The 57294-nt window shown below is 50.1% G+C and carries 55 protein-coding genes and 1 other annotated feature (1 of these 56 only partly in view); of the genes, 25 read left to right on the top strand and 30 right to left on the bottom strand.

Annotation, left to right across the window (positions count from 1 at the left end; all coding sequences use genetic code 11):
* The 4 genes from OCH80_RS05555 to OCH80_RS05540 form a co-directional block, all read right to left on the bottom strand.
* A protein-coding gene (locus OCH80_RS05555; RefSeq protein ID WP_404538725.1) for a TetR/AcrR family transcriptional regulator crosses the window boundary here: on the bottom strand, window positions 1–407 show its 5' portion. The gene continues 211 nt to the left of window position 1, outside the view; the window shows 407 of its 618 coding nt (coding positions 1–407); it begins with the start codon at window positions 405–407; its stop codon lies off the left edge, out of view.
* Window positions 408–410: 3 nt separating this feature from the next.
* On the bottom strand, window positions 411–2414 hold the full coding sequence (locus OCH80_RS05550) for an ATP-binding cassette domain-containing protein (protein ID WP_404538722.1): 2004 nt from the start codon (window positions 2412–2414) through the stop codon (window positions 411–413).
* Window positions 2415–2650: 236 nt separating this feature from the next.
* Window positions 2651–3043: an iron-sulfur cluster biosynthesis family protein gene (locus OCH80_RS05545; protein ID WP_404538719.1), complete on the bottom strand. Its 393-nt coding sequence runs from the start codon at window positions 3041–3043 to the stop codon at window positions 2651–2653.
* Between the two features lie 141 nt (window positions 3044–3184).
* A complete protein-coding gene (locus OCH80_RS05540; RefSeq protein ID WP_404538716.1) occupies window positions 3185–3958 on the bottom strand; it encodes a formate/nitrite transporter family protein in 774 nt (257 codons plus the stop codon).
* Window positions 3959–4124: 166 nt separating this feature from the next.
* Between OCH80_RS05540 and OCH80_RS05535 the strand changes: the two genes are divergently transcribed.
* Entirely contained in the window at window positions 4125–4355 is a 231-nt protein-coding gene (locus OCH80_RS05535; RefSeq protein ID WP_154549511.1) for a hypothetical protein, read from the top strand.
* A 217-nt stretch (window positions 4356–4572) separates the two neighbouring features.
* Here OCH80_RS05535 and dltD read toward each other — a convergent pair whose 3' ends face one another.
* From dltD to OCH80_RS05500, 7 genes are all read right to left on the bottom strand, one after another.
* A complete protein-coding gene (dltD, locus tag OCH80_RS05530; RefSeq protein ID WP_404538713.1) occupies window positions 4573–5862 on the bottom strand; it encodes a D-alanyl-lipoteichoic acid biosynthesis protein DltD in 1290 nt (429 codons plus the stop codon).
* Window positions 5852–6094 (bottom strand): D-alanine--poly(phosphoribitol) ligase subunit DltC, encoded by a 243-nt coding sequence (gene dltC, locus OCH80_RS05525; protein WP_154549509.1) that lies wholly within the window; start codon window positions 6092–6094, stop codon window positions 5852–5854. Before dltC ends, dltD begins: the two co-directional genes overlap by 11 nt.
* A gap of 66 nt (window positions 6095–6160) precedes the next feature.
* Window positions 6161–7393 (bottom strand): D-alanyl-lipoteichoic acid biosynthesis protein DltB, encoded by a 1233-nt coding sequence (gene dltB / locus OCH80_RS05520; protein ID WP_302188287.1) that lies wholly within the window; start codon window positions 7391–7393, stop codon window positions 6161–6163.
* Window positions 7390–8907: a D-alanine--poly(phosphoribitol) ligase subunit DltA gene (dltA, locus tag OCH80_RS05515; RefSeq protein WP_404538708.1), complete on the bottom strand. Its 1518-nt coding sequence runs from the start codon at window positions 8905–8907 to the stop codon at window positions 7390–7392. The genes dltB and dltA overlap by 4 nt, the downstream gene beginning before the upstream one ends.
* Window positions 8908–8928: 21 nt before the next feature.
* Window positions 8929–9093: a teichoic acid D-Ala incorporation-associated protein DltX gene (locus OCH80_RS05510; protein WP_154549201.1), complete on the bottom strand. Its 165-nt coding sequence runs from the start codon at window positions 9091–9093 to the stop codon at window positions 8929–8931.
* Window positions 9094–9291: 198 nt separating this feature from the next.
* Entirely contained in the window at window positions 9292–9588 is a 297-nt protein-coding gene (locus tag OCH80_RS05505) for a hypothetical protein (RefSeq protein WP_302188284.1), read from the bottom strand.
* Window positions 9589–9623: 35 nt separating this feature from the next.
* Entirely contained in the window at window positions 9624–10802 is a 1179-nt protein-coding gene (locus tag OCH80_RS05500; RefSeq protein WP_404538728.1) for a YncE family protein, read from the bottom strand.
* A 624-nt stretch (window positions 10803–11426) separates the two neighbouring features.
* Here OCH80_RS05500 and cbpB point away from each other — a divergent pair.
* The 3 genes from cbpB to OCH80_RS05485 all read left to right on the top strand — a co-directional run bounded on the left by cbpB (window position 11427) and on the right by OCH80_RS05485 (window position 15450).
* Window positions 11427–11948: a cyclic-di-AMP-binding protein CbpB gene (cbpB, locus tag OCH80_RS05495; RefSeq protein ID WP_404538704.1), complete on the top strand. Its 522-nt coding sequence runs from the start codon at window positions 11427–11429 to the stop codon at window positions 11946–11948.
* 266 nt (window positions 11949–12214) lie between these two features.
* Window positions 12215–14035: a heavy metal translocating P-type ATPase gene (locus OCH80_RS05490; RefSeq protein WP_404538701.1), complete on the top strand. Its 1821-nt coding sequence runs from the start codon at window positions 12215–12217 to the stop codon at window positions 14033–14035.
* Window positions 14036–14112: 77 nt separating this feature from the next.
* Window positions 14113–14163: a sequence feature (sodium ion sensor (DUF1646 type); this cis-regulatory element may regulate processes involved in with the transportation of sodium ions), on the top strand.
* A gap of 114 nt (window positions 14164–14277) precedes the next feature.
* Window positions 14278–15450, top strand: a complete 1173-nt coding sequence (locus OCH80_RS05485; protein WP_404538698.1) for a cation:proton antiporter — start codon at window positions 14278–14280, stop codon at window positions 15448–15450.
* 109 nt (window positions 15451–15559) lie between these two features.
* On the opposite strand, the gene OCH80_RS05480 is transcribed toward OCH80_RS05485, so the two are convergent.
* Window positions 15560–16213 (bottom strand): lysostaphin resistance A-like protein, encoded by a 654-nt coding sequence (locus OCH80_RS05480; RefSeq protein WP_404538695.1) that lies wholly within the window; start codon window positions 16211–16213, stop codon window positions 15560–15562.
* 84 nt (window positions 16214–16297) lie between these two features.
* Here OCH80_RS05480 and OCH80_RS05475 point away from each other — a divergent pair, with 84 nt between their 5' ends.
* Both OCH80_RS05475 and OCH80_RS05470 read left to right on the top strand, forming a co-directional pair.
* The gene (locus OCH80_RS05475) at window positions 16298–17398 is read left to right on the top strand and encodes a YdcF family protein (RefSeq protein ID WP_404538692.1); all 1101 of its coding nucleotides are present in this window, start codon (window positions 16298–16300) and stop codon (window positions 17396–17398) included.
* 268 nt (window positions 17399–17666) lie between these two features.
* On the top strand, window positions 17667–18758 hold the full coding sequence (locus OCH80_RS05470; protein ID WP_404538689.1) for a BMP family protein: 1092 nt from the start codon (window positions 17667–17669) through the stop codon (window positions 18756–18758).
* Window positions 18759–19008: 250 nt separating this feature from the next.
* Here the strand turns inward: OCH80_RS05470 and OCH80_RS05465 are convergent, their stop codons facing one another.
* Together OCH80_RS05465 and OCH80_RS05460 are read right to left on the bottom strand one after the other, a co-directional pair.
* Entirely contained in the window at window positions 19009–19380 is a 372-nt protein-coding gene (locus OCH80_RS05465) for a hypothetical protein (RefSeq protein WP_404538686.1), read from the bottom strand.
* A gap of 44 nt (window positions 19381–19424) precedes the next feature.
* Entirely contained in the window at window positions 19425–19835 is a 411-nt protein-coding gene (locus OCH80_RS05460; protein WP_302188421.1) for a hypothetical protein, read from the bottom strand.
* Window positions 19836–19877: 42 nt separating this feature from the next.
* Here OCH80_RS05460 and OCH80_RS05455 point away from each other — a divergent pair, with 42 nt between their 5' ends.
* The 8 genes from OCH80_RS05455 to OCH80_RS05420 all read left to right on the top strand — a co-directional run bounded on the left by OCH80_RS05455 (window position 19878) and on the right by OCH80_RS05420 (window position 29631).
* Complete coding sequence (locus tag OCH80_RS05455) at window positions 19878–20918, top strand: serine/threonine protein kinase (protein ID WP_404538682.1); 1041 nt, start codon at window positions 19878–19880, stop codon at window positions 20916–20918.
* Between the two features lie 94 nt (window positions 20919–21012).
* Entirely contained in the window at window positions 21013–21609 is a 597-nt protein-coding gene (locus OCH80_RS05450) for a DUF4352 domain-containing protein (protein ID WP_404538679.1), read from the top strand.
* Window positions 21610–21793: 184 nt separating this feature from the next.
* Window positions 21794–22891, top strand: coding sequence for a BMP family protein (locus OCH80_RS05445; RefSeq protein WP_404538676.1), 1098 nt, complete (start codon window positions 21794–21796; stop codon window positions 22889–22891).
* A gap of 342 nt (window positions 22892–23233) precedes the next feature.
* On the top strand, window positions 23234–24319 hold the full coding sequence (locus tag OCH80_RS05440; protein WP_404538673.1) for a BMP family protein: 1086 nt from the start codon (window positions 23234–23236) through the stop codon (window positions 24317–24319).
* Window positions 24320–24395: 76 nt separating this feature from the next.
* Window positions 24396–25940, top strand: a complete 1545-nt coding sequence (locus OCH80_RS05435) for an ABC transporter ATP-binding protein (protein ID WP_154549217.1) — start codon at window positions 24396–24398, stop codon at window positions 25938–25940.
* On the top strand, window positions 25933–27069 hold the full coding sequence (locus OCH80_RS05430) for an ABC transporter permease (RefSeq protein ID WP_154549218.1): 1137 nt from the start codon (window positions 25933–25935) through the stop codon (window positions 27067–27069). Before OCH80_RS05435 ends, OCH80_RS05430 begins: the two co-directional genes overlap by 8 nt.
* The gene (locus OCH80_RS05425) at window positions 27069–28025 is read left to right on the top strand and encodes an ABC transporter permease (protein ID WP_154549219.1); all 957 of its coding nucleotides are present in this window, start codon (window positions 27069–27071) and stop codon (window positions 28023–28025) included. The genes OCH80_RS05430 and OCH80_RS05425 overlap by 1 nt, the downstream gene beginning before the upstream one ends.
* A 205-nt stretch (window positions 28026–28230) precedes the next feature.
* On the top strand, window positions 28231–29631 hold the full coding sequence (locus OCH80_RS05420) for an MFS transporter (protein WP_404538668.1): 1401 nt from the start codon (window positions 28231–28233) through the stop codon (window positions 29629–29631).
* A gap of 262 nt (window positions 29632–29893) precedes the next feature.
* Here the strand turns inward: OCH80_RS05420 and OCH80_RS05415 are convergent, their stop codons facing one another.
* Window positions 29894–31123, bottom strand: a complete 1230-nt coding sequence (locus OCH80_RS05415) for an MFS transporter (protein WP_404538665.1) — start codon at window positions 31121–31123, stop codon at window positions 29894–29896.
* Between the two features lie 131 nt (window positions 31124–31254).
* Between OCH80_RS05415 and OCH80_RS05410 the strand changes: the two genes are divergently transcribed.
* Window positions 31255–32100 (top strand): helix-turn-helix domain-containing protein, encoded by an 846-nt coding sequence (locus OCH80_RS05410; RefSeq protein WP_404538661.1) that lies wholly within the window; start codon window positions 31255–31257, stop codon window positions 32098–32100.
* Between the two features lie 41 nt (window positions 32101–32141).
* Here OCH80_RS05410 and OCH80_RS05405 read toward each other — a convergent pair whose 3' ends face one another.
* Together OCH80_RS05405 and OCH80_RS05400 are read right to left on the bottom strand one after the other, a co-directional pair.
* The gene (locus OCH80_RS05405; protein ID WP_302188487.1) at window positions 32142–32618 is read right to left on the bottom strand and encodes a hypothetical protein; all 477 of its coding nucleotides are present in this window, start codon (window positions 32616–32618) and stop codon (window positions 32142–32144) included.
* Window positions 32619–32763: 145 nt separating this feature from the next.
* Window positions 32764–33606 (bottom strand): aldo/keto reductase, encoded by an 843-nt coding sequence (locus OCH80_RS05400; RefSeq protein WP_404538658.1) that lies wholly within the window; start codon window positions 33604–33606, stop codon window positions 32764–32766.
* A gap of 178 nt (window positions 33607–33784) precedes the next feature.
* Here OCH80_RS05400 and nagB point away from each other — a divergent pair, with 178 nt between their 5' ends.
* From nagB to OCH80_RS05380, 4 genes are all read left to right on the top strand, one after another.
* A complete protein-coding gene (gene nagB / locus OCH80_RS05395) occupies window positions 33785–34489 on the top strand; it encodes a glucosamine-6-phosphate deaminase (RefSeq protein WP_404538655.1) in 705 nt (234 codons plus the stop codon).
* A 73-nt stretch (window positions 34490–34562) separates the two neighbouring features.
* Window positions 34563–34808: a hypothetical protein gene (locus OCH80_RS05390; RefSeq protein WP_302188485.1), complete on the top strand. Its 246-nt coding sequence runs from the start codon at window positions 34563–34565 to the stop codon at window positions 34806–34808.
* Window positions 34805–35206: a type II toxin-antitoxin system death-on-curing family toxin gene (locus OCH80_RS05385; RefSeq protein ID WP_404538651.1), complete on the top strand. Its 402-nt coding sequence runs from the start codon at window positions 34805–34807 to the stop codon at window positions 35204–35206. The genes OCH80_RS05390 and OCH80_RS05385 overlap by 4 nt, the downstream gene beginning before the upstream one ends.
* A gap of 412 nt (window positions 35207–35618) precedes the next feature.
* Window positions 35619–36467, top strand: coding sequence for a helix-turn-helix domain-containing protein (locus OCH80_RS05380; RefSeq protein ID WP_404538648.1), 849 nt, complete (start codon window positions 35619–35621; stop codon window positions 36465–36467).
* Window positions 36468–36480: 13 nt separating this feature from the next.
* Here the strand turns inward: OCH80_RS05380 and OCH80_RS05375 are convergent, their stop codons facing one another.
* The 6 genes from OCH80_RS05375 to OCH80_RS05350 form a co-directional block, all read right to left on the bottom strand.
* Window positions 36481–38085 (bottom strand): ATP-binding cassette domain-containing protein, encoded by a 1605-nt coding sequence (locus OCH80_RS05375; protein WP_404538645.1) that lies wholly within the window; start codon window positions 38083–38085, stop codon window positions 36481–36483.
* Between the two features lie 14 nt (window positions 38086–38099).
* Complete coding sequence (locus OCH80_RS05370; RefSeq protein WP_404538642.1) at window positions 38100–39110, bottom strand: YcaO-like family protein; 1011 nt, start codon at window positions 39108–39110, stop codon at window positions 38100–38102.
* Between the two features lie 279 nt (window positions 39111–39389).
* Window positions 39390–39605, bottom strand: coding sequence for a hypothetical protein (locus OCH80_RS05365; RefSeq protein ID WP_404538639.1), 216 nt, complete (start codon window positions 39603–39605; stop codon window positions 39390–39392).
* Window positions 39606–39844: 239 nt separating this feature from the next.
* Window positions 39845–40498 carry an ABC transporter ATP-binding protein gene (locus OCH80_RS05360; protein ID WP_404538636.1) on the bottom strand — a complete coding sequence of 218 codons (654 nt, stop codon included), beginning with the start codon at window positions 40496–40498 and terminating at the stop codon, window positions 39845–39847.
* A gap of 1 nt (window position 40499) precedes the next feature.
* The gene (locus tag OCH80_RS05355) at window positions 40500–40721 is read right to left on the bottom strand and encodes a hypothetical protein (protein WP_404538633.1); all 222 of its coding nucleotides are present in this window, start codon (window positions 40719–40721) and stop codon (window positions 40500–40502) included.
* Window positions 40722–40746: 25 nt separating this feature from the next.
* The gene (locus OCH80_RS05350) at window positions 40747–41070 is read right to left on the bottom strand and encodes a hypothetical protein (protein ID WP_404538630.1); all 324 of its coding nucleotides are present in this window, start codon (window positions 41068–41070) and stop codon (window positions 40747–40749) included.
* Window positions 41071–41622: 552 nt separating this feature from the next.
* On the opposite strand from OCH80_RS05350, the gene OCH80_RS05345 reads away from it, so the two are divergent.
* From OCH80_RS05345 to OCH80_RS05325, 5 genes are all read left to right on the top strand, one after another.
* Complete coding sequence (locus OCH80_RS05345) at window positions 41623–42270, top strand: deoxynucleoside kinase (RefSeq protein ID WP_404538627.1); 648 nt, start codon at window positions 41623–41625, stop codon at window positions 42268–42270.
* Window positions 42271–42287: 17 nt separating this feature from the next.
* Window positions 42288–42986 (top strand): deoxynucleoside kinase, encoded by a 699-nt coding sequence (locus tag OCH80_RS05340; RefSeq protein ID WP_404538624.1) that lies wholly within the window; start codon window positions 42288–42290, stop codon window positions 42984–42986.
* A 289-nt stretch (window positions 42987–43275) separates the two neighbouring features.
* A complete protein-coding gene (locus OCH80_RS05335) occupies window positions 43276–44736 on the top strand; it encodes an ABC transporter substrate-binding protein/permease (RefSeq protein ID WP_302188481.1) in 1461 nt (486 codons plus the stop codon).
* 20 nt (window positions 44737–44756) lie between these two features.
* A complete protein-coding gene (locus OCH80_RS05330) occupies window positions 44757–45512 on the top strand; it encodes an amino acid ABC transporter ATP-binding protein (RefSeq protein ID WP_404538620.1) in 756 nt (251 codons plus the stop codon).
* 306 nt (window positions 45513–45818) lie between these two features.
* On the top strand, window positions 45819–47132 hold the full coding sequence (locus OCH80_RS05325; RefSeq protein ID WP_404538617.1) for an NCS2 family permease: 1314 nt from the start codon (window positions 45819–45821) through the stop codon (window positions 47130–47132).
* 68 nt (window positions 47133–47200) lie between these two features.
* Here OCH80_RS05325 and OCH80_RS05320 read toward each other — a convergent pair whose 3' ends face one another.
* The 6 genes from OCH80_RS05320 to OCH80_RS05295 form a co-directional block, all read right to left on the bottom strand.
* Complete coding sequence (locus OCH80_RS05320; RefSeq protein ID WP_404538614.1) at window positions 47201–48736, bottom strand: ClC family H(+)/Cl(-) exchange transporter; 1536 nt, start codon at window positions 48734–48736, stop codon at window positions 47201–47203.
* 64 nt (window positions 48737–48800) lie between these two features.
* Window positions 48801–49403 carry a LytR/AlgR family response regulator transcription factor gene (locus OCH80_RS05315; protein ID WP_404538611.1) on the bottom strand — a complete coding sequence of 201 codons (603 nt, stop codon included), beginning with the start codon at window positions 49401–49403 and terminating at the stop codon, window positions 48801–48803.
* A gap of 122 nt (window positions 49404–49525) precedes the next feature.
* On the bottom strand, window positions 49526–52006 hold the full coding sequence (gene lanKC, locus OCH80_RS05310) for a class III lanthionine synthetase LanKC (protein WP_404538608.1): 2481 nt from the start codon (window positions 52004–52006) through the stop codon (window positions 49526–49528).
* Window positions 52007–52014: 8 nt separating this feature from the next.
* Window positions 52015–53691: an ABC transporter ATP-binding protein gene (locus tag OCH80_RS05305; protein WP_404538605.1), complete on the bottom strand. Its 1677-nt coding sequence runs from the start codon at window positions 53689–53691 to the stop codon at window positions 52015–52017.
* 16 nt (window positions 53692–53707) lie between these two features.
* Window positions 53708–53830 (bottom strand): hypothetical protein, encoded by a 123-nt coding sequence (locus OCH80_RS05300; RefSeq protein WP_404538602.1) that lies wholly within the window; start codon window positions 53828–53830, stop codon window positions 53708–53710.
* 172 nt (window positions 53831–54002) lie between these two features.
* Window positions 54003–54686, bottom strand: coding sequence for a zinc metalloproteinase (locus OCH80_RS05295; RefSeq protein WP_404538599.1), 684 nt, complete (start codon window positions 54684–54686; stop codon window positions 54003–54005).
* A gap of 224 nt (window positions 54687–54910) precedes the next feature.
* Between OCH80_RS05295 and OCH80_RS05290 the strand changes: the two genes are divergently transcribed.
* On the top strand, window positions 54911–56593 hold the full coding sequence (locus OCH80_RS05290) for a hypothetical protein (protein WP_404538596.1): 1683 nt from the start codon (window positions 54911–54913) through the stop codon (window positions 56591–56593).
* 55 nt (window positions 56594–56648) lie between these two features.
* Here the strand turns inward: OCH80_RS05290 and OCH80_RS05285 are convergent, their stop codons facing one another.
* Window positions 56649–57185 carry a hypothetical protein gene (locus OCH80_RS05285; protein WP_404538593.1) on the bottom strand — a complete coding sequence of 179 codons (537 nt, stop codon included), beginning with the start codon at window positions 57183–57185 and terminating at the stop codon, window positions 56649–56651.
* Between the last annotated feature and the right edge of the window lie 109 nt (window positions 57186–57294).

Genomic DNA, 57294 nt, shown 5'->3' with positions numbered 1-57294 from the left:
GGACTGAGCAGCTCCTTGTCGGCTTGGCGATGCGCGTGCGGCATCTGCCGGCGGGACATCGCGTCCATCATCCGGTAAAAGAATTCCGCGTCCTTCCCATAGAAGATCTCCTTCAGCCACACCGGCAAAATGGTCCGGCTGGCTTGAAACAGGTCGTAGTCGGCTTTCCAGACTGCATCCTTTAGCTGCTTCAGCAAGCGGAAGGCAATCCGGTGACACAAAAAGCCATATAGATCCGCTTTATCATCAAAATACTGGTAAAAGCTGCCGCGGGGAATCCCAGCCAGCTTGATGACCTGATTGATTGAGGCTTCCTCGTAGCTGGTGTGGTAAAACACTTCTTTAGCCGCGTCGATGACGCGCTTTCTTTTTTCCGCCGGCAGGTTGAAAAAAGTCTGCTTTGGCATGAGCTATTCCTTCCGCAGGGCGTCAACTGGATCCAGCTTGGAAGCATGGTTGGATGGCAGGATACCGGCAATCATACTGATAACCACGCTGACGACCACCCCAGTCAAAGCATATTGCGGGGTCAAGGTTACGACGGCTGCCTTGAAGGCCGAAACGGTGTAATGGTTGATGGCCAGGCTGAGCAGCCAGGTCAAAAGCACCCCGACGATCCCAGAGCCCAGACCGATCAAGAAGGCTTCGCTGGAGAAAATCCGGCGGATGTCCTTGCGGCGGGCGCCCAGAGCCTTCATGACCCCGATTTCCTGGGTTCTTTCAACAACGGAAATGTTCAAGACGACCAGGATCATGATCGCGGAAACGACCAGGGAAACCGCGGCAATCGCCGTCAAGACGTAGGTCAAAACGGACAGGATGCTGTCAAACATCTGGGTCATCTGCTCCTGCATGGAGCCAGCAAAGCCCAGGTCCTTGGCCTTGGTCTTGATTGCTTCCGTGTACTTCTGCTTACTGGAAGTCAGGTAGACCACGTTTGCCTTCAAGGTCAGCCCGTTGTCCTTAAACAGCTGCTCCAGGTCGGAATATGGCAGCAGGATCGTGCTCATGCTGCCGCTATTGCCGGCTTGCTCATAGGTGCCTACGACCTTGACCTTCTTGTCGATCGTTTTCGTGCCCAGCTGCAGGTGGGCCTTGATGGTCTTGCCAATCATGTGCTTGCCCAGGGTCTCAGCCGTCCCGTTGTCGATCATGACCTCATCCTTGCCAGCTTTTGGCAAGCGGCCATGCTTGATTTCCGACTTGGCGATGGCATCGTTGACCGTCTTCAAGTAGATCAAGGTCGCCCGCTTTTTCTTATAGCTGATCTGGTTGGTCCCCAGGGAAATGGCGGTATAGCCCTTCTGCAGCTTCTTGACGTGCTTGATCCGCTTCAGCTTGCGCAGGTCTTTGCTGCTAAAAGAATTCGTAGCACTGGTCCCGGACAGGGAGTTCATGTTCTCCTGCTGCTGCTTGGCCAGGGCGGCTGAATCGCCTTTTTGCACGTCCTGCATCTTCTTTTGCTGCATCTTTTGCGATGAGGTCTTCTGAATTTCAGCCACCAGCGGGTTAGAGTAGGTGTTCATCTGTCCGCTGACATAAGAAGTAACCCCCTTGCCCAGGCTGAGCATCAGGATCACGGACATGATCCCAATCCCCATGCCCGTAGCCACCAAGGCGTTTCGCCCAAACTTGGCCTTCATGTTCTTGAAAGCCAGCTTGATGGCCTTCCACAGGCTCATGTTGTGGACCGCGATATTCTCCCGGTCAATCTGCTGGTGCTCGATCGGCTTTTGCTCATGGTCGTCCACGATCTGCCCGCGGTCGATGCGCAGAACCCGGCTGCAGTGCGCGGCAACTTTTTCCGAGTGGGTGACCATCAAGACCAGCTTGCCTTCAACGGCAATGTCCCGGATCATGTCCAGGATGACATCGGTCGTTTCCGCGTCCAAGGCACCGGTTGGCTCATCGGCGATAATCACGTCTGGGTCGTTGACCAAAGCCCGGGCAATGGCTACCCGCTGCTTCTGCCCGCCGGACAGCTGGTCCGGCTTCTTGTACATGTGCTCTTCCAGACCAACCTGCTTGAGCAGGTCCTTGGCCCGCTGGCGGCGGAAATCTTCACCGACGTTGGACAGGGTCATGGCGATCGACACGTTGTCGATCAAGTCCAAGTGCGGGATCAGGTTGAAGTTTTGAAAAATAAAGCCAATGCTCTTCTTGTGGTAGTTGACCATTTCCTTGGTCGAGAAGTCGCGCAGGTTCTTCCCCTCGTAGAGGATTTCCCCTTCAAAATCCGAGTCCAGGCCACCGATGGTGTTCATCAGGGTGGACTTGCCGGAACCGGATTCGCCGACGATGGCGACCATCTCCCCGGCATTGAATTTGGCGCTGACCCCGTGCAGGGCTTCAAACCGCCCCCCGCCGGGCATCTTGTAGAACTTCTTGACGTTCTTGAGTTCCAATACTGGCAAAGCTCTTACCTCCGTAATCAATGATATGACACCGTGTCATATGACATGCTGTCATATTACTCCTCTTCCCGGCCCCGGTCAATCATTCTCGAAAAAATTTAAACACTTGTAGACAAATTGGCATTAAGTTGCGAAGTTGGAGACTTTTCCCACACTCTCAGCCACACAAAAAACCAAGGCCCGTTGGCCTTGGCTTGGAGAGATGTTTAAAAATATTATTGTTGATTTGTTTGACTTTAGCAGCTGACCCCGTTTTTGACTTGTTCGGCAGTCAGGGCGCTTGGCACGTAGCGGTTGATCTTCACCGCGCTGTCAATCAGGCCTGAGTCCCCTGACAGCGACAGCATCCCGTACTTGGCGCCGACGCTCAGGTTGTCGTCCAAAAAGCCCATTTCTGCTTCCGCGGTGTACAGGTCCAGGCCCAAATCGTTGGCAAGCTTGATATTGTAGCCTGGGTCCTTTTCGTCAAGCAAGACGAATTGGAAGCTGGCACCGATCGTGCAAGTCCCGCCTTGAAGAGAATACTGGTTGGACCCGTCATTGAGGGCCAGCAGGACGACCTTCCGGTCTCCCAGTTTGCTGGTCAAGGCCGCCGCTGCTTCCGGACTAAAAGTAATTTTTACAGTCATGGTCATGTCCTCCGTGTTGAAAAATTTCGGATTTCCATCCGTTCATATCTATAGTTTACTTACTTTTTGTCACAAGGGCCTTGATCTAGATCAATTTTTAGCAAAAAAAGAGCAGCCAAGCTGCTCTTTCTTCCAAATTTCCTATTTTTCATCGGTCTTCCGGGCCGCAAGCCAGTATGGGAAAGCTACGAAAACCAAGCCGCCAAGCATGTTGCCCAGGGTTACCCACAGCAGGTTGTGCCACATGCCGTCCATGGACACTGCCGCCACTTTGGCTGGCTTCAGCAAGGCTACGGCAAAAGTCGTCATGTTGGCCACGCTGTGCTCAAAGCCAGTCGTGAAGAAGGCCAGCAGGCACCAGAAGATCATGATCAGCTTGGCTGAATCGCTCTTGCTTTGGAAGCCTGACCAGACCGCCAGGCAGACCAAGATGTTGCACAGGATCCCGCGCAAGACCAGTTGACCGGCTGGAGCGGCCATCTTAGCGGCAGCCGCCTTGGCAAAGACCGCGGAAACGGCTGGCAGGTCCAGGCCAGTGTTGACGAACATCACGGCCAGCAGGCATCCGCCGAGCAGGTTGCCCAGCCAGCAGACGATCCACAAGGACAAGGCCTGGCCCAGGCTGACCTTCTTTTCCAAAAGGCCCGCGCCCATCACGAAGTTGTTGCCAGTAAACAATTCCGCCCCTGGAATTACGACCAGGCTGAGAGCGACGCCGAAGATCATCCCTTTGACCAGACCGGAAAAAGGATTGTCCCCCAGCTGGCTGCCAACCGTAAAGGCCAGCAGGATCCCAAAACCGATGTACATGCCGGCCAAGACTGACAGCAAAACGTAGCCGAAGGGATTCTTCTTCAGCAAATTGACCTTTTTGGCAGAAGCGCCAGCGGCAGCTTCAAAAGCTTCTCGATACATATTTTTCTCCCTATCTATATTTCTTATATGCTAATATTACTCATCACGTTTTTATGTTACCGCTTTTTCTACATATTTTAAATAGTAAAATATTATATATTTTATATTTAGAGCCACGCCGGCGGTCATGATATAATTAATGCAACAAGAGAAGGGAGGCATCACCATGGCAAAACACAAATGCAAGCTCAACGATGATCTTGAAGCCTTAACCCGCGAGTACATGGAAAAGACCGACACCGACTTGGATACGGTCATCAACGCGGCATTGCGGGCCTACCTGCTCAAGAAGATGAAGAAGAGCGAAATCACCCGGGTTCTCAGCGAAAGCGACGCCACTGAAGGCCGGATCGATCAGTTCCTGAACGCCAGCTTCGACCAGTGGATCGATGGCTAAGAAACGCCGCCAAGCTAAAAGGCAGTCTCCAATCTGGAGACTGCCTTTATTTTTTTACAAAAAAGCCTGATTCCACCAACATCGGAATCAGGCTCTCACAGTGCATGTCAAAGCAAACCACAGATAAGCGATATTTTGCTACCGAAGAAAAATATCAGCTAGAGCAATGACATAGTTAAAGTATATCCTCTTCTGGGTTCGGAGGCAAATCAGAATCTTATTTGCTGCGCAATCTGGCCAGAACCTGCTTGTTGGTCAGGCTGGTTGCCGGCACCTGCTTGCGCTCACGCCACCCCCGGGTGTAGTAGTAGTCATCCAGGTAGTAGCTCGGCGCCACGTACTTCTTGGCCATGAAAGGCCGCACGGCCTGGTCCATGGTCAGCCAGCCGTTCCAGCCCAAGTGGATGGTGTCTTCCATGAAGTACTTCTTGCCGCCGTCCTTGGTCAGGTCGATGATGTTGGTGAAGCCCTGGGAAGTCATTTGATACTTTATCTTGGCCGTGGCTTCTTCATACATCTTCTGCGACAGGCCCGTGTACTTGCGCCACTTAGCGTTGACTGGCGGAATGATGAACAGAACCTGGGTCCGGTCTTGGGCAAACTGGTCCAGCATCAGTTCAAAGTCAGAATATTCCGGCGACTCAATGTAGTCGAACTTCTTCTGGCTGCCCTTCAGCTTGCGCAACAAGCGGGCATTCAGCCGGCGCTTGTAGAAGCTGTCCCGGATCCCAAAGCGTTTGGACTTGGTGTTTTGAGCCGCCTCTTTTTCCGAGGCTGCCTTCAAGCCTGCATAAGAGTAGGTCTTTGGCAGCTTGGCCCCCTGTTGCTTGATCTTTGGCAGGCGGTCGCGCAATTGCAGGGAAGTGAAAAAGGTGTCTTCATTAGCCAGCATCCGGCGCCGCCAGATCAGCAGCGCCCGCTGGGTCTTCGAGACTGGCAGGCCCGCGGCCACGCGCAGGGCGGCATTGTAGATCAAATGGCTGTCCCTGACGCTTGGCATCTGCAATAGGCGTCTGGCCGCGTAACGGTCTTCTTCGGTATCCTGGGCCTTCAGCAGGAAGTCAGCCGCGTGCAGCGGTGAATAATAGATCGTGAAGGCGGCTGGATCTTGCCCTTCAGCGGTGAACCACTGGGGGGAAATGATCATGACGGCCTTCTTGGACGCGGCCCCTTGCATCCCCAAGTACTGCGACAGCGACTGGCTGCCTGGTCCCCCTAGCAGGAAGGGCATGTAGTCCCGCTTGTACTTAGTTGCCAGAACCGTTGGGTGCATGTTGTCAAAACGGGACAGCTCACTGGACCCATAAAAAGGCACGTAGCCCTGCTTATAGGCCTTCTGCCGCATGGTCTTGCCTTTAAAGACGGTCGCTGTCTGGGAAGCGGCGGCCTGGTAGAGACTGCCGGCAGAGAAGGTCCGCTCCCATGGAATGGACAGCAGGCCGACCGCCAGCAGGGCGGCACAGATGACTGGCCCGAAAATCAGCCAGAGTTTCTTACTATTCTTCATCTTGCAGCTGCTTTACCTGTTCAATCAGCTTGTTTGGCGTGTTCCAGTCGTCACGGTTGAATTCGGAAACGGGAACGGTAATGTCAAAAGTCTCTTGCAAGGTCAGCAGCATCTGCACCGTTGACATGGAGTCCATAATCCCGCTTTCGTAGAGTTCTTGGTCCATGTTGTCGGAGAAGTCTTCGCCAGTAGAATCTTTCAAAATTTCAACAATTTGTTCTTTGATATCCATAATATTCCTCTTTCTCTATTTTCTTTTTTGACTTATCGCTAACATTATACTTTAAAAAGTCTTCCCCTACTTGCCCAAAGGCACGTTGAACCACAAATTGTTCAAGAAGCCCGAGAAGATCAGGAAGCTGAGGCAGACCGCATTGAAGGTCACGAAAATGGCCACGGCTTCCGTGAACCGAGTGTGCTTGACCAGCTTGTGCTTCTTCTTGAAGCGGAGCCAGATGTCGTTGATGATGATGGCCAGGGCGTGGTAGAGACCATAGACGATATAGTACCAGGTCAAGCCGTGCCAGACGGCCATCACCATGAAGTTGACCAGGTAGGCTACCTGGGACAGGCGGATCCGGTTCTTGATCAAGCGCTTCTTCATCGCGAAGAAGGTAAAGCGCATGAAGATAAAGTCTCTGAACCAGAAGGACAAGGTCATGTGCCAGCGGTTCCAGAATTCCTTGATATTGTGAGCGGCAAAAGGCTTGTTGAAGTTCATCGGCGTGTGAATCCCCATGAAATAGGAGATGGACACGGCGAACAAGGAGTAGCCCGCAAAGTCAAAGAACAGGTACATGGAGTAGCAGTACATGACGCCCAGCAGCCACCAGGACAGGTGCAGGAAGTTCCCCTTCCCCATCGTGATGGCTTGCTGCTCCAAGTATGGCAGCAGCTGGCTGCCGAAGTACCAGCCCAACAGGAACTTGTACAAAAAGCCCTGGAACAGGTATCTGACCGCGTAGCCCAGGTCCTTGATGTAGTCCTCCCGGCTCGGCGCCTTGTCAAAGTCCTTGGCAAAGCGGCGGTAGCGGTCGATTGGGCCGCTGGAGATGGTCGGGAAGAACAGCAGGAAGCGGGCGTACATGACCGGATCGACTTTCTTGATCGTCCCGTCGCGCAATTCCATGACCACCTGAACCGTCTTAAAGGTCAGGTAGGAAATGCCCAAGAAGCCCAGGTCAAGCCCCGGCTTGTGAGGGACGACCGGCCAGATTTTTACCGCGGCTACGGGCAGGATGGCCAGAATCACGGCCAGGCAGAAGACCCAGGTCTTGTTGCCCTTCCCTGTCTTTCGCCGGTAATGCTGGTAGGCAAAGGTCACCAGGAACTGGTAGACGATGTAGCAGATCAGGGTTACCCCTTGAACCCACTTGTCAGCGTCAAAGATCAGGAAGATGAAAGCCAAGGAAACGATGGCTTCATAAGTCTTGAACCGCTTGCCAAAATACAGGCCAATGATCAGCGGCAGCAGGGCCAGCAGCAGGTAGATAAAGTATTGCGGATTTTCGTAAGGCTGCAGATTGATCACGCTCTGTTAACCTCCTTGATGACCGCTTTGATGTCCACCTTGCCGTTTTGGGAGATTGGCAGGGCATCTTGGTAGATGTAGCGCTGCGGAATCATGTACGGCATGACGTCCTTTTCCAGGCCCTCCCGGATCATCTTGGTCAAAGCGCCTTCGGTGTACTTGCGGGCCACGCCCGAGTTGAGCTCAATCACGGCCACCAGTTGCTTGATGGTGTGGTCCTTCTTGTAGATTGGCGCGGCCACGGCGTGGCGGACGATCGGCAGCTGGCTCATGTAGAAGTTGATTTCTTCCAGCTCGATCCGGTAGCCGTTGAACTTGATCTGGAAGCCGATCCGCCCCTTGTAGAAGAGGACGTCCCCGTCAAAGTAGCCGACATCCCCGGTCCGGTAGCTTTGGACTCCCGCTTCATTCTTGAAGAAGGCTTCCTCGGTCTTTTCCGGATTGTTGATGTAGGCCTTGGAGACTGACGGGCCGGAAATGATCATTTCCCCGCTCTCGCCATCGTCGCCCTTGGACTTGTCGATCGTGATCCGGGTGTCTTCCTTGACCCGGCCGATTGGCAGGCGGTCATATTTGGCCAGGACTTCATCCGTAATTTCAATCTGGGTCACGGCCACGGTCGTTTCCGTTGGGCCGTAAGTGTTGAAGACATGGCTGTCCGGGAAGCGCTGCTTGAGCATTTCGACTTCCTTGTGCGGCAATTCTTCCCCGCAGAAGAGGAAGTGGCTCAGGCCCGGGTGGTGGGCCGCGTCAAAAGTCCGGTCCAGGAAGCACATCTGCGCGAAGGAAGGCGTTGAGACCCAAACGTCGATTTGGGTTTCCGGCAGGGCCTTGAACAGGGCCCCGAAGTTTTCCGTAACTTCATGCGGCAAAACGACCAGCTCCCCGCCGCTGAGCAGGGCCGGGTAGATGCTCATGACCGACAGGTCGAATGAGTAAGGGGCCTGGGCCAAAAAGCGCGGGTGGTCTGGCAGGTTAAAGTCCGCCAGTTCCCACTTGACGAAGCTGACCAGGTTGTCGTGACTGATCTGGACCCCCTTTGGCTTGCCCGTGGTCCCGGAAGTACAAATAATGTAGAAGTTTTCATCCCCGGAAACGAACTGGCTGTCATCCAGCTGCCCCTTGGGACTGGCAGGAACTTCCTCCGGCTTGATGACCGTCAGGCCAGTCAGGTCGGCCTCCGGCAGCTCATCAATGGCGATAATGGCCGGTGAGCCTGAAACCTCGCGCACCAAGGCGATTCTTTCCGCGTTGGAGTAGTTGGCGATTGGCACGTAGCAGTGCCCGCTCTTGACGCAGCCCAGGAAGCAGGCCAGCATGTCAAAAGTCTGCCCGCCCCAGATCATGACCGGTGCCTTGGCTGGCACTTTTTCAAGCAAAAGCTCGGCCCAGGCGTCAGAGCGCTGCTTCAACTCGCCGTAAGTGTTCGTTTTGCCCAAGTAGTCATAGGCCAAGCGGTCCGGCTCTTGAGCGGCAATCTGGTCGATTTCCTTGATAATATTTTTCTTCTCCATCTGATATAAACTCAACTTTCCTTAAAACTCGTTATAGATAAACCCAGCCGCGCCGATCCCGCAGTATTCGTAGAGATAGATCAGGCCCATTATGACCAGGAAGTAAAACAGGGTCTTCAAGATGAATCCCCTGAAGATTTTTCCACGTGATGCCGTGACGGCACCCTGCTTCTCGTTACCTTTCATCTTTCACGTTCCTTCATACTACTGCCGCCCCTGCTATCCCCAGGAGCAGTAAAAAGCATTGATTAATTTCAATCTTTTTCAATAACTATTTCAACTATTCAACTTACGTTATTTTAAACCTAAAGGCCGCCTTTGTTTACATGTTTTGGCGTGAAAATGATAATTTTAAACTTTTTATATACATTTGCCAGCTATTTCCTATTTCCAGCCAGCCTTGCGCTCGCTGTGGTAGGCAAAAAAGAGCGGAATCGCGGGCACCACTCCGATAAAGAAGAGGGCAACCCAGGCCATTTGCAAGACGTAATTGGGCTTATGCCACTTCTCGCTGGTGGCCGTCGCCAGGACGAAGGCGGCGTAGATGGCAATAAGGCCAATCATGATCAAAAAGAAGACGTCCCTGGTCCACTGGTAGTAGACCAGCATCACGCTGGCCGGCAAAAGGCAGGACCAGCCTGCCAAGCGGACGTCGATGAGGATTTTTCTTTGGATATCCATATATGCTTGTTCCTTTGCTGTACTTGTATTTTTTCTTAATTGTTGTCCAAAAGGGCATTGATGTTGACGGACAGGGTCCGGTCCATCACCGTGATCCGGGGCGTCGCGTACTCAGCCGAGCCTGATTCAAAGAGACAGATCAGCTGGCCGTTGTAGGCAATGATCTGTTCCAGATATGGCGGCATGGTTACGACCTGCTCGGCATTTTTTTCATCCAGGTTCTTGATGGCCGTGACCGGGAAAATATAGAGGCGGGAGTCCTTGGACCCATAGGACTGGCTCAGGAAGATCTTGTTTCCGTAAATGGCCAGGCCCTGGATCTGCTTGTTCATGGACGTGGACCCGTCTGGGTCAGACCAGGCCACAGAGTCGTTCACGCTGGTGATCTCACTGGTCGTGATCGTGTTCTTGTACTTCCCGCTGCGGGCAATCTTGTAGCTGGCCACCTTGCCGTGGCCGTCTTCATTGAAGTAGCCCACGAAGAGCTGATCGTCATAATAGGCCAGCGTGGAGGCCTTGACGATCGAGGTGATCGGAATGTCGACGTCGTACTTGATGGCTTCGCCGGCGCTTTTGTTGGTCGTGACGTATTCGATCAGCTTGGCCAGGGAAAAAGACATCAAGGCCGACTGGTCGTCCTTGCTCCCGGTAATCCAGATCTGCATCCCTTTTGGATCATAGGCGATCCCGCCCACGTGCGGCCGCCCCGGCAGGTGGATGGTCTTCAGGTACTTGCCGGTATTCTTGTCCAAGACGTAGATCACGGACGCGTGGGTATGATTGGCATCGTAAGCCGTGATCAGCATGTAGTTGTAGGCGATCGCGATCCCCTGGGGGGTCATGGCGTCAGCCGTCGTCACCCGTTTTTTCACGTAGTCGTAGGCTGGCGTCTCAGCCAAGCCGGGAATGACGTAGTCAACCCCAACCGTCGTTTGGGCGGGCGTCTCGTACGCGGCCCGGTAGACGAAGCCATAGCGCTGCTTGAGCCCCTCATGGTAGGCATCCAGGTTGTGCCAGGCGGCACTGGTGCTGGTCCCGTCCCCAGCCAGTTGCACCTTGGGCCGGGATCTGAGCATTTCCTGGTGCTGCTCCCATTTCTGATAGTAGGGATAAGCCCACTTATAGCCGACGAAGACAAAGGCCGCCAGCAGCAGCAGGCTGAAAAAAACGTGCAGCAGTTTTCTATGCAGCTGCTGCTTCTTCCGCGTCTGCAGCTTGGCGGCTTGCTTAGCCCGGTCAGCCGGCTTTTTTTCCTTGCGTCCCACGATTTTCACCCCTTCTGGACAGATTAATACCTCTATCTTAAGAGAAAAAGCGGAAAAACAAAAGTTTTTGCGATTTTTTTGCAAAACATCACACTTTGTTCACAATTTTGGTATAGTATTAATAATGTAACAAGCGAGAGCTTGTTACTACACTCAACTTTTTGTTTTTCATTCATACTCCTCCAAAGTAAATGAAAAATATCGACTGACTCCATAGTCGATTCATATCTATCCCTTTCGGCTCACGTGCGTTGCGTGAGCTTTTTTGTTGCCTGGGCGAGTTTCACGTGAACCGGCCTTTGGCGTCTTTACAAATCTTCAACGCTTTCTTTAAGCTTTATTAAGAAATTCCAAACCTTTTATTGAGAATTCTCGGGTAGTATATATCATGTAACGAGCAAGAGAACTCGTTACGAAATACTCCCACTTTTTTATTTCATTCATTCTTACTCCTCCAAAGTAGATGAAAACCAATTGGGTCTGCAATAAGTGCAGGCCTTTTTATTTTTTCCATTTGCTTTATACTTAGTTTGGATCGCGAAAATTTCACAGAAGGATAAATCAAAAATCAACATGTTTTCACCAGCCATACAGAGACTCATCGAAAGCAAGTCGGGCTCTTTCATGATCCCTGCCAGCAAGATTGCCTGCGTCTCGGCCGACAACCCGCTCTTCCATGCCTTCTTGATCCTGACCAAGGTCAAATACGCCAAGATCCCGGTCTTAGACCACGGAAAGCTGGTCGGCCTCCTGAGCCTGGCCATGATCACGGACAAGATGCTCGGGGACCACAAGATCGACACTGACGTCTTGAATCACTTGCAGGTCAAAGACGTGATGCAGAAGGACTACCTGGCCCTCAACGTCACCCAGAAGAGTCTGGAGGACCAGCTGCACCTCCTGGTCGACGCCAGCTTTATCCCAATCGTGGATGACGAAGGCATCTTCCAAGGGATAATCACCCGCCGCGAATGGCTCAAGGCCTTCAACTACGTCGTCCACAACTTCGACGAGGAGTACGTGGTAATCGAGAAATCCCGCATCGTCAACCTCAACCAGGCTGACGTTCCTGATGAGTCCAACCAAGTTCAATAAGAGATGAAACGGAACCGTTTCTGCATTGTCATTATTACAGGAACGACTTACAACACCCATCTAATCAGATGAGTGTTTTTTTGATTTCGCGGCGGGCTTTTTCATGTTCTTTTCAGCGGACAAAAAGCCCGTCGTGTCGCCTTTTGCATTCCGCTTTCATTTCATTTCGTTTTACCTGGAATATGGTAGAATTAACTTGTGCAGGATATAGAAATTTTTTCATAGGATATAGAGTTGTTTATTGATATCTAGGAGGATTAGGTAACATGAAACGCCAATGGAAATTCATTGTCGTTCTCGCTATCGGGGTTATTGGCCTTTTGGCCGACTTCGTCTTCCACATTGACCTTGTCACTGAGGTCTTGATCGATATTGCCGGGGTCTACATTGCCGTATGCCTGGCCATGGAAATGATCAATGACGTCAAGGAAGGCCACATGGGGATTGACATTCTGGCCCTGATCGCGGTCGTATCGATGATGATTACGCGCGACAAGTGGGCCGAATGGATGATCCTGGTCATGTCAACCGGTGGCGAAACCCTGGAAGACTACGCGACCGGACAAGCCAACAAGGAGCTGCGCGCTCTTTTGGACAAAAACCCACGCGTTGCCAATAAGCTGGTTGACGGCAAGATCGTTGAAGTCAAGGTTGATGACCTGCAGATCGGCGATCAAGTCTTAATCAAGCCGGGTCAGCAAGTTCCTGTCGACGGGAAGATCATCGATGGCTCATCGCAATTCGACCAATCATCGCTGACTGGGGAATCAGTCCCAGTCGACAAGTCGGTCGGCGATGACCTGATGTCAGGCTCTTTGAACGGGGCCACGGCCGTCACGATGGAAGTCAAGAAGCTGGCCAAAGACTCAGAATACCAGTCGATCGTTGCTCTGGTTAAGTCTTCAGAAGCCCAGCCGGCCAAGTTCGTTAAGATGGCGGACCGCTACGCGGTGCCATTCACCATTATTTCGCTGATCATCGGGATCGCTGCCTGGGTAACTTCCGGCAGCTTTACCCGCTTTGCCGAAGTCATGGTCGTTGCTTCGCCTTGCCCGCTTTTGATCGCGGCGCCAGTCGCCATGGTCGCCGGAATGAGCTCCATGTCCAAGCACCACGTCATCGTCAAGTCCGGGCCAACCCTGGAACAATTGGGCCGGGCCAAGACTTTTGCCTTTGACAAGACCGGGACTTTGACCCAGAACCAGCTGGTCATCCAGGAAGTCATTCCAGAAGCTGGCTTCACTAAGGAAGAAATCCAGTCAGACGCGGCCAGCCTGGAAACCCAATCAGGCCACATCATTGCCAGCTCACTGGTCAAGGGGACGCCAAAAGACTGGATCAAGCCAGTCAGCGACCTGCAGGAATCAACTGGCAACGGAGTCAGCGGGACCGTCAATGGCAAGCGGGTCAAGGTCGGCAAGCTGGCCTACGTTGCCCCTGATTCCGGCGTCAAGAAGGCGCCAACGACTGCCGTCTACGTCTCAGTTGACGGCAAGTACGCCGGCCACATCACCTTTAAGGACCAGCTGCGGCCAGAAACGCCAGCTACCCTGGCCCGCCTGCGCCGGCAAGGTGCCAAGCACATCATGATGCTGACGGGGGACAACCAGGATGTCGCCAACGCGATTGCTGAAGCCGCCGGAGTCGATGACGTCCGGTCCGGCCTGCTGCCAGCTGAAAAGATCGAGGCCATCAAGGGCGTCAGTGAAGACAACCGTCCAGTCGTCATGACTGGGGACGGGATCAACGACGCGCCTAGCCTGACCGCCGCTGACGTCGGGATCGCCATGGGCGCCAAGGGGGCTACGGCCGCCAGCGAAAGCGCCGACGTGGTCATCATGACTGACGACATCAGCAAGATCAACGACGCCGTGGCCATTTCCAAGCACACCATGAAGGTGGCGGAAATCGACGTAATCACGGCCATCGTCGTGGTCATCCTGCTGGAGCTGGTGGCCTTCACCGGCTTGATCCCAGCCTTCTGGGGCGCCGTCTTGCAGGAAGCCGTCGACATGGTGACGATCTGCCTGGCCCTTTTGGCCAAGACTGAGCCTAAGAACCCTAAGCAAACGGGACTTGCCGCTTAGCCAAGTCAGCTGATTTGCAAAAAATTCTCTTTCTTGATAAAGTATTTATTACCAAAATTATCAATACTTTTATCAGTGGTTGGAGTTTACGAAAACTTTCAAGAATCTGCTTCTTTGGGTCAAGAAGCCTTCTTGGAAGTTTTTTATTTTGCCTTTAATTTTCCGCTGGCCTTTTCTACAATGAAATTAGCACTGAAACTTAATGAAAGAACTTCCAACCCGCAAACGAAATGGAGGGAATTATGGAATTTATTGGCCAACTTATTCTTGTCTTGCTGATGACGACTCTGCTGGGGCAGGTCTTTGCCCGCTTCAACTGGCCGCCGGTCATCGGCCAGCTCTTGTCCGGGATCGTCCTGGGCCCAGCCGTGCTGGGCTGGATTCACGTCAACGAGACCATGACGCTTTTTTCCGACATCGGGGTCATCCTGCTGATGTTCCTGGCGGGGATGGAAAGCGACTTGGACCTGCTCAAAAAGTACTTTAAGATCAGCTTCACGGTCGCGGCCGTTGGGGTCATCCTCCCAATCATCTTCATCGGCGGGGCCTGCCTGGTCTTCAAGATGAAGTTCCTGGAAGCCCTGTTCATCGGGATCGTCTTCGCGGCTACCAGCGTGTCGATCTCCGTTGAGGTCCTCCGCGACACCAACCAGCTGCAGACCAAGGCCGGCACGACCATTCTGGGGGCCGCCGTGGTTGACGACATCCTGGCCGTGATCACCCTGAGCCTATTCACGACCTTCAGCCACGAGGGCGGCAAGTCCGGCTTGACCAGCAACTTCTACTTGAACCTGCTCTTTGAAGCCCTCTTCTTCGTCTTTGTCTGGGTCGTCTACAAGTACATTGCCCCAACCTTCATGAAGCTGGCGGAAAAAATCAACGTCAACTACTCAGTCGTGATTGCCTCCCTGGTTCTGGCCCTGGGCCTGGCCTACATCGCGGAATTCGTCGGCCTGAGCGCCGTGGTGGGCGCCTTCTTCGGCGGGCTGGCCATCCGGCAGACCAAGCAGGAAAAAGAGGTCAACTCCTCCGTTTCCGCCATCGGCTATTCAGTCTTCATTCCGGCCTTCTTTGTCAACATTGGTCTGTCCATGACTTTTGCCAGCATCGGCAAGGACTTCGTTTTCATCGTCGTAATGACGGTCCTGGGCGTTTTGTCCAAGTTCTGGGCCGGCAAGTACTCCTCTGAAGTCTTCGGCCTGTCCCGGATGGACGGGAACATCGTCGGCGCTGGGATGGTTTCCCGGGGTGAAGTGGCCTTGATCGTCGCCCAGATCGGGATTGCCCACCAGCTCTTCCCGAAGGACATCTATTCCAGCCTGATTTTGGTCATCATCCTGACCACGGTGATCTCCCCGATCATGCTGAACCACTTCATCAATAAAGAGCCAAGCCGCTTAAGGAAAAAACTCTAACGAATAAAAAAGGCTTCTAGAAGTGAAAAAACTTCTGGAAGCCTTTTTATGTATCTCATTTTCCAATGTCATTAAGTTAAGCACTGCCGCGTTTTTTCCCAGGCTCTTTTTAAATAACGCTCAATGCGTTCCACATAATGTGCGTCAGCATGGAGTAGCGGAGGTCGCGGGTGGTCATGTAGACCCAGCCCAAGACGCAGCCCATCATCCAGTAGACGACCAGGAAGGGCGAGAAAGTCGGGTCATGAACGTAGCCAAAGGCGAAGCCGGAAGCGACGATCGCGATCCACTTGACCCAGCGGGACTTGTTGTTGAAGAAAATGTTGATGGCAAAGCCGCGGAAGATCAGTTCCTCGCAGACTGGTCCCACGAAGACCACCATCACGTTGTAAGTCGGCCCCGCCGCCTGCTGGAGCGTGTCCAGGTCCTGCTGGTTGGCCGAGGTCCCGCCGCCGATCACGGACATGATCAGCGTGTACAGGGCCATCATGATCAAGAAGCCCAGGGCGCTGACCCCTAATTTCCACCAGCTGAAATATGGCGGCTGGTTAAAGCCCCACTCGTTCTTATCCGCCAGCTGGCTCTTGTAAAGAAAGGACGCGAACCAGAAGACCAGGACGGTAAAGAAAGCCAGGACGAAGGCCTCCGCGTGGCCAAAGTTGAAGACGCTAGGATAAAAATAGAAATTCTGCAGCGTGCTGTAAAGCTCGATCACGACTGCCAGTTCAATTATATAGAACAAATAGTGGCCGATTTTTTTCACAATTGTCACCTTCATGTCAAAAATTAACTTTCTTCCATTATAATAAAGTTTAGCCGATTTACTATGAATAAAGGATGAACAATCATGCCTGCAACCTTAAATAATTTGCTGTTTTTCTTCAGTCAAAACCGCACTTTCAGCTACTTTACCGTCCTGGTGGCCCTGGCTTTGATCACTTTTCTCTTTTCCTGGCTCACTGAGCCGCGCAAGCTGATCAACGGGGTCTTTTTCACCTTCTTCATCGCGGCCTTGGCAGCCTGGTTCACCTTTCTGGTCTACGCGACCAACCTGCCCAGCTTCCGCAAGGCCTACCTGGCCGTGGGCGCCGCCCTGGTCGGGGCGGTGGCGGCCATCGTCTTCTTCTCCTGGGTTCTCCTCCTATGGAACTCCTACGTGGTCTTGAAGCACGAAAGCCACACCCTGCCCAACCTTTTGACCCTGATCCTGGCCATTGGCATGCTGGCCGTCTGGATTTTCATCTTCCTCACCCACATCAACCGGTCCACCCCGGCTTGGGTGCAGCTGCTGCTGGACATCGTGCCCAGCCTGGCAATCTACCTGGCGGCCATCATGTACAACTTCTTGATCAACCTCCTGCTCTACCAGATCGTGCCGCGCCATTATAAGGCCGACTACCTGATCGTGCTGGGGGCTGGGCTGATCAACGGGGACAAGGTCTCCAACCTCCTGGCGGCCAGAATCAACCGGGCTATCCAGTTTGCCGTCCACCAAGTAGAAAAAGGACGCAAGATGCCCAAGATCATCATGTCCGGCGGCCAAGGCCCCAATGAAACGACCTCTGAAGCGGCCGCGATGGCCAAGTACGCTGAAAAAAGAGGTCTCGACCCCAGCCTGATCCTGCTGGAAGACCAGTCTAGAAACACGGAGCAGAACATGGAGTTCTCCCGCCTGATCGCGATTGAGGACTTTGGCAGCGATGGCTTCAACGCCACCTTTTTCACCAGCAACTACCACCTCTTCCGGGCCGCCATCTATGCCAAGGAGGCCGGCTTGGAGGCCAATGGGGTCGGCTCCTACACCCGCCCCTACTACCTGCCCAACGCCATCCTGCGCGAATTCGCGGGCATCTTCGTCAAATACCGGACCCGGCACTTCACGGTGATGGCCTTGATCATCGCGGTCTACATCGTCCTGGCCATCTGCAGCGCCGTGGGCGTGATCTGATCGCCCCCGCGGGCTTGACTAGATATCCTGTAAAAAGTTATGCAAGACTACTATATCTTGTGTAACTTTTTTCTTTGGCAAAAAAATTCAAAAATTTTGCCTGGCCTGACCTCCGGCTTACTCCCCCATGAGTTGGTCCTTGCTATAGTTTTTTAGCAATAAGCCCGCGAGCTTGATCTGACAGCCACTTGATCTTGTGGAACATTTTGACAGAGCCACTAAATATTGATACGATCTTGTACGTGACAAATTTAAGGGGGATTCTATTTTGAGCAATAAATTCAAGCAACTTTTAGCAAGCAGCAGCATTATCGTGGCCGGCCTGGCTTTGACGGCCTGCTCCGGGGCCAAGCAAAACGGGGGCAGCTCCAATAAGAAGAGTTCCGCCAGCGTGGCCTTGATCACCGACATCGCCGGGGTTGACGATCACTCATTCAACGAGTCCGGCTGGAAGGGCATGGTCGCCTACGGCAAGGAAATGGGGCTCAAGCGTGGGACCAACGGCTACCAGTACTTTGAATCCGGTTCGGCTTCCGACTTTACGCCGAACATCAACCAGGCGGTTTCAGCCGGCTATAAGACCATTTTTGGGGTCGGCTACTCACTTAAGGGGGCAATTGCTTCAGCAGCTAAGAAGCATACTGACAAGAACTTCGTGATTATCGATGACGTGATCAAGGGGCAAAAGAACGTAGCCTCCGCCAACTTCAAGTCTCAAGACGCGTCCTACATGGCCGGGGTCATCGCGGCCAAGACTACCAAGACCAACGTCGTTGGCTTCATTGGCGGGGTCAGCGGCCATATCGTGGGTCTTTTTGACGCTGGCTTCACTAAGGGCGTCCAGGACGAAGCCAAGAAGGAAGGCAAGAAGATTACCATCCTGAACCAGTACGTGGGCTCCTTCACGGCTGCTGACAAGGAAAAGTCAATTGCCAAGGCCATGTTCGCCAAGAAGGCAGACGTAATCTTCCACGCTTCAGGTTCAGCCGGCCAAGGGCTGTTCAGTGAAGCCAAGGCCATCGATGAGCAGCTGCCAGCCAACTCCAGCAAGAAGGTTTGGGCTATCGGCGTTGACTCTGACCAGTCAAACCTGGGCAAGTACAAGGCCAAGGACGGCAAGCAAAGCAACGCCTGCCTGACCAGCGTCATGACCGGGGTCAATGTTGCTGTTAAGGATATCTCTGAAAAGGCAGCCAAGGGCAAGTTCCCAGGCGGCAAGCAGCTGGTCTACGGCCTGAAGCACAACGGGGTCTACCTGACCCGGGGCTACGTGTCAAACGCGGCCTGGAAGCAGGCACAAAATGCCCGCGACCAGATTTTGGCCGGCAAGATCACTGTGCCAGAAAGTCCAAGCAAGTAAGCAAACAAAGCTCTAACGAATAAAAAAGGCTTCTAGAAGTGAAAAACTTCTGGGGGCCTTTTTATGTATCTCAAATCACAGCAGAGAGCTGCTGATTCCCGAAAAGTACCCAACTGCCGCGGTTTTCTCACATTCGATTGCCCAAATACCAAAAAACGCTCATCTAAATCAGATGAGCGTCCTAAGGCCTTGCCCAAAGTCAATGTTTTAATTTAATGACATTGAGTTTTTCCTAGAAATTTTTTGCGTATTAATTTTTCCCGGCTTTAACAGACCAAGTGACCAGGAGCAAGCCAGCGAGAAACATCGCTTCCGGCAGCAGCATGCTGGATAAGTCAAAAGCAGCATCCCGCAAGAAGTAGAAGGCCAGCAAGGCACTGATGATCAAGACAGCCGCGAAGTCGCGCCAGTCTTCACTGGTGAAAGCTTGCCGGTCCTTTTTGACAAACATCATGACCAAGCCGGCCATCCCCAGCAGCAGATAGAGAGCCGCGATCACCAAAAGCACCAGCGCCGTTTCAAACTCTTCCCTGGCTAGCATCCCTTCAACCAGGAGCAGGCCCCCGCTGGTCAGAAAAATCACTGCCAATTTCCGCCAGCTTGTAAAAAATAAACGTTTCATTGCAACTTCCTCCCTAAAAAAACTTATTCTCACATCTTAGCCCCTTAGTTTTCTTCGTTCAAGCTCTGATAGCCGTAATTTGCCAGCTGCTGGTCGGTATCGATCACCGACATATGCCGGACCAAGCAATAGATCAAGATGGCATCCCGCTTCACGTTGGCATATAGGGCGCCATTGTCGCTCAAGGACAGCAAGCGATTGGTGTCAGCCAAAGACAGCTTAAGGCTGAGCGCCAAGGCCAAAACCTTGTTTCTTGACGGCAAGCGCCGTCCTTTCAAAATCTGGTAGCCATAGCTGCGCTCAATCATGGCCTCATTGAACAGGTCGCTCTTTTTGACCCCTTTATCCGCGATCAGCTTGTTCAAGCAGCCGGCAAAATTGTAATCAGCCACCTGATCGAGTACATTAGAAATATGTTCTTCTTTCAAAGCATCGAGTAATTTATCGGTTTCCATTTTTACCCCCATTGATAACAGAATTGACAGGAAGCGGCAGCAATGAATCAAGGAAAAATAAGCGACTACATCAATCCAGTACCCCTTAAGATAACGGATGACAAGGCAATTTTCAAAGTTGAAAAACTGGTTCCAACGCCCTATATCGAGCGCGTACTTCCTTTAGAATACGCCCCGTTATATGAACAGCTGGCCCAGCTGGAGATTGCGATTCCCAAGATCGTCTGTCTGGAAAAAAGCGACCGCCTGACCGTCGTTGAAGAATACATTGACTCTCCCCGCCTCGACCAGTATCTAAAGACCCACAAACTCAACTCTGACCAGATCCATGACTTGATCTGCCAGCTGCTGGACGTGCTGGATGTCCTGCAGCAGCAGACGCCCCCCATCATCCACCGGGACATCAAGCCAGAAAATATTTTTTATGATGGCAAAAAGCTGATCCTGGCTGATTTTGACATTGCCCGGAACATGCAGGAAGACGCTGACCGCGACACCCGCGTCCTGGGGTCAGTGGGCTACGCGGCCCCGGAGCAGTTCGGCTTCAGCCAGAGCGGGCCAGCCAGTGACTTCTATGCAGTCGGGGTGCTGATGAACGTCCTTTATACCGGCTGCCTGCCCAGCGTCCGCCTTTATAAAGGACCAGAACGGGAAATCATTGAAAAAGCTACCCATATCAACAGCCAGAAACGCTACCAAAGTGCCCAGGAATTCAAGGATGCGATTACTGGCTTAGGCCGGTCCAGCTGGCTTTTGCCAGGCTTCCGCAGCCACCAGCCCGCCCGCATGCTTACAGCCGCTTGCGGCTACTTATTGATGCTGTTTAGTTCCTTTAGTATGGACGCCAAGAGCGACTCAGCGGCTGACAGTTTCCTGCTCCGCCTGTCTTTTTTCATGGTTCTTTTCTTGATCGTCCTGTTTGCCTGCAACTACCGCAATATCAAGAGCATGTGCCTTTTCCATTCATCCAAGTCCAAATTTACCCGGGCCTGCGGGATCACCATCAGCTACCTGCTCGTGGCCACGGTTTTGACCACGGCTTTAGCCGCTTTATCGGTAGCGATTTCATCTTTTGGCCATTAGTGGGCTGCCTGCCCACCAATCCTTCTCTTTAAAAGTCTACACTTAAACTGTCGCTGGTTTATGTGAGAGTTAAAAAATTGAAGGAATAGGAATCATGGCAAAGCAAATCAAAGATGAGAATGGAAATGTGTACGTACAAAAGAAGAAGTTCTATAAGCGCTGGTGGTTCTGGCTGTTAGTCGCGCTGGTTGTCGTTTTCCTCGGACGCGGGGCCTTTGGCGGATCAAGCGACAGCGACAGCAGCTCTGACTCAGCCGCCAAGTCCCAGACCAGCTCTAAGAAAAAAGCTGAAGCTAACCCTTTGAACAAGGTTTACTCAGTCGGCCAAAAGGCATCTTACAAGGGATATGAAATCAAAGTCAACAGCGTCAAGTTCAGTCAAGGCAGCGAATATAACCAGCCTGACAGCGGAAAGCAGTTCGTGATCATCAATATTACGATTACCAACCACACCGATGAAAGCCAGGACTATAATCCGTTTGACTTCAAGCTGAACGCGGACGGCAACAACACCGACCTCGACGCAATTGACACGGATGTTGACAACACTCTGGACGCCGGCACCTTGGACAAGGGCGCTTCAGTTTCAGGAAATTTGGTTGGCGAAGCAAAGACTTCTGCCAAAAAGCTGCAGCTGCAATACAAAACCTCAATTTGGAACGACAATACGGTTAAATTCAAGCTCAAATAAACCGCGAAAGCAAAGCCTGCGAGAGCCAGGCTTTGCTTTTTTCGTTAACCGCTGTTAAAAAGCAGTTCGGAAACTAACTTAAAATGTTGCTTTTTTATATTTTTTAATTATAATAAGCTAGAGCAAAAATAAACATCTTGCACGATCGTTGTGTAAACATTCGTGTTGTAACGGAGGAAATTACGTGTCTGTTTCTAAATTTAAAAAGTTAGCGACCATCGCTGCTGCCGCTGTCTCAGTTTCAGTTCTGCTGACTGCCTGCCAAGGCAAGAAGTCAGCATCTTCAACTGGCACTAAGACGACTAAGCACAGCATTGCCCTGATCACTGACAACAACGCCATTGACGACCACTCATTCAACCAAGCAGCCTGGACTGGCTTCAAGGCTTTTGGCAAGAAGCATGGTCTTAAGCAAGGCAAGGGCGGCTACCAATACTTTGAATCATCATCAGCAGCCGACTTTACGCCAAACGCCAACGAAGCAGCCAACTCAGGCTTTGAAACCATCTTCGGCGTTGGCTACCAATTGACTAGCGCCATCAAGGCCGCGGCCAAGAAGAACCCTAAGAAGAACTTCGTAATCATCGACGACGTCATCACTGGCCAAAAGAACGCTGCTTCCGTTACCTTCGAAAGCAACCAAGCATCCTACCTGGCTGGTATCGCTGCCGCTTACACGACCAAGACTAACCACGTTGGCTACATTGGCGGGGCTAAGTCAGCTACTCTGGAACTGTTCGAAGCCGGCTTCAAGCAAGGTGTTGAAGCAGGTGCCAAGGCTTTAGGCAAGAAGATCAAGATTGACGACCAATACATCGGCAACTTCACTTCAACCGACAAGGCTAAGTCAATCGCCCAATCAATGTACGCCAGCGGCGCGGACATCATCTACCACGCAGCCGGCAACGCTGGTAACGGGGTCTTCACTGAAGCCAAGGACATCAACAAGAACCGCAAGGCTTCCAAGAAGGTTTGGGTCATCGGTGTTGACGTTGACCAATCAAACTTGGGCAACTACACTTCAAAGGACGGCAAGAAGGAAAACTTCGTGCTGACTTCAGTCCTGAAGGGTCTGGACGTTGCTGTTGAACGGATCGCTGAAAAGGCATACCAAGGCAAGTTCCCAGGCGGCAAGCACTTTGTCTACACTCTTGAAGGCAACGGCGTTTCCGTAACCAAGGGCAACATCGACTCCAAGACTTGGAGCAAGGTTCAAGCAGCCCGCAAGCAAATCTTGGACGGCAAGGTCAAGGTTGCTGAAAGCGTAAGCGACTTGAAGTAATCTCAAACAACTGATTTTTAAAGGCACTCATCAAGCGATGGGCGCCTTTTTGCTTTGCCTTGGCATTGCTTCAAGACCCAGTTGGATTTTCGGAAGCTCTTCCCGAAAAAGCACCTCAACCAACTCAAAATCCGCCTAACCCGAAGACTGGTCTAGACAAAGCAACCGTATCGTTCGCAATTTAACCGTTTTCTTAGCTTGGATTTCTTTTTTGCTTTTAAATTCTTAAAAAAAGCGAATATTCGCCTATTTAACCTCTTGCTTTTTCCCAAACCAAATGCTATCTTTAATACATAAATGTTCGTATATCACAAAAATAAAAAAGAAAGAAGTCATTTTGCTATGCGCTTTAATTACAAGAAATTGGTTGCCGCAGGAGCAGCCACTCTGTCAGTTGCCGCTGTTTTGACTGCCTGCTCCGGCAAGAAGTCAAACACCACAGTCAACAAGGATACCAAGCACGGGATCGCTTTGATCACTGACGGCAACGGTGTCGACGACCACTCCTTCAACCAAGCCGCTTGGTCTGGCTTTAAGGACTACGGCAAGGAACACGGCTTGAAGCAAGGCAAGGGCGGTTACCAGTACTTTGAATCTTCATCTGCTGCTGACTTTACCCCTAACTTGACGCAAGCTGCTCAAGCCGGCTACCAAACCATCTACGGCGTTGGCTACATGCTGACTGACTCAGTTAAAGCTGCATCAAAGAAGAACCCTAAGAAGAACTTTGTCTTGATCGACTCAGTCATCACTGGCCGCAAGAACGTTGCTTCCGTTACTTTCAAGAGCAACGAAGCTTCATACCTTGGCGGTCTGGCTGCTGCCTACACTACCAAGACCAACAAGGTCGGCTTCATCGGCGGGGCTAAGTCCAGCGTTCTTGACCTGTTCGAAGCCGGCTTCAAGCAAGGCGTTAAGGACGGTGCCAAGGCTTTAGGCAAGAAGATTACCGTTTACGACCAATACATCGGCAACTTCACCTCAACTGACAAGGCCAAGTCAATCGCCCAATCAATGTACACTGACGGCGCCGACATCATCTACCAAGCTGCCGGCAACGCCGGCAACGGTGTCTTCACCGAAGCCAAGACCCGCAACAAGGCCACTACTGCCGCTAAGAAGGTTTGGGTTATCGGCGTTGACGTTGACCAAGCAAACTTGGGTAACTACACTTCTAAAGACGGCAAGAAGGCCAACTTCACGCTGACCTCTGTATTAAAGGGGCTGCGCTTCGCATGCAAGGACATCGCTGACAAGGCCTACGACGGCAAATTCCCTGGCGGTAAGGTAATTTCCTACGGCTTGGCTCACGATGGCGTTTCCGTCACTAAGGGCAACCTTGACGCCAAGACCTGGAAGGCAGTTCAAGCTGCCCGCAAGCAAATCTTGGCTGGCAAAATTAAAGTTGCAACTACTCCAAGTAAGTAGCACAATATATAGTAGTCAATTTGAAACACTCCGCATATTTACGGAGTGTTTTTTGTAAAAGGAAAGCTTTTATCATATGGAAAAAGAGACCAACAACATCATTGAGATGCGCCATATCGTGAAAGACTTTAACGGTTTTAAAGCCAACAACGATATCAACCTCACGCTCCGCAAGGGCGAAATCCTGGCGCTTCTTGGCGAAAACGGTGCCGGCAAGTCAACGCTGATGAGCATTCTGTCCGGGCTGCTTGAGCCAACCTCTGGCGAGATCTACGTGCGCGGCAAGAAAGTCAACATTTCTGGCCCTAACGCCGCCACCAGCCTGGGGATCGGGATGGTGCACCAGCACTTTATGCTGGCCCAAGCCTTCACCGTTTTGGAAAACATCATTTTAGGCCACGAGCCAACCAAGGGTCCATCCCTGGACTTCAAGAAGGCCCGCGAGCAGATCGTCAACCTGTCCAAGCAATACGGCCTGGACATTGATCCTGACGCTAAGATTTCCGACATTACCGTGGCCCAGCAGCAAAGAGTCGAAATCATGAAGGTCCTCTACCGCGGGGCTGACATCTTGATCTTCGACGAACCTACCGCGGTCCTGACGCCGCAAGAAATCGTGGAATTCATCAAGATCATGAAGAACCTGGCCAAGGAAGGCAAGTCCATCATCTTGATCACCCACAAGCTGAAGGAAATCAAGGAAAGTGCCGACAGAGTCACGGTCATCCGGGCTGGGAAGAGCATCCAGACCGTTGACGTCGCTGACGCTGATGACGAACAGCTGGCTGAAATGATGGTTGGCCACCACGTCAACTTCAAGCTGGACAAGCCGGACATTGACCTGGGCAAGGAAGTGCTGCAGGTCAAGGACCTCCACGTCAAGGAAGACCGGGGAACTGAAGCCGTCAAGGGTCTCTCCTTCACCATCCACGGCGGGGAAGTGCTCGGTCTGGCCGGGATCGACGGCAACGGCCAGGACGAACTGGTCGAAGCCATTACTGGCCTGCGCCATGTAGAAAGCGGGTCAGTCATGATCAATGGCCAGGACCTGACCAACAAGCCAGTCCGCGAAATCACTGAAAGCGGCGTGGCCCACATCCCAGCCGACCGGCAAAAGTACGGCTTGATCTTAAGCCTGCCGCTGTCAGAAAACATGGCTCTGCAGACTTACTACAAGCAGCCTTACTCCAAGCATGGCATCATGAACGAAAAGGCCATCCGGGAACATGCCCGGGAACTGATCAAGAAGTTCGACGTCCGCACGACCAGTGAACAATTGCCAGCCAGCGACCTGTCCGGTGGTAACCAGCAAAAGGCCATTATCGCCCGGGAACTGGACCGCGACGCTGACTTGATCATTGCCTTCCAGCCAACGCGTGGTCTGGACGTTGGGGCGATTGAGTACATCCACTCCCAGCTGCTTGCCCAACGCAACGCCGGCAAGGCCATCCTGCTCGTGTCCTACGAACTGGATGAAATCCTGCAATTGTCAGACCGGATCGTCGTCCTGCACGACGGGACTGAATCCGGTGAAGTTGACCCAGACCAGACCAGCGAAACCGAATTAGGTTTGCTGATGACTGGCAAGCATTTAGACAAGGAGGCCACCGCTAATGATTAAGGTCAGCCCAAAAACTAAGCGGCTGTTAGTGCCAATCGTATCCGTTATCGCCGGCTTTTTGGTCGGTGCCATCATCATGCTGGCTTGGAGCTACAATCCTTTTGAAGCCTATGGGTCAATGTTTGACAGTGCCCTGGGCTCAATGAACGGGATTGGGGAAACCATCCGCAACGCGACGCCTTTGATCTTCATCGCGATCGGCTTCCAGATTTCCTCAGCCGCCGGCTTCTTCAACATCGGTCTGCCAGGCCAGGCGCAAGCCGGCTGGCTGACCGCCATCTGGATCGGCTTGGCCTTCAAGAATCTGCCAGGCTACATCCTGCTGCCATTTGAAGTCATCGCCGGCATCGTGGCTGGCGCCCTGGTTGCCGGGATCGCCGGCTGGCTGCGGGCCTACTTCGGGACCAACGAAGTTATCTCCACCATCATGCTCAACTACATCGTCTTGTACCTGTGCCAATACCTGCACCAAGACGTCATGTCCAAGAACCTGCGGATCGACACTGACACCACTAAGGCTGTTGGCGCCAACGGCAGCATGCGGATTCCTTGGCTGAGCGACATGTTCGGCGGGTCCAGAATCAGCGGCGGGGTCTTCCTGGCCCTGATCGCCCTGGTCATCTTCTGGTTCTTGATGAAGAAGACCACGGTCGGCTTTGAAATCAAGGCCGTCGGCTTGAACCCATTCGCCAGCCGCTACGCCGGCATGAGCGACAAGAAGAACATCGTCGTTTCCATGCTTTTGTCCGGGGCCTTCTGTGGCCTGGGCGGGGTCGTACAAGGTCTGGGGACCTACCAAAACTACTTCACGCAGACGACTACCCTGGACATTGGCTGGGACGGGATGTCCGTTGCCCTGCTGGGCGGCATGAGCGCCATCGGCATCCTGCTGGCCTCCCTGCTCTTCTCCATTTTGAAGATCGGTGGTCTGGGGATGCAGACGGTTGCCGGGATTCCATTCGAAATCGTCTCCATCGTCATCGCGGCCATCATCTTCTTCGTCGCCATCAGCTGGGCAGTCGGCCTGCTTTTCAAGGAAAAGAAGTCTGACAAGACCGCGACCTACATCGCGACCACGGAAACGGCCAACCGGGCCAAAGCCAAGCAGAATGAAGGAGGGGAAGCATAATGAACTTCGTGACTGTATTAGCCTTAATCGTTTCATCAACTTTAGTCTATTCGGCTCCCCTGATTTTCACTTCACTGGGCGGGGCCTTCAGTGAAAACTCCGGGATCGTCAACGTCGGCCTGGAAGGGATCATGACCATGGGGGCCTTCACCTCCGTCGTCTTCAACCTGAGCTGCGCCAGCACTTTTGGCACGGCAACCCCTTGGATCGGGGCGCTGCTCGGCGGGATCGTCGGGATCATCTTCTCCCTGCTCCACGCCGTAGCCACCATCAACTGGCGGGCTGACCACGTTATTTCCGGGACGGTCTTGAACCTGATGGCGCCGCCACTGGCCGTCTTCCTGGTTAAGGCCATCTACAACAAGGGGCAGACCGAAAACATCACCCAAAACTTCGGCTACTTCTCCTTCCCAGGTCTGGCCAAGATTCCGGTTCTGGGGCCAATCTTCTTCAAGAACACCTCAGCTCCAGCCTGGGTAGCCATCGTCTTGTCCATCTTCCTCTACTGGGTCCTGTACAAGACCAGATTTGGCCTGCGCCTGCGGTCCAGCGGTGAAAATCCGCAAGCTGCCGATACCTTGGGGATCAACGTCTACAAGATGCGCTACGCCGGCGTCCTGATCTCCGGCTTCCTTGGCGGGATCGGCGGGGCAGTCTTCGCTGAAGCAATTTCCGGCAACTTCTCAGTTTCCACGATTGCCGGTCAAGGCTTCATGGCCTTGGCAGCCATGATTTTCGGTCGCTACAACCCAGTTGGGGCCATGCTTTCCTCATTGTTCTTTGGCTTTGCCCAAAGCTTGAGCATCATCGGCGACCAAATCCCTGGCATCTCCAGCCTGCCATCAGTCTACCTGCAGATCGCGCCTTACGTGATCACCATCGTGGTCCTGGTCATCTTCTTCGGCAAGACGGTCGGGCCTGCAGCTGACGGGCAGAACTACATCAAGTCCAAATAAAGAAAACAGGGCACGCGCCCTGTTTTTTACTGACATTTTTTGACAAAAAATGCTAAAGTAGATTAATGACAAGTTTTTAAAGCAAGCTTTGTGGAGCTTGATTCACTAGAATATTTGCGTTTGACTCCAATTCGGTGAATCCAAAGACCCTTTCCGGGTCCGGATTCGCTGAATTGGAGTTTTTTTATCGGAGGTTTTAATTTTAATGGATGCTCATGAAAAAGTCGCCCCTTCCGTGATCTGGTCGATCGTCGGCACTGCCGGCGTGGCCTGCAGCGGGGTCTTGGTGGAAACGTCAATGAACGTGACCTTCCCGACCCTGATGAAGGTCTTTAACCAGTCCTTGAACAATGTGCAGTGGATCACCACGGCCTACCTGCTGGCCGTGACCCTGACGATCGTCCTGGCGGCCTACCTGCAGCGCAGCTTCAAGTTCAAGAGCCTGATCATCGCGGCAGGCACGGCCTCGGTCATCGGCGGAGCAATCTGCATGCTGACCAACTCCTTGCCGGTCATGCTGCTTGGGCGGATCATTCAAGGGATCGGGACGGGGATTGCCATGCCCCTGCTCTTCTCAATCATCATGCTGGAGGTTCCGCGGGCCAAGCAGGGCTCTTTTGTCGGGATCGCAGGGATGATCATCGCCTTGGCGCCGTCACTCGGGCCAACCTACGGGGGGATCTGCCTGTCCGCCCTCAACTGGCGCTTCAACTTTATTTTTACCCTGCCAATCACCATTATCTTCTGCATCATCGCGGCCTGCTTCATGAGCGACAATGAGGCTCACCGGGACCACTTTAATTTCAGCGAGTACCTCTTGATCGTCCTGGCCTTGATCGCCCTGACCCTGGCCGTCAACAATCTGAGCTCCGGCTTGGCTAACCCACTGGTTTGGGGTGGGCTTTTGGTTGCGGTTATTTCCTTTGTCATCTTCTTCAAATTGGCCAAGCAGGAAGGCAAGGCCCACATCATCAATATTGCCGTTTTGAAAAATACCAGCTTCAACCTGGGCCTGCTGATCTACACTTTCCTGCAGTTCATTCAGATCAGCCTGACTTTCGTCATCCCTAACCTGGCCCAGCTGGGTCTGAAGACCAGCGCCTTGACCAGCGGGATGCTGCTGCTCCTGGGCAGCCTTCTGTCAGCCTTCTTCGGGCCGGTGATGGGGCGGCTTTTGGACAGCCAGGGCTTTAAGATGCTCTTCTTGACCGGCAGCTGTCTGGCCATGGCCGGCATCCTGCTCTACATTATTTTTGCCCAAAAGCTCTCCATTGCCTTGATCGTGATCTTCCACGTCATGTTCATGACCGGCTTCAGCATGATGTACAACAACTCCATGACGATCGGCCTGCAGCAGCTGGAAGTCATGCACATCGCCGACGGCAATGCCCTCTTCAACATGCTGCAGCAGTACTCCGGCTCGATTGGGACCGCGGCCATGTCCGTAATTATTGCCATCGCCGGCAGCCCTTACCAAGGGCAGAGCAAGCAGGTGGTCATGGGATCACAAGCCGCCTTCATCGTCATGTTTGTCTTCACCCTCTTGATTTTTGCCTGCGTCTTGCGCTTGATCAAGCGCGACAAGCAAGGCCTGATCAAAAACTAAAGCAAACGAAAAGAGTCTGGGAAAAAACTGGACTTTAGATAATTAAAAAAGGTGAAACTCGATGTAATATTTCGAGCTTCATCTTTTTTGATTGGCTGGAAGATTCTCAATACATGACAAAAAGATAGCTTTAGCAGCTCTATGCTCCAGTATTTAGTAACATGAGTGATTTGAGATGCATAGCAAAAAGGCTTCCAGAAGTTTTTCACTTCTAGAAGCCTTTTTTATTCGTTAGAGTCTTTTTTCCCAGACTCTTTTTTCTTCAGATTGAACTATTTACTCTGCTAGTAGAAAGCAATAAATGCAATCCGTCTGCAAAAATAATTATCGCGCACATCATTAAGCACCAGACCGGTTTAATCTGGCCCAAAACAAGCCCGAACAAAGCATATCCCAAAGGTGAAAGCACGGCTACTACTGAACTGGTAGTCGCTCCAACTCTCCCTTGAAGATTAACCGGCACCTTAGTTCTGACATACATGGCATATGGCAAGTTTACCGCGGCCAAACAGGCGCCTACCAGCAGCATGCAAATGCTAAAAATACCAGTAGCAAGCAACTTATTCGGACACAAACATGCTAAAGCTAGTATGATAAAGTCACCCGCTAAAACGATTCCAATTCTGCCGGTCGTCAGCAAATAATTCTTGGGCATTTTGAAAGAAGCTAACAATAGACTGACCAGAAGCATCCCTCCTGCGCAAAAGCTGTCCGCCAATCCATATAAATTTGCAGGGATTCCCAGTTCCTCCATCATAGCGATTGGCAGGCTGACCTCCAGGCCGCTTAAGGCAAAATTGGCAATCACGGCAAAAAGCAGTAATTCCATTAAATAGCGGTCATTTTTGAAGTACTCTAAGCCATTTTTGATGGATAAGAGCCATGAATCACTGATCGCTTCCACTTCAACAGAAATCAAGCGGAAATCCAATAAAGCAATTGCCAGCAAAACCACGCTTTCACCAGCTAATTCAAGCAAAGCAATATTGGAGATGGCGACTGCCCCAGCCAACAAACCGCCCAATATCGGTGCCAAAATAACAGCACCCGCGTCTGTCAGTTGTTCATAGGCAACTAATTTTTGCCGGTGTTCTGCAGCTACCATTGAATTCGTTGAAGCCTTATAGCTGGTCGATTGAAAGGTATCACAAACTGTCAGCACAATACTGCTGGCAACAATAATCAGCAGCCGTTCAGATAATGAAAGCTGCTCTCTAAATAGCGCTATAAACAGTATTACCGCTACAACGCTTGTTGCCTGGGCGATCATGCAAATCTTTTTATGATCATACTTATCAACGCAGAAGCCGATTAAAGAACTCAAAAGCAGGTTGCTCAAAGGCCGAATCAAAAGCAACATGGAAAATAGCATGCTAGAAGATGTCTTTTGCAAAACATACACGCCCAGGCAAAAGGAAAAAGTCGCGCTCGTTAAATTACCGATTCCCAGGCTGCTGATTGCCAGAATTAATTGCTTTTTTGATTTTTGCATATTTCACCTATCGTAAATCCTAGATTTTGCTTTAAAATTAAAGCTAAATAAATTAAAGCATGGATAGCAGACTTGCTTTTTTGGCCTTCTCATATGTGAGAAAAAAGCCCTAATTTTATTTTGGAGGAAAGATGACAGCAATAAACTTCAAGCAAATTAGACAGATGCAGGGACTGACTTTGAAAGAAGCAGCAAGCGGCATCTGCTCTATTCAGATGCTGTCCCGGTGGGAAAACGGTACTGGCAATATGGACTTTGAAAAGACGCTCAAATTGCTTGAAAGGGTGAGCATCACTAGTTCAGAATACGTTCACCTGGCCAACTTAGACGATACTGATCAACTATCAGCTGAATTGCAGAAGGTATGGGAGCAAAAGGATCATACTCTAATTAAAAGAATCGCCCGGAATAGCTTGCAGGAATTCCATCTGACTTCAGATAACTTAGCCTTAAACTACGGATCAATTGCTTGCGGCCTTTATCATCGTTTAACAAAAGTCAATTTACTGGAGATTGATGAACAAAACGCGCTTAATAAAGAGCTATCTGAGATTACGGTCTGGGGACAAGAAAATATTTCCCTGTTCTTTAACACCATTCAAGTGCTCAGTCCCAAAATGATATTTCAAATTTCTGCCCAATTAATTGAAAATTTGGATTTTACTAAGCAAGCAGGGTCGGATACTTTTTACTTTGCCACGACCACTTTATTTGAAGCCGTCATCGCCTTGCTTATCAGTGACAATTCTACCTATGCCGCGAACATCTTAAGGCAGTTGAACCACTTTGATTTTCCTCAGCGCGAAACAATGTTGGTCATTGGCCGGAAATTTTTAAATAGTTTGATAGACTGGCAAGAGCCGCAAAACGAACAAAACATTTTAAAAATCATCGATTTTCTGCTCGATATGGGACTGACAATGCAGGCCAAAAATTTCTTGCAAGTCTACAAAGCCGTTCGAAAGGTCAAAAACTAAAGCAAACGAAAAGCCTTACTTCACACGGAGCAAGGCTTTTTTCAGATCTTAAACAATAAAGTAATCAGCAGGCGCAAAAGCACAAAGGCCGCGAAGACCCAGACGCTTTCTTTGATCCCGTCTAAGTAGCGGCGCTGGTAAAGGGTCATCCAAACAGCTGCCGCAAAGAGCAGAACAAGGGACCCAGCCGCCAGCCAGCTGCCGGGCCAGTAGATCAAGTGGATCACGAGCAGGATAGCCAGGTAGGGCCAGGACCGTTTCAACCGCAACAGGGCACACTGCTTCCGGCTTGGATGCCGGGTGAGCAGGAAGGGCTCAATCCCTGCCAAGTCCAAACGCGGCAGCATGACGCTGACCCAGTCAAAGAAGAGCAGGTTCCACGTCAGGACCTGGTCTCGGACGGAATAAGTACAAAATCCCGTATTCACCAAATCCAGGGCACTCCCCTTTAATTCAAAGAAATGCTTTCTGGCCAAAAGCAAAATTGCCGCCGTCAAAGCAGCATAAATAACATACACTATCTTTCTCTTTTTCATGCAGCTTGCACTCTTTTCCAATAAGCTTCTTACAACCTGCATTATAGTGTGCTATTAAGCCGCTGTCAGCTTTTATCCGGATATTTAGCAATTTTAACTAAATTTTTGCTGGCTGTATGCACAAAAATTAAATACTCTCCAAAGGCTGCTTGCTCTTCGGTGGCAGGTAATCCCGGTCCAAGGCGGCCAGTTCACCGGCGGTCAAGGCCAGGTCAGCAGCTGCCAGGTTGGCCCGCATGTGGGCAACTGAACTGGCTTTGGGAATGGTCAATACCTGCCCGGTCCGCATGGTCCAGGCCAGCATGACTTGGTGGACGGACACGCCCCGCTCGTCAGCGATCCGCTTTAAGCTGGCTTTAACGGGGATAGATTGCCCGTTGCCTGAGTTAAAGGGCGAATAGCCAATAAAAGCAATGCCGTGCTGCTTTTGCCAAGGCAGGAGGTCATATTCAACGCCCCGCTTGTCGAGATTGTAGAGGTCTTCATTGGCAAAAACGGCCCCTTCCCCGGCGATATCTACCAGCTCCTGCATATCAGCCGTGTCAAAGTTGGAGACGCCCCAGTGACGGATCAGGCCGGCAGCTTGCAAATCCTGCAGGCCCTTGACGGTTTCTGCTAAAGGATAGTCGCTCTTCCAGTGCAAAAGATACAAGTCCAGATAGTCTGTCCCTAGCCGCTTTAAGCTGGCGGCCAGGCTTTTTTTCTGGTCATCAGGACTGGCATGCCAGGGGTAGAACTTGGAAATAAGGAAGAGCTGGCTCCGGTCCAGGTCCTTGATGGCTTCGCCAACCAGGCTTTCAGCCCGCCCTTCCCCATACATTTCAGCGGTATCGATTACGTTGACGCCGGATGCCAAGCCGCATCTTATAGCCTCGATTTCTGCATCCCGCTTTTCGGCTTTTTCCCCCATATTCCAGGTGCCCAGGCCCAGCTGGCTCAATTTTTCCCCTTTGACGGTCATGTATTTCATGAGATTCCCTCCCTTTTTTCTTCCTTCTAAGCATAGTACAAGGAAGGCAACTTTTTGAAAAAAGACACTCAGAATTTATCAAGATTTATTGGTCTATACCTTGACAAAAAATCTCCGCGGTCCTAAAATGGACTATACCAATATGAGTAAGCAAAAAAATCAAGGAGTCGTGATCAAGATGAAAGTTATCGTTGTGAAAAACGCCAGTGAATTAGGCAAGCAGGCCTTTGACCTTTTGGCAAAGGCGGTTGACGAAGGGGCTAAGACCTTGGGCTTGGCAACCGGGTCTTCACCGGTTGAGCTCTACCAGGAGATGGTGGCCAGCCAGCTCGACTTCAGTCAAATGACCAGCGTCAACTTGGATGAATACGTTGGTCTCAGCCCGGAAAACCCGCAGAGCTACCACTACTTCATGAACCAGCATCTCTTCCAGTACAAGCCATTCAAGTGCTCCTACCTGCCAGACGGCCAGGCAAAAGACATCCAGGCAGAGTGCGGCCGCTACAACCAGATTTTGGCAGACAACCCGGTCGACTTGCAGGTCTTAGGGATCGGGCAGAACGGGCACATCGCCTTCAACGAACCGGGGACGCCGTTTGACAGCGTGACTCATGAAGTTGTTTTGACGGAAAGCACGATCAAGGCCAACGCCCGCTTCTTCGACAGCATTGATGAGGTGCCAAAGAGCGCCATCTGCATGGGGATTGCCAATATCATGGCGGCTAAGGAGATCATCCTTTTGGCCAAGGGGGAAAGCAAGGCTAAAGCTATTAAGGCCATGGTTGAAGGGGCAGTGACCACGGATGTCCCAGCCAGCGTCCTGCAAAAGCACCCGAACGTTACGGTGATTGCCGACCAGGCAGCAGCGAGCTTGCTTAAATAAGAAGTAAAACAAGAGGCTAGTTAATTTACTTCGTAATTACAAAATACTAAAATGTAATTACGAGGTGATGGCAATGCAACATTCAATTGGGACGTCTAAACTGTTTAAATCCGGAAATTCGTATGGTTTTAGAGTGACAAAGCATGATAAGGAATTATTGTCTGCCAACGCTGGAGACGTTTTTGATAAAGAAATATCTCCCGATGGTCAAACAATTACTTTTAAAAAGAGGAAAAAGGTTAGTCCTGAAACACTTGCTTTAATTGATAAACTGTTTGACGAAAATCGCGAATTGATGGAGCGGCTGAAAGACGAATGAAATACTTAAGCGCTGAAGAGATAGTAGCGGTTAATAAACGAGTTCTAGAAAGACTGGGGCAAAAAGCAACAGGCTTGCAATACCCTCAAGGTTTGTCTGTCGTAGTTGAGCAACCTCAGATGGTTGTTTTTGGCACAGAACTTTACCCGACTATTTGGCTGAAAGCTGCCTACATCATGCAAAAAATAACCAAGAAATATATTTTTGAGGATGGAAATAAACGCACGGCGTACATTAGTACGCTCTTATTTCTCCACAGAAATGGCTACCAATTAAGATTAACTACAGATGAAGCTGAAGCTCTGATCTTACAAATAACATTGTCAGACGATACTGAAGACGAAATGAAGAAAATTGCAACAGTTCTGGAAAGAAACAGCCTGGCTATTATTGATTGACCCGGTTTAAAGATTGTAGATTAAGAACAATGATGGTATAACATATAAAAAATACCGCTGACTTACATAACATTGGAAGTGATGAAAATGCCTTGGTTTACAATCATGACGGTCATCGTAGTCGTTTTAGCAGTCTTCGGCCTAATTGCTTTGGCCAAGTATCTGATCAACTACTCTAAAAAAGGCCGCTAAACAGCATACGCAAAAGGATCTGCCTCAACAGAAGGCAGATCCTTTTAGTTTATGTTTATCAAATGATCCCCGTATTGACTTATACACGATATCGTTTATACTATTTAAACAAATAATTGGTGATAGTTGCCAATACTTCAGAACCAACAACGATAATCGGCGTGCCTAACAACACTTTAATAATTAACTTCTTACACATCTCTATTTCTCCATACTATTAATGATAGGTCAAATCTTTAAACAACTTCGTAAAAGTAAACATCTTACCCTTTCGGCGGTTGCCCATGACATTATTTCAATTTCACAACTGTCTCGCTGGGAAAACGGTACGGTAGATATTCCTCTTAACATCTTCTTAGCTTTGCTTGCTAGAATTAATGTCTCCCCACGAGAATTTCTCTCAATGACAGCTATTGAGGATGGCAGGAACAACAGTTTTTTTAATCAATTGGCTATCCTGTATCGTCAAAAGCAAAGTGATAAAGTCTATCAACTTTTTTTAGAAAACATTGCAAGCTATCATCGAAATAATAATGTTGATCATCTCTTTCAAGCTGCCGCCACAGCAAATATTTTCTACGACTTAACTAAGAAAAACTGTTTCTCGGCTAAAGACAAAGCTGCCTTAGTCAGTGCTTTAACTTCTAGTGAGCATTGGAACTTGCAGACTATTCGTGCGCTAGGCAATTCTGTTTTTATTTTGCCGGTAGAGCTAGTATTTGATTTAAGCAACAAATTGCTCAATGACTTAAACTATCTTCATAATCTAAACTTCGAGCTTTATCTTGATGCTTGGGTCACTATTATAAACAGTGACCTTATCCTAATAATCAAAAATTTTGGCCTAGCCCAAAAATTATTTAAAAACATTAAAAAAATAGCTCTCCCACCGCTTTTATCATCAATCAAGATCAGAATCAGCTTCCTAGAATTACTCATCGAGTATAAAGTCAATCATGATTCTCATGCACTCCAGTCTTTTCTGGATGCATTGGAGTTAATTGGCATGGCAGATCTTAAAGATGATCTATTGTCTGAATGGGCTTTGATAGACGACACCCTCATCTAAAAAAACTATTTTCTCATTTAAGCCGCAAGCCCTCTTTAGTCAATTCGTAAACCGTTACATCGTATTTTCTAATTAGACTGGCTGAGTAATAGTGCGCCACTTCGACAACTGTAGCCGGCAATTGATATATCAGCTCATGAATCAAATCAGCATTTTCCTGATCCAGACTAGATGTTGCTTCATCAAACAAAAATAACTGTTTATGGCGCAATAATCCGCGGGCCATCGCCAACCGTTGCGCTTGTCCGCCTGACAAGTTTGCTCCATCTTCTGCAACTGATACGTCCAAAATGTTTTGACCAAGTTCCTTTTTCAAGCCCACCTTATCCAAAACTTCCAGCATTTCGTTATCTTCGTATTTCTGCCCTAAAGACAAATTTTCCCGTATACTTCCTTGAAAAGTCCATACCTTTTGCGAAATATAAGCAAAATCACCTGGCTTTAGCCGTTCGCCAGCGAAAAGTACCTGCCCTTCAGATAAAGGGAGTTGTCCAATCATGGCCTGTAATAAGGTTGATTTGCCGATCCCAGACGGACCTGCCAGAACAATTTTATCGCCCCTAGAAACGCTTAAATTGATATGACTAAAGATTTCTTCTCCTTTTCTTTTCACCGAAATATCGATCAATTTCAAATCACCACTCCTATTATCTGCAGATACTGAATCTTTCATAGAATTTGATGTCTTTTCAATCGATCTGATTGATTCTGTCCCAGAAATTTCAGCATGGTCGTATGCAACTTCTCTGACACTGCCTACTACTCGGTCAGCCGTTAATGACAGGGTAACGATGGTGCTGATGGTAATTCCAAACAACCCTTTATTTACAAATACCAGCCCGATCAAAATCGGCAACAACAGGGTAACAACTGCAACTAAACCAGCAAGTGTCTGAATTAGAAATTGCAATTGATTTAGTTTAAAATACGCTCTCTCTTCGTTTGCTAAATCATTACTAAACTTCTTCAGAAATCTTTTCTTTGCACCATAATAATATATGTCAAATCGGCCTCTAAAAATGTCTGTCACAGAAGCCAGTAAAGTTGTGTTTTTTTGAGACCAATCTTCTGTTTTCTGTGATAAGGCCTTCTTGCCAAAATAACTCGGCAAAAAAGAGATAAAAGACAGTATGAGATATATCGTGCCCAAAACAAAGTTCGTCTTAAGGACTAAAAAAGTTGAAGTAATCCCAAGAAGTATTGCTTGTATCATATAGAAGATGGGTACGAAGTATTGCTGCTCTATTTGCTTAGATAATGATGCTACTTTATTGACTGCTTCTGAACTAGAGCTATTTTCATCGGCCAGTGCTTTGTTCAAATCCGTTTCAAAAAAAGTCCGTTTCAACTTAATGTTCATTAGTTTTACTGCATGTTGCTGTAAAACTAAATAGCAATAGCTTGAAAAGTACACTACAACAAAAGCCATCAAAGATGAACCGACAAACTTTAAAATTGCGGTTAAATCATGATAGTCAACCTTCACTAAATATCCGAAAACAAGCCCGTTAATCACGCCTTCAAAAGATGCCAGCAATCCTGACAGGAACAAACCTATTTTTGTTCTTGCAGGAATGGTTTCCCACAGCCATTTTAATCCAATCTTTTCCTTGCTCACCTGAACACCTCCTGCTACTCAAATGGCGTTCCTTGATACCTATTGCGGAGATCTATATTCTCCGCAGTAGCAAAATCACTAGATATAAACGGAACGTACACGTTAGATACCAATGGCTGAAGCTCGAGACAAACAACTTTTACTACCGTGCCATTGCCTATTTTTCTTATTATTGTAAAAAATTCATACCTGCTTGGCAACAGAGTCGTATCTGCTTCTGGACTAAACTCTGTCATCCTTTTCCCCCCAATACAGCTATTTGCTATTTTGCGGAGTATGTCACCGTTCTTTTTTAAATATCGATCTTCATTTATCCCCTGCAGCACATACCAATTAGTTCCCCGATGATACTGTATTGCTTCAAGCACCGAGTGGTCTAACGCTCTTCTCAATATGTAATTAGCAGCAAAGCCGACTGAAACCTTAGGGAATCTTTTCGTTCTTATAATCGTCATACAGACATATGAGCCATCTTTTTTTGGATCATTTATTAAGAACGAATCGACACCTTCAACTGTGGGGGACAACATAATATCTCGATGAAGCTGAACATCTAATATCCGAATAATACTCTTGTTTCCAAACCACCATTTCATTTTTTGGTCGTTCTCATATACTTCAGATATTCCTTTAGCGACAGCTTTAAAAATGTCTGTATCATAAGCATAGCCATTAGAATTAGACCAATGAATTTCTTCAATATTTTTGGTATTTACCAAATTCTTGAAATACACTAAATCCGCTGGAACTTGTACGTTGACGTCTTTTGAAAAAAAGCCTAAATAGTTTTTAACTGGATGCATCATGGTAAAGCCAGTAAATGCTTGTCTTTCATACCACAATGTATCTGTAACATTCTCACCAACGGCTAACAATCTATGCTCTTGTGTCTGAACTAATTTGTTACGCTTAATCATTGGATTAAGCATTCCACTTTCTTCCCAAAATTCATTTCTTACTGATTTTTTTGCACGTGTTGAGTCAATATCAGTTGCTGCTGGACGAAAGCTTAAAGTCTGATCCATTGTATAGGTTTCACTATAATCTATGCCGAATTTTGGAACTCGCAAGGGTAACATTATTATTTCACTAAATTCTCTTCAGAGATTTTTCTTCCACTTGCTCCATTTTCAAAGTAACTTCGCTGTACTTTTTTAATAATAGCAAGGTCTCTGATATCCCTTCTGCTAACCGTTGTGTAAGCTACGTAATTTCGTTATATCTAATATACGTATGGAGCTCACCATCTTTTAAATGTTCAATTACCTTATTATCACTGTACTCATACGATAATTTTTCTAAGTCTAGCAAGTGGCTTTGCTGATCAGTGCACTCGATCTTTCTGTATCTTTTTGCTCTAAGAACATCAGCTCTTCAACAAGAGCATTAGCATGTGAGAACATCTCAATGTATCTAAAGACGTTTTTTACAACGTGTGCATATTCTAAACGATATTCTTCTTGGTCATCCTCACTCACACGGCAAGCCATCTTGCCAGGTCTACAATTAATTCCACCCATTTTCTGTCCTCTTTTCTAATTAACATTTTTTCGAGTAGTTACGCATGATTTTACCATCTTTCCTTTTAGTTTTTTCTCATTTTTGCGTATATGCAAAAAATGGCACCTCTTTTTGCTCGAACATATTCTAACTGTCAAAATATTCCCTTTAGTAAGATAAAAGAAATTGTTCTAAGCATATACGAAAGGATCTGCCTCAACAGAAGGCAGATCCTTTTAGTTTATGCAATTGTAGTCCATCAGACAAACTTTTCCAGATCAATCACCCGGTCAGCTTGAGCAGCTTCCGCGAGATTGTGGGTAACCAGCACGACTGTCTTGCCCTGCTGGCTTCTCAAATCCAGCAATTGCTTAAAAGCGGCCTGAGCCCGCTTGGCGTCCAGCGCTCCCATCGGTTCATCCGCCAGAACGATCTCCCCAGGCTTCAAAATTGCCCGGGCCAAAGCGCAGCGCTGCTGCTCACCACCTGACAAGGTCTGCACCTTGCTCTGCTTGACCTTGCTTAAATCCAGGCTTGCCAGGACCTGGTCAATCTCTTTCTGCTTTTCCCTCTCGCTTTTCTTGACAAAAGCCATGGCCAAGAGCAAGTTTTCCTCTACTGTCTTGGTTTGAATCAAAGCAAAAGATTGAAAAAGATAGTTCAGTTGCTGACGCCGCAATTTGGTTGCCTGCCGGCTGTTGATCTTAGGCACCGGCTTGCCCAAAAGCTTGATCTCCCCCTGGTCAACTGCTTCAAGCAAGCCCAGCATGTTGAGCAGGGTCGACTTGCCTGAACCTGACGGGCCCACGATCGCTATGAATTCGCCACGTTCAACCGCGAAACTGACATCCTTAAAAATCGTCCACTGCCCGTACTTTTTGCCTAAATGACTGACCTCAATAACTTTTGTCATACTACTCCCCCTTAAACAATTCAACGACGTCATTGAAAGAATCCTTGATCACATACAGATAGAAAAGGCTCAACTGCAGCAGGCAGATCAGCGGAAGAAGAAACAGGCCAACCTTGCTTCTCAATACTCCCGCGGCAAAAATTTGCCCAGCTCCTGTCAGCAAGATCACTCCAAGTGGCAAAGCATACAGCTGGCGCGGGCTGAAGCCGAGAAACTTCTTCACGGCTATTTCCTCCCGGTTGAGCTGCTTATAAATCATAACCAGGATCAACAAGAGCAGAAGCAAAAGGATCAGCAGAATTGCCAAAGCCGCGCCAAACATGACAACCGTCTGCCACAGGCTCTTCTGCAGCCCGTCTATAAGAAACACTGACAAAACTGGGCTTGTTATCACTGAGATTGAAACGGGTCAACAGGGCCAGGCTCGTGTATCTCTCCCGCGTCTTTTGGTCAGCAAACTTTAAATAGCCATTCATCCCGCTGGCAAAAAGCCCCCCGATCTCAACATATGTCATGTTTTCTGGAACTGCCAGATAGACGACGGGATTCCGGCTCTGGTAAGGTTCTTTCACATTATTGTTCCACGTGAAACCTCCCCCTGCTCCTGGTAGGTCACAAAAAAGAACTTTCGCTTTTTGACAAAAGCCATCTGCAGGTCACCGCTGCTGACCCCAGTCTGCGCGTCCTCTTTGAGGAAAGTCTCAAGAGCCCGGCGCTCGCGGCTGGTCATGCTTTGCGATATAAAATAGACCCGGCTTTGGCGGCTTTTAAGGCAGCTTGACTGACTTTAAAGGAAATATGCCGCAGGTAGCTGGGCGAAGCCGTCAGAATCGTCACTGGTTTAAGCGGCAAGCTCTTATAGCTCTCGTTTGCACAGCTGGAAGGCTGTTCAAATGGACAGTGCAGGTCATCTGGTCAGACAAATAATCCTGCCACTGGTCCACGTATTTTTCACCCATGTAGAAATACAAAGTCGCCATTTTACTCTTTTTCCCTCCTCCAGGCATATTATTCCTACATCATAAAAAATCTTTTTGGATAAAAATCTTGCCAACCCACTAGATCTTGCAATAAACTAGTATGGCAACTTATATCTAGTATCATTTTTAGCCAAAAGAAAGAGCGTGATCACCGTTATTGTCTTGAGTGGCCCAATTGGAGCCGGCAAATCCAGTTTAACCAAAATCTTAGCCAAGCATCTTGGCACACATGCATACTACGAAGAGGTCAATGATAACCCTGTCCTGCCCCTGTACTACAAGGACATGAAGCGCTACACCTTCCTGCTCAACACTTATTTCCTTAATAAGCGGCTGGAAGAAATCAACGCGGCGGCAGGCAGCCGCAATGACGTGCTCGATCGCTCAATCTACGAAGACTTGCTCTTCTTTAACATGAACGTCGACAACGGGGTTGCTGACCCAACTGAATATCAGATCTACCACGACCTGATGGACAACATGATGGAAGACGTGCCAGGCAATCCGCGCAAGAAGCCGGACCTCCTGATCTACATCCATGTCTCCCTTGATACCATGCTCAGGCGAATCAACAAGCGGGGCCGCTCATACGAGCAGCTTGACTCTGATCCAGGCCTGAAGGAGTACTACCAGAACCTCCTGCGCTACTATGAGCCATGGTATGAACAATACGACGTATCGCCAAAGATTGCAATCGATGGCGACAAGTTCGACTTTGTCGACAACCAAGACGATCAGGACTTCGTTTTGGACATGATCGACAGCAAGCTGCGCGAAATCGGCAATTTGTAATTGATAGAAGGAACGTGATGACCGTTATTGTATTAAGTGGGCCCGTTGGAGCCGGCAAATCCAGCTTAACTTCAATTTTGTCAAAATATCTGGGCACTAAGCCCTTCTATGAGAGCGTTGATGACAACCCAGTCCTGCCCTTGTTCTACAAGGATCCGCAAAAGTACACCTACCTGCTGCAGCTCTTCTTCTTGAACACCCGCTTCCACAGCATCAAGAAGGCGCTGAGCGACGACAACAATGTCCTGGACCGGTCAATTTACGAAGACTCCCTCTTCTTCCACATGAATGCCGACATCGGCCGTGCCAACAAGCTGGAAATCCAGACTTACGACGAGCTGCTCGACTCCATGATGAAGGAACTAGACCGGATGCCGAAGAAGCATCCTGACCTCTTGGTGCACATCCATGTTTCATACGAAACAATGATCAACCGCATCCAGAAGCGGGGCCGGTCATATGAACAATTGACTTTCGACCCCGGCCTTGAAGACTACTACAAGCGAATGCTGCGCTACTACCATCAATGGTATGAAGACTACGACTATTCACCTAAGATGGTCTTGGATGGCGACAAGTACGATTTCATGGCCAGCCAAAGCGACCGGGAGGAAGTCCTGGCCGAAATCACCGCTAAGCTCAAGCAGATGGGCAAGCTGCCGAAGGACTGGCAAGCGGGTGAAATTGCCAGAAAGGCCATCGAGATCGGCCAATAAGCCAACAGCAAAAGAAGTCATTATTTCCCAGGAAATGATGGCTTTTTTGCTTGGCCCGGAAAAATTAAATAACGTATTTCTCCTTATTTGCTTAGAAAAGTCAACGCTGTAATGAACTAATTAAGGCAAAAGCCTGTTTTGGCTTTATTATCTTAAGTGTATCCGCTGTCTTTTCTCAGCTTTTTCTCACAATGCTGATAAGTCATAGTCCAAAGCATGTTACAATAGTTATTAACTTATTCTAAAAAGGCTTAAAAAGATATCAAAATGATTAAGGGTGATTTATTTTATGAGATTCGCAAAAATTAAGCAAATGCTGCTGATCCCATTTGCAGCACTTCTGATGCTGGTCGCGCTGGCTATGCCTGGCCAAGCGCAAGCCGCCAGCAAGAAGACCTACATTATCGGGACCGACCAGACCTTCGAGCCATTTGAAATTCAAGACAAGAAGGGAACCTACAATGGCAAAAAGCCGGGGATTGACATTGAAATCCTCCGGGAAATCGCCAAGCACGAGGGCTTCAAGTACGAACTGAAGATCATGTCCTTCAACGCCGACGTCCAGGCTCTGCAGTCTGGCCAAATCGACGGGATGATCGCCGGGATGTCCGTTACTGAAGAAAGAAAGAAGACGATCGACTTCAGTGACTCCTACTACAACGATGGCGTGGTGCTCGCGGTTGCCAAGGACTCCAAGATTAAGGGCCTGAAGGACCTGAAAGGGAAGACGGTCAACGTCAAGACCGGGACCACCGGCTCCCTGTTCGCGGAATCAATCCGCAAGAAGTACGGCTTCAAACTGAAGTACTACAGCAGCTCCAACACCTCTTGGGCTGACGTAAAGGCCGGCAACGCCGATGCCGCTATCGATGACGGTCCGGCCCTGCGCTACGGGATTGCCAACGGGACTGGCCTGAAGATCGTCGGCAAGCAGATGTCCAACACTCCTTTGGCCTTCGGCGTTAAGAAGGGCCACAACAAGGAACTCTTGGCCATGTTCAACCACGGCCTGCGCTGGCTGAAGAAGACTGGCCGCTTGCAAAAGATCGTCAACAAGTACACTGGCAAGAAGGCCGTTAAGAGCCAAGTCGTAGCTGACACTTCAATCATGGGCCTGCTTAAGGCCAACGCCAGTGCTTTGGGTGACGGGCTTTGGATGACGGTCAAGCTGTCAATCGTCGGGATCATCTTCGCCATGCTCTTCGGTCTGGTTCTGGGGATCATGGGGATTGCTGAACACAAATTCTGGCACGGCGTTGCCAACGTCATCATCTACATCTTCCGTGGGATTCCAATGATGGTTTTGGCCTTCTTTATTTACATCGGCATGCCAACCGTTATCGGCCACAAGATTCCCCTCTTCACTGCCGGGGTCTTGACCCTGATGCTGGACGAAGGGGCCTACATTGGCGCGATCGTCCGCGGGGGCTTTGAATCCGTTGATATTGGCCAGTGGGAAGCAGCCCGGTCACTGGGTCTGCCATACTACAAGGCCCTGTGGAAGGTCGTTGCCCCACAAGGCTTCAAGCTGATGATTCCTTCCCTGGTCAACCAATTCATCATCACGCTGAAGGATACCTCAATTCTTTCAGCCATCGGCGTCATGGAACTGACCCAAACTGGGAACACCTTGATCGCGCAAAACTTCCAAGGCTTCAAGATGTGGCTGATTATCGCCGTAATGTACCTGGTAATCATCACCGTTTTGACCTGGATCTCAAACTACGTCCACAAGAAGATGAAGATTTAGGAAGGGGAACTATCTGAACTATGGTAGAAAAGCAAGAACAATTCAAGGTTCAAGTCAAGGACTTGCACAAGAGCTATGACGGCGTTCATGAAGTCATCAAGGGCGCCAGCCTGGACGTCGCGCCAAGCGAAGTCGTCTGCATCATCGGTCCGTCTGGTTCAGGCAAGAGTACCTTCCTGCGCTGCATCAACAAGCTGGAAGACTTCCAAGACGGCCACATCTACTTGGATGGCGTTGACCTGGCTGACCCAAAGGTCGACATCAACAAAATGCGGGAAAAGATCGGCATGGTCTTCCAGCACTTCAACCTTTTCCCAAACATGACGGTGTTGGAGAACATCACCCTGGCTCCAACCCAATTGGGCAAGGAAGACAAGCAGACGGCCATCGCTGAAGCCCACAAGTACCTCAAGCTGGTCAACATGGACGACAAGGCTGACGTCAAGCCAAGCACCCTGTCCGGTGGTCAGCAGCAGCGGGTAGCGATTGCCCGGGCCTTGGCCATGAAGCCTGAAGTCATGCTGTTCGACGAGCCAACCTCTGCCCTTGACCCAGAAATGGTTGGGGACGTCTTGAAGGTTATGCAGAACCTGGCCAAGGAAGGGATGACCATGATCGTGGTCACCCACGAAATGGGCTTCGCCAAGCAGGTTGCCGACAAGGTAGCCTTCTTCCACAGTGGCGTCATCCAGGAAATCGGGACTCCAGAGCAAATCTTCGACCACCCGCAAAAAGAAGAAACCAAGAGCTTCTTGGACAAGGTCTTGAACGTTTAAAACTGTTTTAAAGATTGTCAAACCGGCTAGCAGCCGGTTTTTTCTTGCTCTGATTTTCTGAACGGACTTTTAAATCTTTAAAAAACAGTTTGTAAAAAACAAGAAACAGCTTAAAAAACAATTTAAAGTTGCAAGCGCTTAGCTTGGCGAGTTCAAGCGCTTTTCCCTTTTTCAAGAAAACTTTTCTTTAGTCTGCGTGACTATAATTCGTGTTTACATTTTCCCAGCCCTATGTTAAGGTATAAATATTCCCTAAGAGGAGATAATTTCCGAACGTTATTCGGATGGAGGATAAAAAAGAGTTCAATGGAATCTATTAACAAATACTTTGATTTGAAAAAGCTCGGCACCAATCCTAAGCGGGAGTTCATTGCCGGCTTGACTACTTTCTTCGCGATGTGCTACATCTTGTTCGTCAACCCTAGCGTCTTGGGCGCCAGCGGCATGGACAAGGGTGCCTTGTTCACCGCGACTGCTTTGGCCAGTGCCCTTGGCTGCTTTATCATGGGCCTTTTCGCCAACTACCCAATCGCCACTGCCCCATCTTTGGGCCTGAACGCTTTCTTTGCCTACACTGTCTGCCTGGGCATGAAGGTTAAGTGGCAAACTGCCCTGGCAGCCGTTTTCGTTGCTTCCATCATCTTCATCCTGATCACCGTCTTCAAGCTGCGGGAAATGATCGTGGACAGCATCCCTAACGACTTGAAGTTCGCCATCTCTGCCGGGATCGGCCTCTTCATCGCCTTCCTGGGCTTGCAAAACGGCAAGATCGTCGTTAACAGCGCCGCAACTCTGGTCACCATTGGTTCCTTCAAGAACCCAGCTGCCTGGGTAACCATTTTTGGCTTGATCGTAACCGTCATCTTGATGATCAGAAACGTTCCAGGGGCAATCTTCATCGGGATCGTTCTCTCATCAATCTTCAGCGTCTTGATTGGCCAAAGCCAAATGCCATCCGGCATCATTTCTCTGGCTCCAAGCCTGAAGCCAACTTTCGGCCAAGCCTTGTTCCACTTGGGCGACATCAACACCGTTCAGATGTGGACCGTTGTCTTGACCTTCCTGCTGGTAGCCTTCTTTGACACTACCGGGACCTTGATTGGTCTGGCTCACCAAGCCGGTTTGGTTGACAAGGACGGCAAGATGCCTAGAATCGGCAAGGCCATGACTGCTGACTCAACGGCCATGATGGTTGGTTCCGTGCTTGGTACTTCACCAGTCGGCGCCTATGTTGAATCTTCATCCGGCATCGCTGCCGGCGGCCGGTCAGGCTTGACTGCTGTTTGGGTTGGGATCTTCTTCCTGCTCTCAATGTTCTTTAGCCCGCTTTTGAGCGTGGTAACCACGACCGTAACTGCTCCAGCCCTGATCATCGTTGGCGTGCTGATGGCATCCAACCTGGCCAAGATTTCCTGGAACAAGCTGGAAATCGCCGTTCCTGCCTTCCTGATCATGGTTGGCATGCCTTTGACCTACTCTATCGCTGACGGGATGGCTTTGGGCCTGATCACTTACCCAATCGCCATGGCTTCAGCCAAGCGGGCCAAGGAAGTAACCCCAATGATGTGGGTTCTGGCCGTAGTCTTCGTGATCTACTTCTTGATCTTGAACCTGGCCTAGCCTATAAGCCAAAAACGTCTCAAGCGTATGATGCGCTTGAGACGTTTTTTTGCGTTTTCGATAGCTGCTTATTTTGCTTCTTGCAGGCTGGCCATCTTGTCATAGACCAAGCCCCGCTGGTTTTCATCAATTTCCAGAACCAGGAGGTCACCAGCCAAAAGCTTGGTATTGCCATCAGGGATAATGTCCTTTTGCCCCCGGTGGATGACCCGGACCAAGGTCCGGTCGGGCCAGGCGATGTCCTTGACCCGGTGGTCGGCCAACTGACTGCCCTCATAGATGGAGACGGTCAATTGGTCAGCTTCACCAACGTAGTCATTGTCTTCCTTAGTCTTCATTCTGCCAGCCAGGCTTTCATAGATCGGCACCCCGCCCAACAGTTCGTTGACGACATAAGCGGCAACTGAGACCACGGCCAAAGGCATGAGGTGCAGCAGCGACCCAACCATTTCCGCGATCAGCATGATGGCAGTAAAAGGCGAGCGGACGATGGCTGAAAAAAGCCCGGCCATGGAGAAGATGATCAGGTTGACGACCAATTTTTGGTCAAGCCAGCCAAGATCAGCCATGAAGTTGCCGTAGACTGCTCCCAGAAGTGCCCCCATGGTCAGGATTGGCAGGAAGATGCCGCCTGGCAGGCCAGAGTCATAGGACACGATTGAGAACGTGATCCGCAAGAGGAAGATCGCGGCCAAAAGGCCAGTCACGTGCAGCTTGTCCAGGCTCAGAATCAACGTGTTGCCGCCGCCTACATAATTCGGGAAGAAGTACATGATCGGCACCAGGATCGCTGCTGGGATGATCCCATGCAGCCAGCGAGGCAGAATGGCGATCTTGGCGTAGACCTTGCTGAAATTAAGCAGCCCCCATTGGTAGAGGCGGCCAATGACGCCCAAGAAGATCCCCAGCAGCAACAAGTGCCAGTATTGCAGGATTGGGAAGGTATGGTTATAGGAAATTGCCAGGACTGGCCTTTGACCAAAAATATTGGATACTACAAAGTTGGCCATGATCGCCCCAGCTAAAGCATTCAGCCATACGCGGGGCGAGAAGTTGTGAAAGACTTCTTCCACGATGAACATGGCCCCGCCAATCGGCGCTCCAAAGGCGGCAGACAAGCCGCTGGCCGCCCCAGTTGCCAAAAGGACCCGGGAGTCGGTTTTTGAGGCCTTGAAGCCACGCGCGATGCCTTGGCCTAAGGTTGATCCCAATTGAATTGATGGGCCTTCACGTCCCAGAAAGAGGCCAGAACCGATCGACAAGACGCCCCCAATAAACTTGCGCCACAAAATTGGCCACCAGTCCAGCTGCAGCTTGCCTTGCAGCTGCAGTTCAACTTCGGGAATCCCGGAGCCGCCAGCATGGGGCTGCTGCTTGACTAAGAAGCCGGCCACGATCACGCTGGCCAAGCCCCCCGCGGCTAAGAGCCATAGGAGGGCTGGATTGGCATGAGCTGCCTGGTAGCCTTTTTGCCACATGGCCAAGATCTGCCCGATCAGCCAGCGGAAGCTGCCGACAACGATGCCGGCCATTACGCCCACGACCAGGGCTTCAAATAATAAGCGCAAGTTGGATTTGCGCGTTTGTCTGTCTTTACTCTCCATAAAATGTTTGTCCACCTTTTTTGCATATAGAAAAAGCATAAACCTTTTAGGCAGACATGTAAAATCAACTTTGCTTCATAAGCTTGGCTAACCGGTAGTCATGCTCCTGCATGAGCGCCTTCATTTGCTTCTGCCGGCCAGCCGCGTATTCTTCGACATCCCCGTTCACGAAAGAGACCAGGTGGCGGCGCAGGTCGATGGCTTCAATATTGTCCGGGTTGACCAGGCAGGACTGGCTGATCTTCTCCAAGAGCGGATTTTCCTTGGCGCACTGACTGAGGCTGCCAAGGAACTGGGCTTCACCGGCCTGCTTGACGATCAAGAGCTTGTGGGGCGTCAAGGTAGTCGTGATATAGACCAGGTCGGTTAATCTGATGTTTTTGATCTGCCGGCCCACCCGATAAGAAAAAGTCAGCTGCTTAGCTAGAGAATCCTTATGCAGCTGATCCAAAGCCACTTCCACGGTTTCCACGATCCGCCGGCGCTGGGCCACGGGATCCGCGCCTTTGACGATGTAGTCGACCGGCCCCAGCCGGCGGCGGTAGGTGATGATCGACAGGTCGGCATGGCTGGTTAGAAAAATGATCTGGGCCCGGCCGTCCTGCTTTTTGATCAGTTCTGCCAGGTCAAAGCCGTTGTCCGCGTCCACTTCCTGGCCCAGTTCCACGTCTAAAAAGTAGATGCCGCCATCGACTGGGTGGCTTAAAAGGTATGCCTTGGCGTCTTGGTAATTATTTTGGCTGGCCAGGTCAAAGCGGATCTTTTCTTCATAAAGTTCATGTCATCCTCCTAAAAAAGCTGCCAGTTCTTGGTCTGGACGAGGGGCAGCCAGAGGCTGGCATCGTTTCGCGCGATTCCCTCCAACAGCAGCAAAACTCCGCTTGCTCCCGCGGCCAGGTCCATCGAGCAGCGGTAGCCGCAAGAAGCTGCCACTAAAGTCCCCTCTTCCCTTGGCAATAAATAATTGTTAATCAGGCGGATTTTTTCTCCCAGCGCCTTCTTCCGGCCCAAGGCCAGGTCTGGCAGCATTAAACCGGCATAGCCGGTAAATAAGCCGCCCATGTAGCTGCAGAAGCTGTCCATCGTTTCCGCTGCCTGCTTAATAATTTCCTGATATCTATCCTCTTTCGGCTCGTCTTTGGCAATTGCCGCCAAGACCAGGGCCAGACCAGCCGTCCCGTTTGTCAGGTAAGGCATCCGCCGGCCGTCCTCTGCCAAAAACGCATGCTGGTCCACTTGCACTAAATCTTTTTCCAGCAAGGCATCCAGTCCTGTTTTGGCTGCTTCTTTAAAGTCCTCCCGCTTTAAGAAGCAGCCAATTTTCCATAAGGCAAGAATCGCGCCTAGCCGGCCTGTCATTAGGCCATTTGCTGGCATTTTCTCATAGCCGGCCGCGATTTCTTCTCCTATTTTAATCAACTCCGGGTTTTTTGCCAGGCCTGCTTCTTTAGCCAGGGCGATTTTTGCCAGGGCGATTCCCGCGAGGCCAGACCTTAGAGACAAATCAGCGCTGGTTCCTTGGGCTGACCAGATCAACTGGCGTCCCCAGGCCTTGTCCCCCAATTCATAAATGATTCCGCCAAGGCCGGCCTTTCCGGTAAACAAACCGGCAGCAATTGTTTCATCCACGCCCTGCTTTTTCAGCCAAGCTAAGAATTTATCCTGCTCTGCCGGCTCCCCCCGTCTGGCCAAAAGCAGGCCGTAGCCCAAGGCGCCGTTGTCGACCGTCAGCCGCTGGGCTGGATCTTCTAAAAGGGGCAGGTCGCCCTTGATCAAGTTTGGACTCTGCCAGTCGGCTTTTATTCCCTGGGAAATATTTCCCCGCAGCTCCTTCAAGCTCGGCCAGATTCCTTCTTGTCTGTCATCAACTTCGTTTTCTTTCCCTAACAGGGGACACTTGGGCAAGAGCTCCTGCCGCAAGTTTTCCAAATAGTCCCCTGCTTCTTTTGAAAAATACCGGCGCAGGTTCAAGTCCTGCATCGGCCAGCTGGCTCTGGCCCGGTTGCTGATTGGCAGAAAGAGAAAGCGGATGGTCTGGTAAAGAGCATACAGGTCAGCCTGCTCATAAGTTTCAAGGGCTAAATCGCTAAAGCCGGCCGTCATGATCCCTGGATCATAAGGTGCCGTCAGTTCCGCGGCGACTTCAAAGTCGATCAGCTTGACCTCGCCATCTTCCGTAATCATGACATTCTCAGCCTGCAGGTCGCCGATCGCGACTCCTTGAGCATGTACATGGGCAACGGCTTGACGCAGCTTTTCCGCGATTTGCAGACTTTTGGCTACATAAGCGGACCGCTGGCCTGGATAAAAAGGATAATTTTCCGTCACATAGTCGTCTAAAGTCTCTCCAGGAAGGTATTCTTCAACCAGATAGGCGTGAATCCAGGCCTGAAAGTCTTCCTTGATATCTACCACTTCCGGCACATTTGCTAACTTCTTCAGCCAGCCGGCTTCTTTTTGGATCCGGCTGAAGGCGTCCTGGCCATGGCCATCCAGACCCGCGCCAGGCCGGCCTTCCTTGATCACGTAATTTTCGCCATTTTTCCGGGCCAGGTAGACCCCACCGCCATTGCTGAAGTGAAGGGCCTCCTTGATCTGGTAAGCAGTTAATCGGCTGATGTCCGCCCCTTTGACTTGAAAATTATTTCTCGCCAATTCTGCCGGTTCTTGCACAAAATCCGGCGGGCAATAGTATGGACAGCGCCGGTCCTCCAGCCAGCTGCCGTCCGGCGCCTGCAGACAATAGCGCTTTTGCCCGGCAATTTCTTTAATCATTTCCTTGAAGGCGCCGTAGCGGTAGTAAACCGGACTGGCTTGCCAGCGGCGATCGCTCAAAATATAGGGACCAGGAGCAAACTCCTTTAATAAAGCCGCTAAGTCAAAGACTGTCTGGACGAATTCTCCATCTTCTGGGTAAATGGTGATGAATTTCCCGCTAGCCGCCCGGTCGGCATACTTAGCATTTTTTAATAGCCAGGCCCGCCTGGACCTAGTCCATTTAAAGGACAGCTGATGGGTAAAGCAATAGCGGCTGACCAAGTCCAGCATCCCCTGTTCCTGCCCCAAGGCTACGGATAGATGAATCTTCCAGCCCTGCTGGGCCAAGGGCTGGGGACTGAGGCAGCAGTGCCAGTCTCCTTGGCAAAAATCTTGCCAATCTGCCGGCGGGCTGCAGGTAAATTCATGATCACTCTTTTCAGTTGCATCCAGCTCATAATAATCGCTGTCTGCCTGCAGATAAGGTTGATAATCTTGTGCTTGATAGTCCATTTTTCCTTTCACCTGCTTTCTTCCAGCGGAAGCAGCTGGTCTTCGACATAGGCCCGGTACTTCGGCAGCTGCTTGAACAGTTCTTCATGCCGACCAGCCGCTTGAACCTGACCTTGATCCAGGAAGTAGATTTTATCGGCATTGGCGATCGTCGACAAGCGGTGAGCGATGATGATGACAATCTTTTCCTGGGCAATCCGGTCGACGGCCTGGCTGACCTTGGCTTCAGACTCGGGGTCCAGGTTGGCCGTGGCTTCATCCAGGATCAGGCAAGAGGCATCCCGCAAGTAGGCCCGGGCCAGCTGCAGGCGCTGGCTTTGCCCCAGAGACAGCTTCCAGCCGCCCTCTCCCGTTTGGGTGTCCAAGTCCAGTTCCGGCCAAAGGTTGGCTGCTTGCAGGGCCTGGATCATGTCCGACCGGCTGACGGATTTTTCCAAGCCAAACAGCAAATTGTCGGCGACTGTACCGGCAAAAATATTGTTGTCCTGGGCCACCACGCTGAAGAGATCCCGCCAGGCAGGCAAGCGGCAGCTTTTGGCTTCCAGGTCGCCCAGCAGGATCTGCCCTTGATAGCCAGCTTCTAAGCGGGTTAAAAGGTTGATCAAGGTCGTCTTGCCGGCCCCAGATGGGCCAACCAAAGCGGTCTTAGCTCCCTTTTTAAAGTCCAGGGACAAGTCCCGCAAAACCGGGGTCTGGCTGCCTGGATAGGCAAAGGTCAAGTCGCGGACCTTGAGGTCAGCGGCTTCCTTAGGCAGCGCTTGACCGGGATCTGCTTCATCCGGCTGGGCCAGGATTTCACTAATGGCTTTCAGGGAGCCCCGGGCTTCGGCATAGCTCATGTAAAAGTTGCCCAAATTGTTGATTGGGGAAATGATGCCGAACATGTACATGATAAATGAGCTCAGCATCCCCAAAGACAGGCTGCCATTAGCCAGGCGCTGGCTGCCGTAGAGCAGGATCAAGAGAAAGCCAGCCAGGGTCAAGACCGTCTGCAGGGGTCCAGTCACACTGAAAACCGCGTCAGTTTTCCGGGACAGGGCAAACAAGTCCTGCAAGTCGCCGCGGAATTTTTGCAAAACGCCGGCTTGGGCATTGGTCAGCTTGATCAGCTTGATATTGACCAGGTTTTCATCCAAATCAGCAGATACCCGGCTGAGCTTGGCCTGGTTTTGGTAAGCGAAGTGCTCATTGATTTTTCCTAAAGGAAAGGCGCTGCTGGCAATCAAGGCAAAAGTCAAAACGATAACCAGAGTCATTTTGACGTCCAGGCTGAGCAGGATCCCCAGGCTGGCGGCAACCGTCAAGAGGCTGACCAAAGCGGATGGCAGGACGCTGACGGTAAAGTCCTTGACCGCTGAGCTGTCGTTCAGGACGTGGCTGAGCAGGGAGCCGCGGCTGTTTTCTTTGTAATAGTTCCAGGGCAGGCGCAGGAGCTTCTCCTGCAAAAGCAGGCGCAGGTCTCTGATCCGTTCGTCTCCGGCCAGACTGAGCAGGTACTGGCTAACGGCTTCCAAGAGGCTGGAAATAAGCAGGCAGAAGCCGATCTGGCCCAGGCTGCTTGTCCGGGAAAGCATTTTTCCTTGATCGATCGCTTGCTTTAGCAAGAGAGGGATTTTCAAGGACAAGACCGTGCCCAGGCAGCTCAGCAAGACTGCCAGGATTTGCCGGCGGTCGAGGGAAAACAAGCGGATTTTTCCAGCTTTAATCATTGCCGTGGAAGCAGATGAAGCTGTACATGTGCTGTCTTCTGCGGTGTCTTTTCTGCTTGACGCTTTTGCCGTCGCGTTCCAGGATCTTTTCCATTTCCAAAATAAAATTGAACATCGTTTTTACTCCTCATCTATTGAACTTGCAAGGCAATTGTAGGCTAAGAAGCTGGCCGTAAACGAAATCCGTCAAATTTGCCGCTTTTCGCGTCATTTTCGTCAGATAAAGGGCAAAAGAAAAAGAGCGAAGCTCACGGATGGAGTTTCGCTCTCTAGAGTTATATTCGTTTTTAGTAGTTGGTTACGGCTGCCTGGCCAACGCCGATGATCTTGAATTGGGCAGCTTGGCTGCTCTTCTTGCCAGCAGCTGAGGCAACGACCTTGAAGTTCCCCTTCTTGCCCTTCAGTGACTTGGCTGAGAAGAAGACCTTTTGCTTGTCCTTAGTCAGCTTGGTCTTCTTGACCAGCTTGTTCTTGTAGTAGAAGTTCAAGGTCGTCTTCTTCTTGGCGTCGGTCGTGAAGGTCAGCCCCTTCTTGGACCGGTTAGCCTTGAGCAGGGTTGGCTTAGCGGCAGCGTAGCTGTCCTTGGTCAAAGCGTAAGCCTTGGTTACCGCCTTTCCCTCGGCGTTTAAGCCGGTAAGAGTGAAGTCCTTGTAGCCGGTGAACTTGACGGTCGTCTTGAATTGGCCCTTCTTGGTCACCTTAGCTGGCTTGAGTGCCTTGGCATTGTAGCTGACAGCCACCTTGCTTGCACCCTTGGCCTTGCCAGTGATCGTCAATGACTTGGTCTTGGCATTGTAGCTGGTCTTAACGGCAGTGACGGCTGATTTAGCCGGAGTGTAGTTCACAACCGTTACGATGTCAGCGGGATCATCATTGTCCGCGGCATTGACTTGCTTTTCACCAATGACTGTCAACATTCCCAAGGCTAAAGCAGCCGTTGAAACTGAAGCTAAAATCTTATTTCTTTTCATGTTTCCCTCCTAAAAAGCATTAATCAACTTACTCTGTCATTGTAGACCTAGGAGGAGTTCTCTAACGAAAAACGTCATATTTGGCTTATTTCGCATCATATTTATTTGTATTTGCCAACAAAACAGGAATCCATATGTTCCAGATCCAGAGTCGGTGAAACCGCTTCCTAAAAACGGTATAATTTACAGTAGAATGCAGTGTGTGTAATTTCGGAGGTTTTGCCATGAAAAAGAAAGGTATGATTATCGCTTTTGCCTTCTTAGGTCTGTTGATCCTGGCTGCCTGCTCGCAAACGGAAAACGCGGATAAGAAGAAAAACACGATCAAGGTTGCCAGCATGACTTCAATCACAGATAAGAAGGGCAATGGTCTGGAAAAGTACCGCGGAAAGAGCGCGCGCCTGTTTTTTGACGAGAAAGCCAAAACCGTCAAATACTACGGCATTCGCTACGTTAAAACATCCCGCAACAACATAAAAGCTTACTACAACATTGGCCATGGCGGCTATGTCCCGGCAGACTCTGCCATTTTGATCGACGGCAAGCCGGCAATTGCCTTGAACAGCAACAGCTACGTCTACAATTCAAAGCTGAAAAGGACTGGCAAGATGTACAAAGTCTACCAGCCTCTGATCTATGCTGGAAAAGTTAAATACAGCAGCAAAGAAAGCAAGAAGGACAAGTGGTCCTACTATAGCGGCAATACAAAGAAGCCGTATGCGATCCCTAAAGTTTACAAGAAAAAGTACCTAAAAATTGGGAAAAACCGCTATATCAAAGCCGTTAACGTTTTCTCTATAAGAAGAGAAAAGTTGACCGTCAAAGGACCGATCACGGCTACGGTTAAACAGAATATGTATTCCTTTGACTCCCGCTTATATGAGACCAACCATCTCTACAAGAAAGGGCAGAAGGTTAAGCTGGATAAGTGTATCAGTGCCGGAAATGGCGATAATATTCTTTTCTACTACCGCATTGCCAAGACTCACGAATACCTCTTTTGGGGTGGTACGGATTATTGGGATGAAACATACGAAGCTAGTACCTTCTTCGATGACAGCAAGCTGAAAGTCAAGCAGCACATGGATGCTGGCGACTTTTTGCCAGGCAAGACTGAATATGCTGTAGCCAAAGACAGAAAAGCTAAGAAGCTGCAGACTTACGATCTGACCGGGACTGCCATCAAAGGCAAGAAGATTTTAAACTTATTTGTTCACGTGGATGGGCAAGCTTACCTGCTCAACCCAAAAACTAAGAAGATTGAGCTCTTCTACCACCTGCAAGACCAGCACCTGATCGGCGAGTTCTTCTGGTATGAAACTCAAGCAGACGACGAAGAATTCAAGGCAACTGATCAATACAATGGCTTCTTAAAGGCCAGCGAATTTAAGAAAGCAAAGCTGCCGACCATCATTTCCAAGAAGGCTGCCAAGACAAGCGACCAGCCGGCCAGCGCGAGCCAGCTGGCAGCCTTGAAGACGGAAATCGCCAAGGCTGAAGCCGTCCAGAAGAAGACGATCTACAAGCTGTCATCTTCCTACCGCCGTGACTACCTGGACTACGCGCTCAGCAACGCGCAAAAGGCACTTTCCGGCAATAAGGGTGAGGTAACTTTTGCCAAATGGCTCCTGGCCAACTCTGAGACCTACCTCAACGGGAAAAAGGCCCCAGTCACTAACATTAACAAGCTCAGCAAGGTTGAGTACGAACGCGTGTGGAGAATCGTCTCGGATGCAACGCCAAATGGCTACATCCCGGCCGTTTACTACAAGCGGGCAGATGGCACTTGGCACAGAAGATACAGTTACACTTGGAACAACAAAAACTGCAAATTCGTTTATGTCAGCCTGACGACCAAAGAGAAGAAGTTCTTGAAGATCAGCGACTTCGCGAAGAACAGCAAATAATAGTTTACAGATGAAAAGCAGTCAACTTTTTGGAAGCTGACTGCTTTTTACTCGCTTATTTTTCCTTTAAGCCCGATATTTTGCCGGAATCAAGCTTTGCCACTTTGGTCAAGCTGCTCTTGTACTGATAAAGGCTACCATCATCTGAAAGACCGGCATTGTATTTTAGAAAGACATAGTAGTCATCGCCAAGCTTAAACAGGCTCAGCATCGCGATAGCGTGCTTGCTTCTCTTGGCGATCAGCTTAGTTAGCTTGACCCAGTTTTCGTCAGAAGAGACCTGTTTGTTTTTCCTCAGTGCTTTCTCGTTTACCGTTAGGTAAATATTGTTTTTCTTGTCCGTATGATCCACAAAAACTTGTGGATCTACTTCAATCGGCTTAACAAACTGCTTGTTTTGGCTGGACCTGCTTTTTTCGACCTTCCCGTTATCATAGATGGTCGCGAAGCTAGTTCCAGAGCCATCGTCAGCCGTTATTTTGGCTTCCAAAATCGCGCTAGCGTTGTTGTCGGCGTGCTTTAACAGCAACAATGTCCCAAGCAGCAGAACGACAATTAAGCCAGAAATAATCGTTGCTCTCTTTTTGTTCATATGTTTCTACCTTAAATTTGTCCTTTATAATAATATACTTAAACTTCCCACTTGCAAAAGTGGGCTCGTACCTTGAAAATTCAATAGTTTAGCCAACAAAAAAGCACAA

Source organism: Lactobacillus sp. 23-2, assembly GCF_044902225.1.
GTDB lineage: Bacteria > Bacillota > Bacilli > Lactobacillales > Lactobacillaceae > Lactobacillus > Lactobacillus absianus.
Note: the sequence above shows the minus strand (reverse complement) of the source record. Positions and strands in the feature narration are given on the sequence as shown.

Excerpts from the sequence above, each read along its gene's own strand:
- lanKC (WP_404538608.1), bottom strand. The coding sequence starts at position 52,006 with ATGGACTATCAAGCACAAGATTATCAACCTTATCTGCAGGCAGACAGC.
- dltD (WP_404538713.1), bottom strand. The coding sequence starts at position 5,862 with ATGAAGAATAGTAAGAAACTCTGGCTGATTTTCGGGCCAGTCATCTGT.
- OCH80_RS05535 (WP_154549511.1), top strand. The coding sequence starts at position 4,125 with ATGGCAAAACACAAATGCAAGCTCAACGATGATCTTGAAGCCTTAACC.
- OCH80_RS05435 (WP_154549217.1), top strand. The coding sequence starts at position 24,396 with ATGGAAAAAGAGACCAACAACATCATTGAGATGCGCCATATCGTGAAA.
- OCH80_RS05370 (WP_404538642.1), bottom strand. The coding sequence starts at position 39,110 with ATGGATCAGACTTTAAGCTTTCGTCCAGCAGCAACTGATATTGACTCA.
- OCH80_RS05290 (WP_404538596.1), top strand. The coding sequence starts at position 54,911 with ATGAAAAAGAAAGGTATGATTATCGCTTTTGCCTTCTTAGGTCTGTTG.
- OCH80_RS05545 (WP_404538719.1), bottom strand. The coding sequence starts at position 3,043 with ATGACTGTAAAAATTACTTTTAGTCCGGAAGCAGCGGCGGCCTTGACC.
- OCH80_RS05420 (WP_404538668.1), top strand. The coding sequence starts at position 28,231 with ATGGATGCTCATGAAAAAGTCGCCCCTTCCGTGATCTGGTCGATCGTC.
- OCH80_RS05380 (WP_404538648.1), top strand. The coding sequence starts at position 35,619 with ATGATAGGTCAAATCTTTAAACAACTTCGTAAAAGTAAACATCTTACC.
- OCH80_RS05430 (WP_154549218.1), top strand. The coding sequence starts at position 25,933 with ATGATTAAGGTCAGCCCAAAAACTAAGCGGCTGTTAGTGCCAATCGTA.
- OCH80_RS05330 (WP_404538620.1), top strand. The coding sequence starts at position 44,757 with ATGGTAGAAAAGCAAGAACAATTCAAGGTTCAAGTCAAGGACTTGCAC.
- OCH80_RS05455 (WP_404538682.1), top strand. The coding sequence starts at position 19,878 with ATGAATCAAGGAAAAATAAGCGACTACATCAATCCAGTACCCCTTAAG.
- OCH80_RS05465 (WP_404538686.1), bottom strand. The coding sequence starts at position 19,380 with ATGAAACGTTTATTTTTTACAAGCTGGCGGAAATTGGCAGTGATTTTT.
- OCH80_RS05425 (WP_154549219.1), top strand. The coding sequence starts at position 27,069 with ATGAACTTCGTGACTGTATTAGCCTTAATCGTTTCATCAACTTTAGTC.
- OCH80_RS05540 (WP_404538716.1), bottom strand. The coding sequence starts at position 3,958 with ATGTATCGAGAAGCTTTTGAAGCTGCCGCTGGCGCTTCTGCCAAAAAG.
- OCH80_RS05390 (WP_302188485.1), top strand. The coding sequence starts at position 34,563 with ATGCAACATTCAATTGGGACGTCTAAACTGTTTAAATCCGGAAATTCG.
- OCH80_RS05415 (WP_404538665.1), bottom strand. The coding sequence starts at position 31,123 with ATGCAAAAATCAAAAAAGCAATTAATTCTGGCAATCAGCAGCCTGGGA.
- dltC (WP_154549509.1), bottom strand. The coding sequence starts at position 6,094 with ATGGATATCAAAGAACAAATTGTTGAAATTTTGAAAGATTCTACTGGC.
- OCH80_RS05400 (WP_404538658.1), bottom strand. The coding sequence starts at position 33,606 with ATGAAATACATGACCGTCAAAGGGGAAAAATTGAGCCAGCTGGGCCTG.
- OCH80_RS05460 (WP_302188421.1), bottom strand. The coding sequence starts at position 19,835 with ATGGAAACCGATAAATTACTCGATGCTTTGAAAGAAGAACATATTTCT.
- OCH80_RS05485 (WP_404538698.1), top strand. The coding sequence starts at position 14,278 with ATGGAATTTATTGGCCAACTTATTCTTGTCTTGCTGATGACGACTCTG.
- OCH80_RS05360 (WP_404538636.1), bottom strand. The coding sequence starts at position 40,498 with ATGACAAAAGTTATTGAGGTCAGTCATTTAGGCAAAAAGTACGGGCAG.
- OCH80_RS05450 (WP_404538679.1), top strand. The coding sequence starts at position 21,013 with ATGGCAAAGCAAATCAAAGATGAGAATGGAAATGTGTACGTACAAAAG.
- OCH80_RS05285 (WP_404538593.1), bottom strand. The coding sequence starts at position 57,185 with ATGAACAAAAAGAGAGCAACGATTATTTCTGGCTTAATTGTCGTTCTG.
- OCH80_RS05365 (WP_404538639.1), bottom strand. The coding sequence starts at position 39,605 with ATGGGTGGAATTAATTGTAGACCTGGCAAGATGGCTTGCCGTGTGAGT.
- OCH80_RS05320 (WP_404538614.1), bottom strand. The coding sequence starts at position 48,736 with ATGGAGAGTAAAGACAGACAAACGCGCAAATCCAACTTGCGCTTATTA.
- OCH80_RS05510 (WP_154549201.1), bottom strand. The coding sequence starts at position 9,093 with ATGAAAGGTAACGAGAAGCAGGGTGCCGTCACGGCATCACGTGGAAAA.
- OCH80_RS05335 (WP_302188481.1), top strand. The coding sequence starts at position 43,276 with ATGAGATTCGCAAAAATTAAGCAAATGCTGCTGATCCCATTTGCAGCA.
- cbpB (WP_404538704.1), top strand. The coding sequence starts at position 11,427 with ATGTTTTCACCAGCCATACAGAGACTCATCGAAAGCAAGTCGGGCTCT.
- OCH80_RS05325 (WP_404538617.1), top strand. The coding sequence starts at position 45,819 with ATGGAATCTATTAACAAATACTTTGATTTGAAAAAGCTCGGCACCAAT.
- OCH80_RS05340 (WP_404538624.1), top strand. The coding sequence starts at position 42,288 with ATGACCGTTATTGTATTAAGTGGGCCCGTTGGAGCCGGCAAATCCAGC.
- OCH80_RS05410 (WP_404538661.1), top strand. The coding sequence starts at position 31,255 with ATGACAGCAATAAACTTCAAGCAAATTAGACAGATGCAGGGACTGACT.
- OCH80_RS05440 (WP_404538673.1), top strand. The coding sequence starts at position 23,234 with ATGCGCTTTAATTACAAGAAATTGGTTGCCGCAGGAGCAGCCACTCTG.
- OCH80_RS05505 (WP_302188284.1), bottom strand. The coding sequence starts at position 9,588 with ATGGATATCCAAAGAAAAATCCTCATCGACGTCCGCTTGGCAGGCTGG.
- dltA (WP_404538708.1), bottom strand. The coding sequence starts at position 8,907 with ATGGAGAAGAAAAATATTATCAAGGAAATCGACCAGATTGCCGCTCAA.
- OCH80_RS05295 (WP_404538599.1), bottom strand. The coding sequence starts at position 54,686 with ATGAAAAGAAATAAGATTTTAGCTTCAGTTTCAACGGCTGCTTTAGCC.
- OCH80_RS05490 (WP_404538701.1), top strand. The coding sequence starts at position 12,215 with ATGAAACGCCAATGGAAATTCATTGTCGTTCTCGCTATCGGGGTTATT.
- OCH80_RS05300 (WP_404538602.1), bottom strand. The coding sequence starts at position 53,830 with ATGTTCAATTTTATTTTGGAAATGGAAAAGATCCTGGAACGCGACGGC.
- nagB (WP_404538655.1), top strand. The coding sequence starts at position 33,785 with ATGAAAGTTATCGTTGTGAAAAACGCCAGTGAATTAGGCAAGCAGGCC.
- OCH80_RS05475 (WP_404538692.1), top strand. The coding sequence starts at position 16,298 with ATGCCTGCAACCTTAAATAATTTGCTGTTTTTCTTCAGTCAAAACCGC.
- OCH80_RS05385 (WP_404538651.1), top strand. The coding sequence starts at position 34,805 with ATGAAATACTTAAGCGCTGAAGAGATAGTAGCGGTTAATAAACGAGTT.